The following is a 47,935-nucleotide window of genomic DNA, read 5'->3' on the forward strand; positions in this document are numbered from 1 at the left end:
CTACGGTTTGCAGCGTCATGAAGCACCGCAATTCCGGCATAGTGGTTTCCATTATGCGCTCTGGTGCCGATGGCCGGACTCGAACCGGCAAGGGCGTTTCCGCCCAGCGGATTTTAAGTCCGCTGTGTTTACCATTTCACCACATCGGCGTGGGAAAGCCTGCGCCGCGAGTGTAGCGGAACGGTGCCCGGCCTCAATAGCTGAAAATCTCGCCGTGATGGAAGAAGCGCTCGATCTCGATGGCGGCGGCTTCAGGCGAATCTGAGGCGTGGACGACGTTGGTCATCTTGTCAGTGCCGTAATCTCCACGGATCGTGCCTTTCGGAGCCGCCTTGGAATCGGTCGGGCCGAGGAGGTCGCGCACATGGGCGATGACATTGTCACCGCTGAGGACGATGGCGATCACCGGCTTGCTCTTCATGAACTCTGCCACGGTGGGGAAAAACGGACGGTCGGCGATGTGCGCGTAGTGCTCTTTGAGCAGCTCTTCGGTCAGGCGGATCATCTTGCAGCCGCGAATGCGGAAGCCTTCGTCTTCGAAGCGCTTGATGACTTCGCCGTTGATGCCGCGTTCGACGCAGTCGGGTTTGAGCAGGATGAGGGTGTTTTCTTGAGCCATGAGTCTTTGGGGGGAAAGGGCGCGCACAGTGCCGTCCGCCCCTGCATCCGTCAAGGCTGGGAATCTTTTGCCAGATGGAAACGCGGCGCTAGGCTCGGCGCTCGCATGTCCGCCCGTTCGTTTGCCTTTTTCGACCTCGACCACACGCTTCTGCCCTTCGACACGCAGGCGCTGTTCTGCAATTTCGTGCTCCGGCGCGAGCCATGGCGCGTCTTGCTGCATGCGCTGTTTGTGCCGGTGGCACTCGCACGCGCCTGCGGCCTGGCGAGCACCGCGACAGCGAAACGCGCCTTTTTGAGCTACCTGCGCGGCATGCCGCGGGAGCGGCTTGCCAAGTATGCGCACGAATTCGCCGAGGTCTGCGTGCCGAAGTGGGCCTATCCGGATTTGCGCGCCGAGGTTCTGCGCCACAAGCATCAAGGTCGTACGTTGGTGCTGAACACCGCCAGCCCTGATTTTTACGCCCACGAGATCGCCCGCACCCTCGGGTTCGACCATTGCATCGCCACGCGGTTTGAGATCGGCGATCCCTTTCCCGGCATGCCGAGACTCGTTACCGGCAATAACAAACACGAGGCCAAGATCGTCGCGATGGAGGCGGACGTGCCCGGTGTGGCCGATATGAATGAAAAGGAGCGCGCCAACTGCTGGAGTTACTCCGACAGCGCCGCCGACCTGCCTTTGCTCGAATACGCCGGGTTCGCCGTCCTCGTCCATCCTTCGAAGAGCCTCGCAGCCATCGGAAATCAGCGGGACTGGACCATTCTTCATCCGGCCCGTCCCTATCGTACCAAATTGGGCGACATGTTCAGGGTGGTGCTGCAGATGTTCGGATTGCATCCCGAGTGATGTGCGTGCTTGCTCATGCGACAGACGGATTTATGATCGCCGCCGCTTCGCGAGGCGCCCGTAGCTCAGTGGACTAGAGCAGCGGATTTCTAATCCGTAGGTCGCAGGTTCGATCCCTGCCGGGCGCGCCATGGCAGACATGCAGATCTAGATGAGCCAGTAAATGGACAGGGTTTCGGCATGGGCACGGGTCTAGGGATACCGAAATAAGGTCGTTCTGACGAGCTGATTGCGTGGCGCCAACCGCCACAATCATATCGCGCTTAATGTCTTGCCTTGGTGCCGGGCAGCTGACAGTCTCCACAAAATAAGTATAGCGACCTAGGGAGGCTAAAAAACAACCCTTGTGAAATTAAATTGAGCTGTGGGGTAAGAATTGAAATGACGATCTTCCGTAAACCAAACCTAATTTCCCCCGTGTCGCAGGATACATCTCCATGTTTGTGTTGGCGACTCAAGCGCGCCGCCGTCGCCCTGGTGCTTCCTTTCGTGTGCATGGGTGGTAGCGCCAGTGCGACAGAGGAACGCCTGACGCTGCGGGCGGTGATATTGAAAGCGCTGGAGAGCAACAATGACATCCAGATTGAGGAGCTGGGACGGCTCATTGAGGAGGAGAAGATCAAGGTGGCGAGCCAGCCGCTGGATCCGCGGTTTGAGGCCAGCTACAACTACGAGTCGATCCGCACGCCGCAGAATGCGCAGAACTTTGTTGCCACCGGTGGTGGAACGGGTGTTGGCGGCGCACCGTTGCTGACACAACCGAACGTGTTCATGCAGCGCAACCACATCGGCAAGATGACGTTGGTGGACAAGACGGCCTCGGGAACGACTTTTGAGCTGGGGACGACGATGCGGGTGCTCAGCAACAGCCTCAACCGCCGCCTTCCGCCCTCAATTTGGAGTCCGGAATACGAAACCTTCACGGGCCTGACGGTGACGCAGCCATTGATGCGGGGGTATGGCAAGGACGCCAACCTGGCGGAAATCCGCATCGCCAAGGCCAATGCGAAGATTGCAGATTATGAATGGCAGGCGCGGACGTCTGCGGTGGTCGCGGAGGTGATGAAGCGTTATTACGATGTGATTTTCACGCGGGAAAACATCTTGGTGCAGCGGGAGGGGATCGCGCTGGCGGAAAAGCTGCTGGAGGACACCCGGAAGCGCAGCAGGGAAGGTGTGGCCGCAAACAATGACGTGGTGGTGGCCGAGGCGGGGGTTTATCAGCGCAAGGAGGAGGTGCTGGCCGCGGAGATGCAGTACATCGAGAGGCAGAACGCGCTGCAACTGCTCTTCAAACGTTCGGATGATGTTTACATGCAGGGCACCCGGATCGTTCCGGTGGACAAACTCACTGAGACGATGCCTGCGGCCGACCGCAACGCACTGATGGGGGTGGCTCTGAGGAACCGGTATGAGGTCAAGCAGGCGGAACAGTTTATTAATGCGCGCGATGCGCAGAGCCAGCTGGCTCACAGTCAGTCCCGGCCGCGTCTGGATCTGGTGGCCAGCGGCGGACTGCATGGCCTGCAGGGCAACCTCGCAGAAAGTTATTCGCGCGCTTTTCAAGCCCAGGGGCCGGAGTGGACGGCGGGATTCCAATACTCTCTCCCTCTCAATCGCGATCACATGAAGGCGACCGAGCGCCTCGCAAATCATCAGCAGGAACAGGCCGTGGTGCAGGCGGAGAAGACACGGCTGCGCGTGCTGCTGGAGGTGGACACGGTGCTCAATCGTGTGCGCATCGATCAGCAGCGGCTGGCGGCCACCCGCAAGAGCCGTGAAGCGGCGAGACAATCCGCTGATGCGGAGTTGAAGCGGTTGCAACAGGGAGTGTCCACCAGCTTTCAGGTCCTGCAATTGCAGCGGGATTATTCTCAGGCGCGTAGCCGCGAACTGGCCACGTTGGCTGACTTTAACAAGAGTTTGGCGGATCTGGATCTCACAACGGCAACGGTGTTGGAAAAGCAGAAGATCAGTCTGATGTCGGCTCCACCGCGAGAGCCTGCGCCCGCGGTGATGGTGCGCGAAAAGCCTGCCGTGGCTGAGGTGGAATCTTCCAGAATGGTCACGCCCCCGGTGAAGCAAACGCTCGGCTCCCGGATCGGCAAATGGTTCCGCCGCAGTGACAAAGTCTCTCCCTGATCTATTGACCTTTCCGGTTGGGTTGTATTTGGAGCGGGTCGGACTTCTCAATTATTATGCGCTTTGTGCCCACCATTCTTCTGTTCGCTTTCGTTGCGGCTGCCCAAACGCAGGACGTGGCTCGCACGGAATGGCGTGACGGAGTGGCAAAGCCGTTTCGCACGGTAACTTTGAGCGCTTCATTGCGGGAGATGATCACGAAGATCGCCGTGGAGGAAGGTGATCGTGTGACCGAAGGTCAGGTGCTCGTCAGCCTCGAAGCCGAGAAGGAAAAGGTGGCCGTGGAGCGCCTGCAACTCATGCTCGACAAGGCGTTGTTCGATGCCAATGCGGCGAAGCGCCTTTTTGAGCAGAATGTCTCCAGCAAGGACGAGATGATGGTGAAAGAGGTGGAGATGAAGCGCATCAAAGCCGAACTGAAAATCGCCGAGGCTGAAGTCGCCGAGCGTGAAATACGCTCGCCGCTCACCGGGGTGGTGGTGCGCCGGTTTCATGAACCGGGCGAGGCGGTCAATGAAGCGGAGCCGATGCTGCAGGTGATGGATGCGGACCGCCTGCTGCTGCTGTTTCATCTGGAGGCCACCCAGCTTCCTTTGATTCATCTCGGTCAGGAACTGGCGGTGCGGTTTCCCGAAATGCCCGCGGTGAAAGCGGGCATGGCGAAGGTGAATTTCATCGACCCCGAAGTCGATTCACGCAGCGGATTGTTCCGTGTGCGGCTGCTTCTGGACAACAAAGACGGCGTGTTTCGTCCAGGTCTGCGCGCGCAGGCTGCGTTCCCGGCGGATGACTCCAAACCCAAGCCTTCAGGCAATTGATCGACACGAATCTTTTCTGCCTGCATGAATCCTGATCCCACGCCGCCCGGCTTTTTCTCCGACTATGAATTTCTCGCGGGATTCAATGGCGAGCCCGGCGTGTTTTGGAAACGGCTATGCGAATTCGCCCGTGCCCGTCTCGAAGCGGAGTCGGTCTGCCTCCTGCTCGGTGGATCGGCGCCGGGAATGGAAATTCGCGTGCTGGCCCAGGCTCCGCAGGGCGTGGCCAAAGGTCTGGCGAAGGCGGGAGTCAGCACGGAACTGCCGCAGGTCACATCTCCAAATTTCGAGCCGATGCCGGGTCCGCTGGGCAGGCGATTTCAAGCGCTGGTGCTGCCAGCACGCGAAGGTTTGCCGACGCTTTGGATGGTCGCGGAAGGCCTGACCGGTGGAGACTTGGACGATTTGACCGATTCGGTTTCGAAAGAGATTCGTGCGCTGACGGACATGTATCAGGCGCGGCGACATGCGCTGCGCAGCGAGGAAAAACTGCTGACGTTGACGGAAGTTCTCGGGCTCGGGCTCGTGCTGGGAGAGACGACGCATTTCAAGGAAGCAGCACTGCGGGTTTGCCACGAACTCGCGGCACCGATGCGCGCATCGCGCGTGTCGATCGCCTGGCTGGACGGGCAGGATCTCAAATTAAAAGCGACCAGCCATGGCGGGCGCATTTCATCCAACTCACAGGAGGCTCTGGCGCTGCAGCAGGTGATGGAGGAGGCGATGGATCAGGACAACGAGGTGTCGTATCCCGAGATTCGCGGTACATCGGTGATCAGCCGTGAGCATCGCCAGTTTTCCGTCGCGCGTGAAGGCGTTGCCGTGCTGTCCGTTCCGATGCGGCACCCGAAGGATGTCGTGGGGGTCGTTTGTCTTGAGCGTCCGGCGGAAGAAGGCGCGTGGGAGGCCGGCGAAGTCGAGCGCGTGCGATTGCTGGCGGATCTCGTGGCTCCGCGGCTGGAAGGACTGCATGAAAAGACCGGCTGGTTCGGACGCCGAATCTGGCGCTCGGTTCGACGTCGTGCGGCGGGCTTGCTTGGGCATGAGCACACCGGTTGGAAGCTCGCGGCGGTGGTGATCACGATCACTTTTATCGCACTGGCCCTGATCAAGGTTGAACACAAGGTCCGTGCGCCCTTCATTTTAAAGACCGATGCCGCCGCACTAGTCTCAGCACCGTTTCCCGGTTACATTCAGGAAGCGCATTATCATCTCGGCGATGTGGTGAAGAAGGGGCAGTTGCTGGTCGGATTGGATCGCCGGGAACTGCTGCTCGAGCAGGCGGACACCGAAGCGTTGCGCAACAAGGCCGAACGCGAAGCCCGAAGCAACGAAGCGGAGAGCAAGCTCGCCCAGATGCGTGTGGCCCAGGCTGAAGTGCAGCAGGCGGATGCAAAGCTGGCGGTCGTTCGTCACAGGCTGAATCTCACTCGAATAGTGGCGCCGTTCGACGGCGTTGTCGTCGAAGGCGATTTGCGTGAACGGCTTTCTTCTCCGGTGCAGAGCGGCGAACCGCTGCTGAAGATTGTGCAGATCAAAGACTTGTTCGGCCAGTTGCAGGTGGACGATCGTGACGTCTCCTATCTGGCCTCCAACATGACGGGTGAACTGGCCTTCACGAGCCGTCCCGCCGAACACTTTTCGGTTCAAATCGACCGCTTTGAACCCGTGGCCGAGATTCGGCAGGAGGGAACGGTGTTTCTGCTGAGGGCGCACGTGCTGGATGATCCGCAATCATGGTGGCGCCCTGGCATGAGCGGCGTGTGCAAGATCAATGCCGGCAGGCGCTCGTTGTTGTGGATCGGCGGTCATCGTCTTGTCGAAGCCCTGCGTCTGTGGTTCTGGATTTGAGGAGACGATTGTCATGAACCGCGCCCCTACCTTCGACGAATCGTGGCACCGGGTGGAGAATCGTCGTGTGCGTCTGCGGCCCGGCGTCGAAATCTTCCCACAGCGGTTTCGTGGTCAGCGCTGGTATGTGGTGCGTGATGCGCTGGGGAATCGATTCTTTCGCATTCGTCCACCGGCGTATCGGTTCATCTGCGAAATGGAACGCTCCGCCACGGTGGGCGAGGCATGGGACCGCACGCTGGACAACGCCGCCGAGGAAGCGCCGGGGCAGGGGGAGATCGTGCAGCTTTTGTCGCAGTTGCATCAGTCAGGCCTGCTGCGCAGTGACATCGAGGGCGATGTGGCGACGGTGTTTGCCGCGCAGCAAAAGGAACATCGTCGCCAGGTCACAGGCCAGTGGGCGAATCTCCTTTTCATTCGCATTCCACTCATCAATCCGGATCGCTTTTTGCAGCGCACGCTGCCGCTGGTGAGCTGGTTGATCTCGCGGGCGGGGTTCGTTATCTGGCTGGCGCTGCTGGCGTTTGGGGCGAAGGCGATCGTCGAAAACTGGGCGGAGTTTCGCGCTGAAACCGGCGGGCTGCTCGGAGCCGACAATCTGCCCTGGCTCTATGCGGCGATCATCGTGATCAAAGGACTGCATGAATTTGGTCACGGCTATTTTTGCCGCAAATACGGCGGGGAAGTGCCGCAGATGGGCATCATGCTGCTGCTGTTCAATCCGCTGCCGTTTGTGGATGCGTCATCGAGCTGGGCCTTCCGCGAGAAGGGCAAACGGGCGCTGGTGGCTGCAGCCGGGATGATCGTGGAGGTCTTTCTCGCCTCCGTGGCGGCGATCGTGTGGGCGAACAGTGGGGAAGGACTGGTGCATTCCGTCGCCTACAACGTTGTGATCACCGCCTCGGTCGGCACGCTGATTTTCAATCTGAACCCGCTGCTGCGTTTCGATGGTTATCACATCCTCTCGGATCTGCTGGAGGTGCCGAATCTGCAGGGCAGGGCGACGCGGACGGCACTCTACATGGTGGAGAAGTATTTCTTCCGGCTGCCCAACTCAACGAATCCGGCGGACACCAAGACGGAAACCTTCTGGCTGGTGTTTTACTTCGTCGCAGCCTTTATCTACCGCATTCTGCTGCTCGTCGGTATTCTGCTGCTTGTCTCGCACTGGTTCTTTGTCATCGGCATGCTGCTGGCGATCGGATTTGCGTTTATGTGGCTGGTGATGCCTGTGGTCAAAGCGGTGAAATACCTGTGGTCGAGTCCAAGGCTTGAAGCTCGACGTGGTCGTGCGGTGGGCCTCACGCTGGCACTTTTCATCACGATCTTCGGCGTAATCGCCTTCGTGCCGATGCCAAATCACTTCCGCGCGGCAGGCGTGGTTCGTGCGGATCCTTTTGCACACGTTTTTGCCGGAACGGCGGGCAAGGTAAGCGAGATCATCGTGGCTTCCGGAACGATGGTCGAGGCGGGCCAGCCGTTGTTGCGATTGACGAATTTCGAATTGGATCGTGAGATCGAACTGGCAAGCCTGAGCCTTCAAGTGGCGCAGATGCAGCAGCGCGAGGCCTTGGAATTTGATCCTGTGCGCCACCTCAGCCTCGAGGGTTACCTGACCGCGACTCGTGCCCGGCTTGCAAAGTTCACGGCGGAAAAAGAGGCGCTGGTGGTGGTGGCACCGGCCGCGGGCCGTTGGATCGCGCCGGAGATGATCTCGGTGGTCGGCGCGACCTTGCAACGCGGCACCGAACTGGGCGTGGTGCAGGGCGAGGGCAGCCACTATCTGGCCGCCGAGGTGCGTCAGGCCGATGTGGCGCGGTTGTTTGGTGGCAATGTGAAGGGCACCGGCGTCAAGATCCGGGGGCAGGAACAGCACACTCTGGCGGTGTCCGATTTGCAGGCGATTCCGGCTGATCGCGATCCCGCTTCGCAGGATCCGAGAAAACGGGGACGTGGTGGGATTCAGGGAATGGATCCGAGACGCGGCTCGCCGAGTTCTGAACCGTTTTTCGAGGTGCGTGCCTTTCTCGTGCCGCAGTCTGAGTGCTATCTCGTGCATGGGCAGCAGGCCGTTGCCCGGCTCGATCTGCCCTGGGAGCCGCTCCTCACCCAGTGGGTCCGCAGCCTGCGCCAGCTCTTCCAGCGCAACTACCGCGTGTGATTTTCCGCCATGGCCACTCCCACTGATCTCCAGCGAACCGTGCATGTGCGCCGGCACCCGCCGGAACTGCAGGGGCTGGATGCATTCAGTTATCGCTGCGCCGGCTGGTGGCGGCGTGCCGGGTGGCGACGTCGGGACCTGGCGGCCAGCGCGGCGCGAATCGATCAGGCGCGGATCAAATTCGCCACGCTCGACGACAGCGGACTGAACGAGCGACTGCAAAGCCTGCGCAGACAACGGCGTGCTCAACCGAATGCGATGGAAGAGGTGCTCGAAGAGGGTCTCGCCCTTCTCGCGGTCGCCGCTCAGCGAGAACTGGGGCTGTCCGCCTATATAGTACAGCTCATGGCTTCGGCGGCATTGGCGCGTGGATTTCTTGTCGAAGTGGATACGGGCGAAGGCAAGACTCTGGCTCTGGCGCTGACCGCCGCGTTCCAAGCATGGACGGGCCGTCCCTGCCATGTGATCACCGCGAACGACTATCTCGCCGGACGCGATGCCGAGCAGCTCGAATCATTTTATCAGCGTGCCGGTTTGAGCGTCGGCCGGGTATTGGGCGACACTCCGGAGGACGACCGACGTCGCGCCTACAGCCAGAGCGTCACTTACACGACCGCCAAAGAGGTGGCGGCCGATTACCTGCGCGATCGTCTTCGGCTGCAGGGCTTGGAGGAATCCGGAGCGCGGCTGGCCCTCACGCGCATGGTCGGCGGAGGTCGAGCTTCGGCTGCGGAACCGGTGCAGCGCGGGCTGTTTTTCGGGCTGCTCGACGAGGCGGACAACGCCCTCATTGATGAAGCGGTCACCCCCCTGATCATCAGCCGGACAATGGAGCCCGGGGAACTCGAAACCGCCTGTGCGGCGGCCTGGCAGGCGGCGTCAGCCTTGAAAAACGGAGTCGATTATCAGGTCAATCCGGCTCGCCGGTCCATCGATTTTGCCCCGGGGCGGCTCGAGGAACTCGCAGCCGGATATGAGGTGCCGGATGCCCGCCTTTGGTCCAGTCTCGGTCGAAGAGCGGAGCTGCTTCGACTGGCCCTCGAAGCGCGTGAATTCTTCCGACGGGATGAGCAGTATGTGCTCGACGAAGGCAAGGTGGTCATCGTCGATGAATCCACCGGCCGCCCGATGCCCATGCGCACCTGGCGGCAGGGCCTGCACCAGATGATCGAAGTGAAGGAGGGCGTTTCCATGTCCGGAGCCTCAGAGACGTTGGCCCGCATCTCCTTTCAGAGCTACTTCCGCCACTATCAGAACCTGGCAGGAGCCTCAGGCACGGTGCAGGAAGTCGCTTCCGAAATCTGGCGCACCTATGGGCTCCCGACCCTGCGCGTCCCCCGCCATTTACCCAGCCAGCGGCAGTTTCTCGGCTGGCGGTTCTATCCCGACATGGCCTCAAAAACAGCCGCCATCAGCGCTGAAATCAGGGTCCGACATGCGCGCGGCCAGCCGGTGCTGGTGGGGATGCGCAGCGTTGAGGCGAGTGAGACCTTGGCCGAACCGTTGGTGAACGAGGGGATGATCCTCTATGTGCTCAATGCCAAACGGCATCGCGAAGAGGCGCTCATGGTGATGCAGGCCGGTCATCGCTCCCGTGTCACCATAGCCACCAACATGGCAGGACGCGGCACAGACATCCGTCTCGAACCGACGGTCCACGTCCTCGGAGGGCTGCATGTGATCGCCTCGGAACCTCACGAAAGTGCCCGTGTGGATCGCCAGTTGTTCGGACGTGCCGCCCGCCATGGGGACCCCGGTTCGGTGCTTGCGATGTACAGTGCCGAAGATCCGCTGTTTGTCAGATTTGTGCCTCTAAGGGTGCGTCAGATATGGATCCGAATGCTGAGAAGTAACGCCAGGCCTGTTGCCTGGTTGGGGCGAAGATTAGGGTGTGTCCTGTTGTGGTGGAGCCAGTTTCGAGCCCAGTCTCAGGCCGTGCGCCGCCGCCGTCAGGTGATGCAAACCGAGACCGAGATCACCGGCGGCCTAGGATTCACCCAAGGTTTTGCCCGGCCCTTGAGGAGGCCTAATGCAGTTTGCGGCAGCTGATATAAGGGCATGTTTTGGATTAAATCTTGCTTTGTTCACCCAAAGAGAAGTAACGTTTTAAAATGCGGTTAATCGTTTGATTGGCCCTCTTTGTTTTGATGAATTCCTCCCAGAATCGGCATATGCCGATGCATGGAGCACGGCGAGAGCGCCTTGGTGGAATTGCTGTAGGCGCGTATCTTTTGGAGGCTTTGGAACCGCGAATTCTGCTCTCAGCGGCACCTGTGGATGTTCCGCTTCCGGAGCCCCAGACACCGGATCCTGGCATCAATGAGAGTCCTCTGGACTCCCAAATTCAGACCGAACATGTGCTCTGGGAGACCCCTGAAACGGACGCAGATGAGGTGAAGAGTGCGGCTGATTCTGATTACATTTTCGGTGAGACGGAACCGTTTGATCCGGGATCAGACACGATCGCGGACCCTGCAGAAGCGGGTGCTTTGACGGAGGAAGATCCCGTTCAGCAGCCCCCGTCAGGCCTGAGTTTTGAGAGTGAGGGGCTGCAAATTCCTTCTGATGCAGAGTCCGTTGTTGAAGAAACAACGGGTGAAAACTCAGCCGTTTTGACACAAGAACAGGGCGGTCCTCTGAGTGCAGGCGGGACTGAATCCGGTGCGATTCCCACTTCGGAAACCACCTTTGGGAATGGGACTTCGGCGGAAATCGCCAACCCAATCCCACAGCAGTTGATCGAAACAAACACTGCTGCGAACGGACCGCCAGCACAGTTCCAATCCAATGTTCTTTCTGATTCACTCTCTACGTACCTCGGCTATGCAGCGCAAAAAACCGCTGACGATGAGCTGAGTGTTTTCATTTCTGGGGGCATCGATCTCTGGAATTTGCGCCCCGATTTCCTCCACGAGCAGGGGATTCGCCGCCTGATAATCCAAGGTGGCGATGAAAGCGACGACACGCTGCACGTGGACCTGTCGAGAGGGGATGTCCCTCTGGATGTGATCTTCCACGGCGGTGTTGGCGGCTATGACACATTGACACTCGCAGGCGCGACCAATGGAAGCTACACGCCGGGTGTTGTTTTTGGGGACGGGGTGGTCACGTCCGGTTCCAGCCGGATCACTTTCACGGGACTCGAGCCGGTCATCGTTGACGGCACGGGTGACGGAGATGGAACCTTTACCTTTACGACTTCCTCCACCGGCGCCGGGAATGATGTTATCACCATTGACAGTCCCGCGGCTGGTCAGAATCGAATCTCGGGAACAAGTGGTGGAGTGGCCTTCGAGTCGGTCACCTTTAACAACTTCCTTCACTTCGTCATCGACACGGGCAGCAATGACCAGGTTGCCGCCAATGAGGATCAAATTCACCTGACCTCGGCCTTGGTCGCCTCGGGACTTCTGGACCTCACGATTCAGACGGGCAATGGGAATGACACGGTCGATCTGGATGGACTGGGACTCACGAATTCGGTCAGCGTCACGCTGAATTTGGGGGCGGGTTCGAACACCCTGACAGGACCTGCGGCGGGCGGGGCCTGGAGTTTCACATCCGCTGACACCGGCACCCTTCGGGTGGGGACCGGTACCGGCCTCGTCCAATTCAGCGGAGCCACCACCATCACGCCGCGCGGCGAGGCTGGGTTTCAATTGGGGTCCATCAATGGGGACACCCTGACCAGCGCCAGTTCGGACGCGGTCGCCGGGAAAACGGGAAATGAGTCTCTGACAGGCCTGACCGGGGACGACATCTATGTTTTCGTGAACAATTTTGGCAACGACACAGTCGTCGAGGCTTCAGGCGCCGGGACTGACACACTCGACTTCTCGGCGGTCACAGCCGACCTGACCTTTACGATCAACGCGGACGGCAGCATCGTCGTCACCGACGACTCAAATCCTCTCAATGTGGTTCATGCCAGCAACGTTGAGAAACTCATCGGTGGCCAAGGGATCAACCGCTATGTGTTCCAAGACGGCGCCACACTGGCGGGGACGATCACGGGACGGGGAGACTTTGGGGATATTCTCGACTACAGCCTTTATAGCACGCCGGTCAGTTTTGACGTCGGGGCTCAGACGGCCACCGGCACAGCGGGGGCAACTGGCATTTCAAACGTCATTGGTGGTTCCAGCGTGCTCGGCGACACGATTGTTGGAGCGACTGATGCTGGCACCTGGACCATTTCGGCAGCCGGCGCGGGCAGGACCAAGGGAGTCACCTTCGAGGGGTTCGAGAAACTCGTGTCGTCCAGTATCGATGACATTCTCGATTACTCCAAATACGCGTTAGCCATCTCGGTCGACCTCTCGACAGAAGCTGCGACCGGATTCTCGACGATCACTGGTTTCAGAAACATCGTCGGGTCAGATTTCGACGATTCCATCACCGGCGACGCCAATGACAATCGACTGACCGGTGGTGCAGGGACGAACACCTTGATTGGTGGAGGCGGGATCGACACCGTGGTGGAGTCGGCGGATGCGGACTTCCTGCTGACCGACTCGATCCTGACATTTGGAGGTGCTGTCGATCATCTCTCTGGAGTGGTAAAGGCGGAACTGACCGGTGGGGACAGCGGCAACATTCTTGATGCGAGCGCATTCACACTGGGGAGCGTGAGACTCGATGGAGCCGGTGGGGACGACACGTTGAGAGGCGGGTCCCAAGACGACGTTCTGACCGGAGGCGACGGGATCGATTCTCTGGACGGGGGCGGCGGTGTGAACACGGTGGTCGAGGTGGGAAATGCGCGGTTCATTCTCACTGACTCCACTTTGGACATGGGGGAAGGGGGCAACGCCGTTCAGACAGTCACCGTGGCCGGCGGTGTGACCGGGGGAACTTTCAAAATCTCGTTCGAAGGTGAGACCACGACGGCGATTGCTTTCGATGCCACTCTGGATGCATTCAAAGCGGCGCTCACGGGGTTGGATGCGTTCGGACCTGAGGATGTCATCATCGGCGGGGTCGTTGGGGCTTGGACGATCGAGTTTGTGGGCAATCAGGCCGGGAAATCGGTGACGCAGCTGGCGACAGTCAGCAATCTGGTTGGAGGCGGGGTCACAGCCGGAACGACCACCGCCGGTGTGCAGCAGGTGAATACCCTCGCGAACATCCAGGTGGCCCTCCTGCTTGGCGGCGCAAGTGACAATCTGATGGACGCAGGTGGATTCTCCGGGGCTTCGTATATCTATGGTGACGACGGTGATGACGTTCTGATTGGCGGTCTGGGCAACGATTCGTTGTTTGGAGGCGACGGGAATGACCGCATGACCGGCGGTGCAGGCGTGGACACTCTGATCGGCGGTGGCGGCATCGACGTGGTGGTGGAGACCCGGGATGCGAACTTCACGCTTACGAACTCGTCGCTCACAATCGGTTCGGAAGGCATCGACAGTCTTTATAGTATCGAGCTGGCCGAACTCACTGGCGGAGCGTCAGGCAACGTCATCGATGCCGGCGGCTTCTCAGGAATCAGTGCACTGACGGAGCTCTCATTCCTCAATCGTGGTGCGGGAGTGGCGACGTTCGACAACAAAGCGGACTTCACGGTCACCCTTTCCGACGGTACGACAACAGACGTTTATCTCAGCACGGTGGTGACACTGCAGGATGTGTTTGATGCGATCCATGATGCGAACAGCAAACTGGCCGCCGCTCTGAACGCCGCAGGATCTGCCATCGTCATTACCGACAGTTCGGGTGGTGGTGGTTCCATGAGCATCACTGCGGCGACCGGTTCCACCGCCGCGGCCGATCTCGGCATTTTGGGGACGGGTACTTCCACCGGATTGGAAGGAACGGCATTCATCGGTGGCGGGGTTGTTTTGGATGGAGCAGGCGGTGAAGACGTGCTGACCGGGACGACGGGGGACGATGTCTTCACAGGCGGTGCTGGAGCGGACCAGATCATCGGCGGCGGCGGCGTAGACACACTGGTCGAGTCACGGAGCGCTGAATTGGTCGCGGCGAACTTTACGCTTACCAACATCAGTCTGGTGATAGGCAGTGAAGGAACGGACACCTTGTCAGGCATCACGCACGCGATCCTTACCGGCACACAGGCGGTGGACATCATCGATGCATCGGCTTTCACGGTGGGCTCGGTGATTCTGGCAAACGGTGGCGGCGCCGATACGGTTCGCGGCACAACCTTTGATGACCGATTCCTGGTGGATGTGTCCGGCCTCACTGCCGGAGTGGATCATGTGACAGTCAGTGCCGGCGGCGGGGCGGGTGATCGGGTGGTGATTCTTGGGACGAACGGAGTTGCCCAGACTGACCTTGGATGGATCACTTGGGTCGGGCTTGCCGCGACCCAGGAGCTGACCAACGGAAATATCACCGAAGACCTCTACACCGCGGGCGGGAGCATCGAGATCGTCGCCAGCAGCATCAATTTGAACGGGCACACCATTGATTCAGCGCTCGGGTCTGCAGGGTCGGCGGCAGCGGCCGTGGCCGGAAACATCACTTTGAAGGGCCGATACATCACTATCGACGGCGGAGCCAAGATTCTGGCAAAAGCAGCGACCGGGGGAACTGACGGCACGATCTCCATCATCGGGGTGGACCAGACCAAGCTCACTTTTGGAGTCGGTTTCTACAATGGCAACTTCAGCGAGACCACGATCAAGATCGACAACGCTGAGATCAAGGGAGGCGATGTCACCATCGGGGCCACCGCGATCACCCAGCGTTCATCCGCGGCGCTTACGGAACGTGATTCCGCCCTGTCGGGGATCGATTTCGGGTCCAGCGTCGATTCTATTACGCAGCAGATCATTGATGTGATCAGAGGGCTGTCCGCGATTGTTGCGGTCTCCGAGTCTACGTCCATTGCCACCATTGACATCGGTGCAGGGGCCACGATCGAAGCGGCCAACTTCGTCGCAACGTCCAATGCCGACGCCCGTGTCAAACCCAAGCCGATCACTTATATGCTGGGAGTGTCCGTGGGCCTGGTGGACACCACGTCGCGAGTCAAAGTGGACGGTTCGATTACCACCGCGGGCAATCTGACCATCAGCGCAAACTCATTCAACACGTCAGACACAGTGGCGGTGGTGATCAAGGAAGACGGCTCCGGCCTTACAGTGGCTGTTTCGATCATCAACTCTCATACGGATGCCTTGGTGACCGATAAGGCGCATTTGACCGTCGGTGGGAACCTGAGGATAGCGGCCGCAACGGTGGACCGAGTTCGTGTTCTCTCACAGGCGGTCTTGGGATTGGATGGCGACAAGGCCGTGGCGTTTGCGCTGAGCCTCGAGCACAGTTACACCAACGCTTATCTGGACGGCACGGCAACGGTGACGGGAGCAATCACCGTCGAGTCGCACGAGTCGGAAGAGTCCATCACGAACTATGTGGGACTGCTCGGCTACGTTCCCGGTCTCAACGCGCCCCAGGTGGTCAAAGGTGTCAAGGCCTACGCTGCCGTTGGCCAGTCTTCCACTGGCAACTTCCTTTCAGACTGGCAGCTTCTCAGCAAGGACATGCAAAAGAACGCCGCTCTGGCCGGAGGATCGGCGGCGGCGAGCAAATTCCCAAAGGTGACGGCCAAGCTCGACCAGCTCAAAGCATGGGGTGCAAAAATGGCCGAGAAGATTAAATCCAAGATGCCGAATATCCTCACTGCTCCCGGCAAGAATCGCGACATTACCATTGGAGTCGCGCTGGAGATCTACACCAAGACTGTCGAGGCGCGCATCGGTGACGGAGTGACGACGGACGGCTCTGCAAAAGCAGACGTGCAGGCAAATGGCGATATCACCGTGAAAGGCAGGCTGGAAAGCCGTCCGGATATTTCCGCAGTGGGAAAATCAAACAACACCTACCTGGACCCGGACAAGGAGGTCGCAGACGGTTCCAGTGCTACTGTCGCGGATGATGGTGTCGGTGGCGGCATCGCAGTCGTCGTCTTCAACAACACGACGAACGCCTACATTTCGGGTGATGCGGAGGTGGATGCCGGAGGAACGCTGACGGTCGAAGCCAAAACATTGAATCAAATCGATCCCACCACCCTTTGGGGTGTCAATCTGATCACTCCGTTCACTCAGGACGTCAGTGCCACGTATGACAACTCCATGACCGGCCTGACGCTGGTCTCGAAAGATGAGACGGTGGATCTCAAAAACAGCCCCGGTTCCGGCAAGGGCGAGCTCGGCGGTCGCTACCGGTTCAAGGGGGTCATCCCAACTTCGATTGATCTGACAAAGGAGAACTATGCTGACACTGCCCGATGGGAGTCGGTGGACAGCAAAGGCAAACAGCAGGCAAACGCCTTCCTCGCCAACTTTACGAGCTACCTGAATGAGAACCTGGGTCTGGATGACAATCTTGTTGATTCTTGGGTCCAGTCCTCTGCCACCGGACAGAAAGCCACCAAAGTCCTTTCGGCTGCAGTCCTGGTGCTGAGGCAGACGGCGAGTGCGAAGGTCAAAACCGGCGCAAAAATCAACCAGGACTTGGCACTGCGCACCACGAACCAAAGTGTTGTCGTGCAGGCCAACAGTGTTAATCAAGCGATCAATCTGGTCGGCAACTTCAAGACTCCGGTCGCAGGAGGCACCACCTTTGAGGCGCTTTTTGGCAAGGATGCGAGCATCACGGACAAAGCCACCTGGAACATGAATGGTCCGCTAACGAAGCAGAACCGCCAAGGGCCCGGACTGGGCGTGTCGGCTGCGGAGGATGGCAGCGCGGCAGGCGCCAGCCTCGGTGTTTACTACTACCAAAACATCGTCACAGCTTTGATCGAGGACGGTGTCACCGCTTATGCCGACAGTCTCAAGGTGGTCGCAGATACTCTCGATCTGTCGGTCGTTCTTGGTGGTTCGGGCAGCAAAGGCGACACCAGTTCAGGGATCGGTGTTGGCGTTTCGAACGTGCTCGACAACACGACGCTCGCCCAGATTGCCAACGGAGCAAGTGTGACGGTGGGCAGCAAGGTGCTGGCCGACACGGAGGCCGACGGCGGTTCGGTGCTCGTCAGCGCGAAGGACACGGCGTACGTGATCACCGTTGCCGGAAGCGTTGCGACTTCCGATCAGACCGGTGTCGGCATTTCGGTCGCGGTAAACACCGTGCTGCGCAACACGGAGGCGTTTGTCGGAAATCGTCTGGGTGACGACACCATCGATGCCACCGGCTTCTTCACTTCAAGTGGAGGCGTCACGTTGAATGCCTCCAATCATGGATACGTCGGCGGTTTTGCCATCGCGGGAGCGAAGGCCACCAACAATCCAGCCGATCCGCCAGCCACCACTTCCAAACAGCCGGCCGGCTCCGGCGGCACCTCCGGATCCAACGGCACCACTGAGGCAGACACCGCTTTGAGCGAGTGGCAGGGCAAGATGGCCGCCGTGCTCAAGGAGTTGAAGAGCACCAAGAATCCAGGCGGAGGCGATGACGCGGCAGCCCCGGCTCCGGTTGCGGACGCTGCCGAGGATCCTGCGAACCAGTCCAAGAATGCACTCGCGATATCCGGCTCCATTGTCGTCAATGTCGAGATCGACAATGCACGTGCTTATTTCCGCAACGTGGGTGCCGTCCAGTCCGGCAAGCTCTCGATCGCTGCGACCAATGACTCGACCGCCAATTCGCTGGCCGGCGCAGTCTCCTATGCCAGTGCCGGTGATCCGACCAAGTCCTCGAGCGCCATCGGTGGTGCGATCGGTGTCAATTACATCGCCGGGGTGACCGAGGCCTTCATTGACGGAGCTGCCTCGTTGACAGCGGGCGGTCTGGTCATGACGGCCATTCGCGGTGGATGGATCGTTTCGATGGGGGCTGCGGTGGGCGGGGCCACGGGCAAGAATGGCAGGGCCGGCACGGGATCCGTCGGGGTGACGCTCACGAACTACACCACGCGCACCAAACTCGCGAACATCCCTGGTGCGGTCATCATCAACGGGACCATGCTTCTCGATGCCTATGACGACACCAATCTGATTCAGCTTGGTGGTTCGGGAGCCTTTGGAGGCAAGGGCGGCTATGGAGTCGGAGTGGGCTTTGCCAAGATCACCAACACCACGACTTCCACCATCGACACGCTGAGCAATTTCAAGCATGTCGGAACGGTTGATGTGAAGGCCAGAACGGACGCCGACATTGTCAGTGTCACAGGTTCTCTGGGAGTCGCCACAGGTGGCGGAAGCGTGGATGGGACTGGCATTGGCGGCACGCTCTCGATCAGCCTGCTTTATAATATCGTCACCGCGGAAGTGCTGAACACGACCATCACCTCCGACTCTTCGGGAGACTTCAAGGTGCTCGCCGACGACAATGCGGCCATTTACAGCTTCTCCGGTGGATTTGCGATCGGCAAAAGCTCAGCCTATGGCATCGCGGTCGCGGTAAATGTCCTGAAGGACACTGTGACGGCGCGCGTCGAGAACTCCACCGTGCGTTCCTCCAGCGGCGGGTTGACCGTGGATGCTGAAGAACGCGGTGTCATTGTTTCTGTCGCCCTGGGTGGTGCTGGTTCCCGCAAGTCTTCGATTGCCGGTTCGGGCGCCATCAATGTTCTCACGAATGTCGTCGACGCGCATGTCAGTGTGAACTCAACCGTCTCGGTCGGCTCGTTCGTGACCGTTCAGGCGGTGGACAAACCCACGCTGGTCGCTGTCACAGGGGCGCTGGCTGTTGGTGGCACGGAAAAAGGCGTTGGAGTTTCGATCAGTTGGAACCGGATTAGCAACGACGTCTCGGCAGTCATCTCCGGCTCCACGGTGACGGCGGCGACGGGCGCGGTCAGTCTGCTGGCAAGATCCACGCCGCTGCTGGTTGGAATTGGCGCGGCTGGAGCTGGCAGCACCACCAGTGCCGGTGGAACCGGCGGCCTGATGATCAATTCGATCGCCAACAGTGTGGACGCCCACATCATCAGTTCGACCGTTGAAGCCACGCTCGGTGATGTGAGTGTGAGGGGAAGTGAATCCGCGACGCTGGTGGCTGTCGCGCTGGCGATCGCCGGTAGCGCCGAAGGCAACGCGATCGGTGCGTTGTTCGCCTACAATTACATTGGTTCCTCCACCGACGATGCCGATCCGAATGTCATCACGATTGCTGATGGTGCCGCGCTGGCAGACGACAATCCTTCAGGCATCAAGACTGTGACTGTCACCGGTTCTGACACGGCCACCGCCAGCAACGTCAAAGCTTACATCGACAGTTCGAAAGTCATCGCCGGAGGCCAGGTGTCTGTTCTGGCCGGATTCGATGATCCGACGCAGCCCACCAGCGGCAGCCCGGCGCTGGGTGACACCAAACCTGTCGTCACCTCCAATGTGGTCACGACCAGCGATGCGATCACGCTCGCCAGCCACGGTCTCAAGACGGGTGACACAATCACCTATCGCAATGGCGGGGGCGCCAGCATCACCGGACTCACCGACGGAGTTGAATACTACGTCATCAAGGTGGATGCGAACACGATCAAACTGGCGGCAACACAGGACGACGCACTGGTCGGAACAGCGAAGAGCCTGACATCAACCGGCAACAGCAGCCAGACACTGCAAGTTTCCTCCACCAGTCCCCTGCTGGTCGTCGGCACGTCGGCTGTCACCGTTCACAATGCCTCCAGCGACACAATTATATTCGTCGATGATCACAACCTTCAGGACGGTGCTCCGGTGGTGTATCGCAATGGCGGTGGAACGAGCATCGGCGGTCTGACCGACGGAGAAACGTATTACGTCATCCGGGTGAGCGCGAAAACCATCATGCTTGCTGCAACGGTGAGTGATGCGACTTCGACCACCAAGCGTCCGATCTTCCTGACCTCCTCGGGGAGCGGTGCTTCGCAGGGATTGCAGGTGCGTGCCAGCAGCTTTGACCTCGCCGGCCTTTCCTTTCAGCTGCCTGCGATGTCGAGCGGCCAGATCGTGAGCGTCACCGCGGCTGGAGCCGGTGGCACGAGCGCGTCGGGTGCCGGGGCCATTTCGCTCAACTTTGTGCGCATGAACGTGGATGCGCACATCTCCAACACCAGCGTTTCACAATCAGTGACCGCGGTCGGGAATGTCAGCGTTCTCGCCAGCGATGCCTCGCGTGTTTATTCGGGGACGGGTTCGTTGGGACTGTCGCTTGGCAAGTCGTTTGCGGCCAATGCATCCATCGGCGTCAATGACATCCGTAATTCTGTCGCGGCGAAAATCGAGACGGCAAAAGTCAGCTCGACCGCAGGCAATGTGACAGTCGGTGCGACGGAAGATGCCCGGAATATCAATGTGGTCGTCGGTGGAGCAGTCGCGGCCGGTGGAGGCAGCGCCATCGGGGGCTCGTTTGCCGTCAATACCATCAAGAACACGGTTGATGCACGCATCACGACCGCTTCCGACGTCGGTGCCGCCGGTTCGGTTTCAGTTCTGGCGCGTGACACGGCTTCCATCGCCACACTGGCTGGTAACATCGGTGCTTCCTGGAGCGGCACGGCGGGAATCGGGTTCGCCTTTGCTTTCAACAATGTTCACGACACGGTTACTGCGCTGATCGACGGATCGATCGTGACCGCGGGTTCGGGCGACATCGTTGTTGATGCAACTTTTGCCAAGCCGACCGCGCTTCCTTCGGGGTTGAATTCGCAGATCGCCGCGCTGGCTGTGAGCGGTGGCGGGGCCAATGACATTGCCGGTGCGGGTTCGGTCTCGCTGAACTGGATTCACAACGATGTGGAGTCCCGGATCAAGAACATCACCGACCAGAACACCGACGTTCTCCGCTACAATGGCGACGACATCCATGCCGGTGGCAAGCTGAGCGTCACCGCGAGTGACTCCTCCACCAGCAATTCCATCACCGGTGCGATCAGCATTGCCGGCCTCAGGGCAAAGGGTGCCTCCGGAGCAGTCGGGGCTTCGGTCGCCTACACCTACCTTGGCGGTGATCCGAATGATCCGGGTTCGACGACCAACAATGTCGTTCTCGCATCCATCGAAAACATTACCGGATCGGTTCGGGCGGGATCGATCGATGTCCTCGCGACCTATCAGGGCCAGATCTTCAGTCTCACGGTCGCCGGTGCCGCCGCAGGATCGTTCGCGCTTGGTGGCTCGGTTTCGATCAACCGGATCCGCAACCGCACCAGCGCTTACATCAAGGATGTCGCCAGCATTACGAGCACCGGCAGCACACCTCCAAGCATCCGCATCAAGGCGACTGACACCTCGACGATCGAAGCTTACGGCGGCGGGGCGGGGCTCTCGATTCCCAAGTCTGGCGCCACGGGCATTGCAGCAGGAGTTTCTGCTGCGTCGAATGATACGAACAGCGAGACGAAGGCCTACATCGTCAATTCGAAGGTCACCAGCACAGGAAACGTGGAGGTCACCGCGCATTCGGATCCTTCCATCACCGCATGGACGATCGGTGTGGCCATTGCCGATGGCAAAGGTGGCAGCGGATTCAAGGGAAGCGGCGCGGGCTCCGGCTCCGGCAACACGATCAACAGCACCACCGAGGCCTATATTCTGGACAGCAATGCGTCACGCGGCGTGTTCGCCAACGGTGGCGCAGTCAATTTGTCGGCCACGGACGATTCCGACATCATGGCCGTGGCCGGTGCGCTGGCGACGGCGGGGCTGTTCGGCGGATCTGACAATGCCGTTTCTGTAGGCATCTCTGTCACGGACAACGACATCACCACCCACGTCCATTCGTTTGTCACCAACTCCATCGTTCATTCCAGCGGAGATATCTCCCTCTACGCATCGCAAGACAATGCCAAGATTACGGCCTATACCGTCGGAGGTTCCATCGCCCGGGGCAGGAACGTCACGCTGACGGTCGGTGTGACCATCGCCAACAACACCATCAACTCTGACGTCAAAGCTTACATCAGCGCTTCGACTGATGTGGTCACAACTGCGCCGGGCAGCATCAGGCTGGAGGCAAAACAGCTGAGTTCGATCATCGCGTACTGCGTTGCGGCGTCGATTGCTGTTTCCACGGGTGACGATGGCTTCGCGCTGAGCGGCGGCGGGGCCAGTGCAACCAATGAGATCCACGGCAATGCCAACGCCTATCTGCTGGACAGCGCTGTCGTCAGCGGCAAGGACGTGTCCTTCACCGCCACCAACACTTCGACAGTCAAGGCGGTGGTGGTCGGACTGGCGGTGTCCGGAAGCGGCGGGCCTGCTGCCTTGGGGATCGGCGTGGCGATCGCCAGCAACAACATCGGAACCATCAATGACGACGGCACGACGGCACCGTTTGAGGTTCGCGCCTACGTGCAGAATTCCAGCATCAGCGCCACGTCAGGCAACCTGACCCAGACAGCGACGTCCAATTCGACGATTACCGCGACCGTCGTGGCGGGTTCTGTGGCAGTCACAGCCAAGAGCGAACTGGGAGTCTCTCTGGGTGGTGCCGGCGCACGGTCCACCAACGAGGTGGCCACCTGGGTGCAGGCTGCCATCGACGGCGACAGCGCGGCGGGAATCCATGTGGGAGACGTTTCGCTGGCGGCGAGTGACACCTCCACCATCACGGCGGTCACCGTCGGAGCCTCCCTGGCTGCGTCAGTGGCGGGTGAAACGGGAGTTGCCATCGCTGTCGGAGTGTCCCTGTCCAGAAGCGTGATCAGCAACAGGATCGAAGCTTCGATCAAAAACGCGGATGGCTTTGTCAGCACGGGTGCCGTCACGCTGGCGGCCTCGGATCATTCTTCCATTCACACAGTCTCGGTCGCGGCTGCGGTGGCGGTGGCTCTCTCCAAGGAAGTCGGCTTTTCAGTCAGCGGTGCAGGTGCCGAGTCCACCAATGTGATCAACACCAAGACGAACGCCTGGGTGGATAACAGTGTGGTGTCTGCCGTTGGAAACGTGTCGATCACCGCTGATTCGAGTTCATCGGCCGGTTCGAATGCGTTGACACCCGTCGGGTCATTCACCGCCGGTTTGGATGACGCGGCCACCACGGACATGCTTGAATCGGACACGACGATCGGCGGCAAGCTCTACAAGGAGGGCACGCCCGATCCGAATGACGTCAATGCGGACAACACGTTCAAGACCACGCTTCGGAACCAGCTGCTGGCAGCCGGTGTGGATTTGTCCACGGATCCAGATGACCTGGCGGTGACGATTCGCAAGGTGGACACGGGTGCGAACCCGACCGACCCGGATGATGACACGGGCGTGGAGTGGTCGGTGACCGACCGCAAGTCAGGAGTTTCCGTGATCATCATCAAGGATGCTCTCGGCAATTTCTCCGTGTATGAACCCCAGATCTCGGCCGTGGTCATTGGTGTTTCCGTCGCGGTCGGGGTTGGCAAAGACGCAGGTGTTGGGATTGCGATTGGTGCCTCCGTGGCCAGAAACCTCATTGGCTCCAACCAGGATGAAACGGCTGGAATCAAGAATGCCGCCGTCATCACCAAGAACAATCCCGCCGAAGTGCGTGCGAGGATTTTGAACTCAAGTGTCAGCACGACCGGAGGAAGTTTGACCCTCGCAGCGACGGCGAGCCAGTCGATTGACGCGTTCGTTGGCGCATTTGCTGTTGCCGTTGGTGGCTCCAGCGGTGTCGGATTTGCAGCCAGTGGGGCGGGGGCGAGGGCGACGAATGGAATCGCCGTTGTCGTTTCGGCCGAGATCGATGGAGACGGCCCGTCCGGCATTCACGCACGTGGCATCACGCTTCAAGCCACCGACTCTTCTTCCATCAAGGCGGTGACGGGTGCGGTTGCGGTGGCCATTTCCTGGGGTGGCGAAGCTGCTGTCTCCATTGCCGTCGGTGTTGCGCTGGCAGAGAACGTGATTCAGAACGATGTTGAGGCATTCATTGCCCGCGCTCACAACGTGACCACCACCGCTTCGGGGTCTGTAAGCGTGGTTGCTTCTGAAACGGCCTCGATCGATTCCACCACTTTTGCTGCGGCAGTCGCGGTCGCGGTTTCTGAAGTCAGCTTCTCCGCGGCAGTGGGAGTTCTCGAGGCGGTGAATAAGCTGAAGAACACCGTGACCGCTTACATCTCCAGCAGTGTGGTTGGCTCAGCCGGAGGAGTGACTATCTCTGCATTGGATATAGGGGTGATTTCTGCCGACGGCTTTTCCCTCGCGGTGGCTGTTGGCGTTGTGGGTATCGGTGTTTCCGCAGGCACTGGAGAAAACACGTTTGATGATGAAGTTTCCGCCTATGTGACCGGTTCGACGATCACGGCCTCATCCGGAGACATCTCCGTCACGGCCTCTTCGAATCCGACCATCAACACCTCATCCACCGCGGTGGCTGTTGCTGCGGCCATCGGGGCTGGTGTTGCTGTCTTCGACGCAAGGGCGACGGTTTCCGGCACGACCAATGCGTACCTTCAGAATGCCGTTCTTACAGCGACCGGACATGCGGTGGCAGTGACTTCCACATCGTCGGAGGAGCTGAGTCCGCTTGTCCGTGGCGGCGCGGGTGGCGCTATCGCGGTGGGCGTCATGCTTTCAGAAGCCACAGTGAAAGGCTCGACTCTGGCGCAAATGATCGGCCGAACGACGGTTTCGGCGGCGAGTCTTACCGTCACCGCCAGTGACACCAGCAAGGCCACACCGGTCACGAATGTGGGCAGCGTCGGCGCTGTGGCAGTGTCGCACGCGAAGACAGACGCCAAGCTGGAACGGGTCACGGAGGTTTCCATTCCGGCCGGTGCTGAGATCACGTTGTCCATGGGATCGCTTACCATTCAGGCCCAGTCCGCGGCAACCGCCTATACCACCAGCCGCTCCGATGGCGGCGGTGCCATCGCCGTCAGCAATCTCGACATCAATTCGATCGTGAACACGATCACCCGTGCCAGGGTGGACGCAGGCGCTTCGATTTTCGTTCCGTCATCGAATGCATCCGGCAACGTCACCGTCTCGGCAGAATCTCATAATCTGGCGGTCGCCAACACGGTGAATTACGGCGGTGGTGGAGTTAATGTGCAGAACAGCACGCCCACCGCCAAGGATACGAGCACGACGGAAGCCCTCATGTCCGGCAATGTGACGGGAACGAATGGTGGAAGCTCTGGCGCGCAGAATCTCGTCGTCCGCGCGACGGCCAACGACCGGACCTTGGCAGGATCTGACACGGCGGGCGGGGGGCTTGTCCAGGTAGGCATTGCCAATGTGGTGGCGAACACGACTCCGACCGTGAATGTGAAGATCGGAGGCATCGTCGAGGTTACGAACGACATCACGGTGATCGCAGATTCAAGAACGGACGCTGACACGACCAACGAGAGTGCCGGCGGTGGCGCTGTCGCGGTCACGGACCTGCACGCCACGGTTACCCTTGTTCCGACGGTGTCGGTCATGGCGCTCGCCGAGGCCCAGCTCACAGCCGGCAGGGACATTACAATCAGTGCGGTTCATGGTGTGACGCCGCCCGTCTTCACTACGGTCCTCGGTGCGGATCAGCCGGGCGTTGCGGACGGGAAGGCAGAGTCCACAGCCAGCAGCGCCGGCGGCGGCCTGGTGGAGGTTTCCTCGGTTACGACCACAGTCACTGCGACCCCCAATGTTTCGACCACGATCGGTTCGAGAGTGAAGCTTACGGCGGTCAGAGACCTCGATGTTGAGTCGAAGTCGATTGGGAAAGCCCGGGCCGTTGCCGAAGGCGATGGCGGCGGCGTAGTTTCCGTCGGCGTGTCGAATTCGACCGTCACGCTCACGCCTTCCAGCGCTCTTGTCATCGGTTCAAGCGCCGTTCTCAAGGCGACGGGCAATGATTCCGGGATAACCGGAAGCATCACCATCCTGTCGACCACGTCCTCCGACGCTTATGCAAAGGGCAGGGGAGTGAGCGGTGGCCTCGTGGCGGTGGCGGATGCCACAGTGACCACCACGGTGTCCCATTCCTCCACGGTGGACATCGGAAGTTCCGCATCGCTGACGACCAAGGGAGCCCTTCGCGTTGAGTCGCTCAGCGACGTCACGGCCACCGCAGACTCATCAGTCACGGCCGGCGGTGGTGTGGCGGTGTCAACCAACACGACAACACTCAACCTGGGTTCGGCGACGACGCCCGCCGCCACCACCACGAACATTGGAAGCAGCGCCCTTCTCAAAGGTGGAGCGGTCACCGTCGGTGCCAGAGTGACGGGGCTTAACCTGGTCGACAGCGCTGACGAGGAGGCCGACGGTGCGGGTTCGGGGGCGACGGCGAATGCGCTGATGACGATTCATGACAAGACTTTGGTCAGCCTTTCCTCCAATTCTGTCGTCACCGGGGACACGGTGACGATCAATTCCAACCACGAAAATATCAATCTCACTTCTACGGCCGAAGCCACCGCCTATGCGGTGATCGGCATTCCGAATGCCGAGGCCAAGATCAATTATCAAAGCACCGCGGATGTTGTCGCCGCGGCTGGGGCCCAGGTTTCCGGTGGCGTGGTGAGTGTCAACGCGCTCCAAAACATCGTGACCTACTCGCGGACGTCCAGGGAGTATGCCTGGCAGAACGGCAGCGGCTCAGACGGTGACAAGACGGGAGCTTTGAACGCTCAGAGAAAGATCGAATGGAATGGCAATGTCGCCGTGCTCTCAGCGCCGAATCCGAAGATCGTTGTCGAGACCAATGGACTGATCAGCACGGCGATCGGAGCCACTGTTGGAGGCAAGGGACAGGGGCAGACGGTCACCGATCCAACCGTGTCGGTGGATCCAATCGTCAACAACACGAACCCTGCAAACGCCATCACGTTTACGACAAGCGCCTCGCAGACTTTTGACGGAGAGACTTCCCCTCAGGGCGTCATCACGGGAACCGGGGGCACGGTCAGCGCTGCGACAGCATTCACCACCGTCGACATCACGAATCTCTCAGGCAAGGATCTCGTCATCAATGGCATTCAGGTGGTGAATCCGAACACGCATCCGACGATCAACCTCAACACGGAGTCCGCCTCAGGATTTACATTTGCCGTGGGCGGTTCGGTGCCTCCCACTGACATCACGATCATCAACAATGGCGCGAACTCGAACACTTATCTGAACGCGCCGGCTGGCAGCGTGGTGCCTGGAGGCACGCAGGGCTACTCGATCTACAATCCGGTCGGGACCACGAAGATCGTCACCGTCAACGGCTTCATCAACAACGCCGCCGGCACGGTGGAGGTCCCCACGATCTGGACCCGGACGCTCGATGTTCAGGTCGCAGGTGTTGTTGGCACGAGTTCCAGCCGCTTGAATGTGAATCTCGTGCTGCCGTTCGGTCAGACGGATCTGAATATCACGGCAGGCGGCGATGTGTTCCTCAACCTGGGCGGCAGTCTGCGTCAGACCGGAATCACGAATCCTGTCTTCCTCGGTGGCATCGTCAGAACTCCGGGCCAGATCGACCTGCTGCTGCAGCCGGTGGTCCGGGAGGTGGATCCTGCCAGCGATGCCTCCTCGGCCTATGTCAATCGGGTCGTGAATGGCGGTGCCGCGGTTCAGGTGACCAGCAGCGCGCTCGCAAAGGATCCGCGGTTCTTCCCTGACTACACGAAGTCCACGCTGGTTGCGGGAACCTATCAGTTCGACCAGCTCATCGCCGGTTCTGTCAGTGGAAACATCACCATCAACGCCGCTCATCCGCTGCCTTCGGATTCACGGGTCGGTTTCGCATCCAGAACGGACATGGGATCGAGCGGGAAACTTTGGGCAGTGACCAACGGAGACATCACGTTGACTGAACTGAGCGGGGATTTCCGAATCGACAAAGTGTGGTCTGAGGCCGGAAACGTTTCTCTCGCCGCCACGGGAACTGGCGGGTCAATCATTGATATCGCAAACGAAGTGCCGGCGACCGATGTCTATGGAACGACTCCGTGGGTCATCGGCAACAGCGTGGCCCTGCGCTCTCGCGACGGTGGCATCGGCTCGGCCACCGATTTCTTGGAAATCAATTCTTCGAGTCAGGCGACGGGCGCAGTGGTCGCTCTCGCCATGAACGGTGTCTATCTGACTGAGACGACCGGCGACATGAACATCGACCAGGTGCTCTCGCGCGTTTCGGACGTCGTCTTGATCGCACAGCAGGGATCGATTCTGGAAGCGGGAAGCGATTCTGCGGCGGACATTCAGGGGCAGAACATCGACCTGCTCGCCACGTTTGCCGGAAGCCGGATCGGGGATGCATCGAATCCGATCGAATTCCTCGGTGCCGGGACCGGTCAGCGCCCGAATGACGGTTTCCAGATCGAACAGTATGCGCCAGGAGTCGGGCGTCTGGTGGCCGAGGCCAATGCGGGTGTCCATCTCACGGAGATGAGTGGCGCAGTGAATGTCCTCAAAATCCAGACTCCGACGGGAGATGTGACGCTTGCGGTGCATGATTCGGTGCTTGGGAACGAAGATTTGAATGTGCTCGCGTCTGGCGGTCAGACATTTATGGGAGCCGTGCTTGGAACTCCCGCTCTCGCCCATGGCCAGATTACTGCCACTGCCGGCAGTGTGTCGGCCTCCGCTGGTGACAATTTCAATCTGCCGGCGGGCACATCGATCACGGGTGGCGGCACAGTCATCATCCGCGGTGGTCAGCTGAGTGGTGATCCGAAGGATCCGGATCCGCTGGGATCCATTTTGACCCTCATTGGTGATGTCGCCGCGACTGCCGTTGAGATCCATGGCGGCAGCAACCTGGATTACTTCGATCTCCTCAATCCTGCGGGAATCAATGCGCCAACCACCGTGAATGGATATGCCGGGGATGACCGGTTCTTCATCTCGGTGGTCCCTGCCTCGATGACCGTCAACGGCGGAGCGGGAGCCAACCGTTACTATGTCTCCAGCAATGCGGCGCGTTCGCTGTTTGTTGCCAACGGTGTGTATGACGACAGTGGCGATGACCTGGCCTTTCCGTTTTCCGACGGCCGCTTGTCTTCGGGTGATCTGACGAAGATCACGGCATCGCTCACGATCAACACGGGTGATGGCGGTAACGGTGGAACCCGGGACGCAATCTACCTCAGCGCCGCCGGCAGCACGACGGCTCTGACGGGCGGCTTGGTGACGGCGGCCCAGGTGACCGGAATCGGCAACGCCGGCGCCATCAATTACACCACAACCCCCAACGGCGGAACGAGCCTGCTGCTGAAACTGAGCGCGCTGGATGATGACCTTCGGATCACCGGGGCGGGGGCCACGACTCAGATCTATGTCTTCGGTGGCGACGGTGATGACACGATCAACGTGGGTGCCGATGGTTCTGATCTGAGTGCTGTCAGCGGCATCATTGCATTCTTTGGCGAAGACGGCACCAACGACATCCTCAACGTTTACGGAATTGCCGCCGCTCCTGCCCCCGGTGATCTCAACCGAAATCAACTGTCCGCGATCGCGATGACCGGCCTGGGTTCGGGAACCAACCAGATGATCTCAACACACAACGGTGTGTTTGGTGCTGGCTACACCATCAAAAACATCACGACGACATCGGCTTCGTTGGATGATGTCCAACGCTTGTTGATCGACTTCCGGTCGTTCGCCAGCCAGTTGCAGAATCCGACGCGCAACATCGACAACTATCTGGTGAGCAGTCTCTCCTCGGTGACCAAGAATGCTCTCTTCGATTATCAAACGGGCGCAGAGATCGTTTACAGGGTCAACACTCCCGGCAGCACACCGGTGGCAGGCCTGACGGACGACACGGTCTACTACGTGAGCGGAACCGATTCGACGTCCGTGTTCCTCGTGGCCAGCCTGAACGATCTCAGCAGTCCGGTGGCTGTCTCCCGCTCCTTGATTGGCGAGACGGCGCAGGTGACCCTCGCGCATCTCGACACTGACAACCGCGTGATCATCAACGTGTCGCCCACGATCACTGACAACAAGATCGTCTTCAGTGGTCCGCACAACCTGACGACCGGCCAGGCGGTGGTTTACCACATCGGCATCGGAAACGCGCCCATCGGCGGCCTGGTGGACGGTCAGGTTTATTATGTCATCGCAGTTGATGGCACGAGCATTCAACTGGCGGCCTCGCTTGCGGATGCACAGAACGTCATTCCTGTGCCGGTGACGCTGACGTCGCCGAGCGAAGGAACACCCGATTCGCTGGTTTCGCAGAGCACGGTGTTGTTCAACGCTCAGGACAACGTGCTCAACGATCAGATCACCTTCGGCACGAATCATGGCCTGATCACCGGCCAGGCCGTGGTTTACCACGCCGGAAACGTCGTCAACAGCGGTGGCACGGCGGTTGTCACGAATGTCGGCGGTCTGACGGACGGTCAGGTCTATTACGTCATCAAGATCAATGACACGACGATCAAGCTGGCCGCATCTCTGGCGGATGCCAGCGGCGCCATCTTCATCCCGCTTTCGTCCATCGGATTCGCGACCACGAAGATAGACACGCTGACGACCGCCCGCTCGTTTGCCCAGTCCACGCTCGACATTGGGAACAAGAACATCGTCTTCACAGCCGATCCTGGCCTGGTTGAAGGACAGGCGGTGGTCTATCGCCAGGGCGCTGGAAATGCCTCGGTGGGGCTGACCGACGGCCAGATCTACTACGTCAAACTGGTCTCCGGCAATGTGAACGCCATCCAGCTCGCCTCGACCATCGGTGGAACCGCCGTCACGCTGGTTTCCTCCGGCGGCGGAACCGGGGTGGATACGCTGACACCTGCCGCATTGTTCGATCCGTCAGCCCTGCACGTGCAAAACGACCAGATCACCTTCACCGGCAACCACAACTTCATCGATGGACAGAAGATCGTGTACCGCGCCGGTGCCGGCAACGCGCCAGTGACCCACCTGACGGACGGCCAGTCGTACTACGTCGTGTCTGTCAACGCGACGACGATCAAGCTGTCCGCAACTCCAGGAGGTTCGGTGATCGACCTCGACAGTCAGACGACGGCCCATTTGTTCTCGCTGGTGACGACACCGCTGTCGGATCTTCTGGCTCAGGATCTCAACAACCTGATCGCCGGGGCATTGATCTATGATTCCCAGCGTTTCGACGGAGTCGCTCTGCGTCCTGAAACGAGCCAGCTCATTTCCCAGTATCCGGAGGGCAATCCTGTCCTGAACCGTCTGCTGCTGGAAGACGCCTACCCAGGCATCCTGCCGAGAATTCCCGGTGTGACGCCTGATCTGCCCGCCGCCATCTACTATGCCCAGCGGTTCATCACCCTTTCCGGCGAAACGACGATCAGCTCCGTGGAAACGGTGAACGTTCATCTCTCCGGCGCTGACAACGTGTTGCAGGTGGACAGCACCTTTGGTGGAGCGACGACGGTGGATGGCGGCACCAATACGACGGTCACGCTGGGCAGCACGGGAAGCGGATTGCATCCGGCGACGCCGCAGCGTGTTGGTTATATCTCCGGCACGGTCACAGTGAGCGCCGCTAACATCGTCCTGGACGATTCCGGCAATGATGAGATGACAACCGGAGTGTTGGAAAGCGACCATGTGACAGGCCTGATGCCGGGCACGGTCACGTTCCTCGGAACTCCTTCCGTCACGATCAAGCTCGGTGCCAATGACGACACATTCTACGTTCCCGCCACCGCTGCCGGCCAGACGGTCCGGGTCGAGACCGGACGTGGATACGATACGGTTTATGTCGGCACCACTTTGGGCGCTGAGAACACAGGAACGTTGGATGCGCTCGCGGGCAGCCTGTTCATCGACGGCGGACCGCTTCTGACCGGGGTCAACCGGTTGTTCTTGAACGATCAGGCCACAACGGGCGCTCAGGTTTATACGGTGACCAATGACTATGATTGGAATCTGACGACGAACAAATCCGCCCGGACCGTCAACGGCGTGACTGACAATGGAGACGGGCTGATTCGGGTCGCAGTCGATTCAACTGCAGGCCTTCTCAGCGGCGATCAGGCGGTGATTGCAGGTGTGAGCGGCACGACCGAGGCCAATGGAACCTGGACGATCACGGTGGTCGATTCGACGCACATGGATCTGCTGGGATCCGTGTTCGAGCATGCCTATGTGTCCGGTGGCACGGTTTACACCAACAAGATCGACACGACGACGATCACGCGCGCCGGCAATGTGATCGTTCAGTATTCCCGTGAGGAAACGGTGGCGCTCAGCGGAGGCCAGGGTGGCAACGTGTTCACCATTCAGGGCACGCATCGTGAGCAGAGCACGGACGGAAGCACGAGTTCGACCTTCACGGTCAATAGTGGTTCCGGTGACGACACCATCACCCTGGGAGCGCTGCTTGGTGGCGGATTGTTCTCGATGGACGGCTTCCAGCAGGATGTCGTAGCGCCAACTTTCGCTGAAACGTATGGCCTGACTTCCGATGGTCTCGCTCCCAGCCGCAGAGGCATTCCGGTTCTGATCAACAGCCAGGGAGGCAACGACAAGGTCTCAATTCTCGACACCGCCAGCACGACTCCCACCAGTCTGGCGCTCACCCAGACACGTTTCCGGGATCTGTTCCCGGTGGACCTGGATGCGATCGTGGATTCGGCAGACATCTTCACCGAGGTGTTTGGTGAAAATGCGCTTGGCAGGCCCTTCACGACAGTGGTGCTGGCTCAGGATTCGAAGCGTCCCGTCAACATCAGCATTCGTGAATCGTCGGATCAGTCGTTGCGTCTCCCCGGTCAGAATCTCGAACTCACAGTTTCGTTGGGGAACGTTGCAAGCAACGCCGCCTCGTTCACCCCCTCGGCATCCACGGTGAGCTATTTGAACGACCGGATCATTTTCTTGGCAAACCCCGGTCTGACCGAAGATCAGGCGGTGACCTACCACAAGGGCGCTGGCAACGATTCGTTCGGATTGGAAGACGGGCAGATCTACTATGTGAAGCTGGTGGGTGGAAATCCCAATGCGATCCAGCTTTCTCTGACTGTCGGCGGCGATGCGGTGAGCCTCAACGCGGCGACCACGGGCGTGGCGCCGGATCTGCTTTCCCCGGTAGGCAATGTGATCCAACTGACCAGCGCCGCGTTCGAAAGTGATATCGTGATCAATGCCGGAGACGGCAATGACACGTTCAACGTCGAGAACGGCGTGCGCACGACGAACGGTCACACGCTGGTGCTCAACGGCGGCGGCGGCGACGACAGCACGTATGTGGATTTCAACGGTGTCTCGATCGTCGATCGCGGCAATCTGGGGCAGACTGTCACGCAGGTGACTTTCGACCGGAACGGTGCGGACTCCGGCCTCCTTGGACATAATCCCCTGCAGCCGGGAACCTACTTCGTGCAAACCCAGTGGAGCGGTTCGCAATGGCAGTTCCGTATCGTTGACAGCACCGGAGCGCCGATTGCAGTTGCAGACTTGAGCGATCTCACCGGAGTCGGGTTGCTGGCCAACTGGCAAAACATCAGTAACCTGCCGGTCGTCGGCACTGCCGATGCGAAGAATCCTCTGGTCTCCCGTTTCGATTCGCATCGCGGACTGGTGATCGACTTCAGCGGCCAGTATCTGGCCTCAGGAGACACGATTGTCGGTGCGGTCCGTCTCGAGCTGTCGGCTGATTCGATCGGGCAGGTGAACGGAGTTTCGGTCGCCAAGCACGGCGTTCTGGGACAGACCGTCACCGGTGTCACCTTTGCGCCGGACGAGGTGGATTCTGCGCATGAGCTGACAGCAGGCACCTACTATGTCGAAACGCAGTGGAACGGCACTGACTGGCAGTTCCGCGTCTGGAACAACACTGCAATCACGGCGGTCGAACTTGCGAACGTGGGCGGTTCCGGATTCACCGATGGCTGGCAGAACATCCGCAGCATCAGCGCCCAGTCCGATGGCAGCCGCGTGTTCCACTCCGGCACCGGACTGGTGATCACATTCGGCGCCGAGTATCAGGCAGGCACTGGCACCACGGGCGGTGCCACGCAGCTTCTGCTTGGTGTGCCTGCGGCAAAGATTTCGCTGCTCTTCAATGGTCAGACGCAAACGGCCGATGGTGTGGGTGACAGCCTGCGGATTGCCGGTGACGGCTATGCGACAGGTGCGGTTTATCAGCCCAGCAGCAGCCTGCCAGGCGGTGGAACGGTGCTGGTCTCGGGCAATCTGCTTTCCTTCAGCGGCGTCGAGCCGTTGATCGTGCACGGCTTCCCTGACTTCAGGATGCTCACCCCGGACCTGGCCGCCAATCTGATCATCGACAGCGCCCAGCTGGCCAATGTCACCCGGCAGCAGTTGCAACTGCACACGCTGACCGTGGAAGGTGTCGTGACCTGGACGCAGAAAGAACAGTTCGTGCTCGACAATCCGGCACTCGACCCGCGCCTGACCGGCAGGTCAATTGCAGTGAGTGACGACGGTTCGACCATGGTCGTAGGTGCGAAAGCCACCGTGGGTGGAGCGGTCATTGGAGATCTGCCCGACGGCATGGTGCTGGTCTATCAGTGGAATGGCAGCGCTTGGATCGAGAAGGCACGGTTGCAGCCGAACGATCTGGGTCTGGGACCGAATTACGGCGGCGACTTCGGAGCCTCTGTTGCCATCGATGGCAATCGCCTGGTCGTTGGAGCGCCCGGAGACACGCCGATCAATGCTCCCACGTCGACCTTCAATCCTTCGACGAAGGTCAATGTTTCGGCAGCCAACTCCATCACCTATTCGGGATCTGCTCTCGCCGAAGGACAGGCGGTTCTCTATCAGAAGGGTGAAGGCAATGACTCGATGGGCCTGATCGACGGTTTCATCTACTTTGTCAAAGTTGTGTCGGGCAACGTCATCCAGCTGTCGCTGACCCGCGGCGGTCAGGCTGTGATCCTCAATGTGCCGGCCACGGTCAAGGCGGAGGACGAACTGAAGCGAACGAACTACGGCGCCGCTTACGTCTTTGAGCGCAGCGGGTCCGATGGAGCATGGATTCAGACGCAGAAACTGCTGGCCGCCTCCCCTGGTGCAGATCGTTACTTCGGTACGTCAGTGGCGGTTCGTGGCAACCAGATCCTGGTAGGATCCCCCGGCGTGTCCGGAACGACGACGACGACAGGGGTCGTGTATTTCTACGGCTTGACCAGCGGGAACTGGTGGCAGAACGGCCTTCTCTCGGTGAACAGCAGTGATTTCGGCAGTTCCGTGGCTCTAGCCGGGAACTTCGGAGTCAGCCACTTTGGCCTGACCTCCGCTGCCAATGACATCGCCGTCATAGGCGCGCCTTCGAAGGACCGTGTTTATGTGTATTCCTTCTGGACCCGGCAATCGACCATCCTGACAGCCACGGCTGCACAGGCCGGCGAGCGTTTCGGCGCAGCGGTGGCGGCGACTTCCCAGCCGGAATACCAGAATGGAACTCCCACGGCGGCTTTAATCAACCGCATCGTGGTGGGCGCACCGCTATGGAACGGTCCTGCTGCTTACGCTGGTGATACGACGCACGCCCAGCAGGGACGCGCGTTCGTCTTTGACTACGTCAGCAGCAGATGGGTGGTGGTGGCGCGGCTGACAGCCGAAGGCGGACTGCCGGACGCCGAAGCCGCCACCGAAGCGAGGACGGGCGACCATTTTGGTGCGTCCGTTGCGTTGGACAGCCAGTATGTGGTCGTCGGAGCGCCGAATCACACCAACGGTTCCAGCCTGAACACCGGCTCCGCCTATGTCTTCTACGAACTGCACAACTGGACGGCCGGCGACAACGGCTCAAGCTGGACACGGGCTTCGGGATCGTCCGGTTCGGGCCGTCTTCAGGCTGACGTTCAGACGGCGAATGACTATTTCGGAACGGCGGTGGCCATCTGGCACGATACGGTCACCGGTGCCGGTCGTACGATGAGCGGTATCCCGGGTTACAATGACAGCTCCCGGAGCGACGTCGGGGCCGTGCGCACCTTTACCACAACGGGAGCTGTCCCTGATCCCACGACGTATCCTCTCTGGGCCGAAACCCTGCCGGTGGTGGATCCCACCTCGATGATGTTGTATGACGCCAAGTCACGCACGTTGTTGGTCGCGGACGCTGCGGCGTCAACCATCCGCACTTTCGTCAATGAAGGCCTCTACTGGCGGCCCTCGGCCAATCTCAATGGCTGGGTGTCCGGAAGGACTGCAAGCTTCGGCATCGACATGGATCTGGATGCCATCAGTGGCAGGCTCGTTGTCGGGACGCTGGCGGACTACGTCTATGTCTTCCAGCGTCAGTCGGATGGCACCTGGGCTCAAGCCGCTTCCATCAACGGGACTTCGTTGGGGGGCTCATTCGGCAGCGCGGTGGCCATTGATGGAGGCAGGCTGGTCGTTGGCGCCCCCACCGCGAAGGTGAAGTACTACTCCACGTCGCAAGGCAAGTACGGCTACGCACTGGATCTGGGCTTGGGCCCGGCAACAACGACCTCGTCAACGTCGAGCACCGATCCCTCGTCCACCACCAGTTCTTCCGTCGGCGCAGCCCATCTCTACTACCTCAGCTACGGCAGCTGGTACTACGACCGGCTCTTGATGCCCGATGATCCCCTTCTTCCGACGACAACCTCCACTTACGTTGCCCAAGTCGGACCTTCATCGAGTGTCGGCAAGGTGGCCTTCAAACGATACGACAGTGGTGGCTGGGATTCCGGTTACTTTACTGCGGGCTCTTATGATCTGAGCGATTATGTCTGGTTGGGGACAAAAAACAAAATTGACGAAGACGCGGTGGCGGTGCGGGTTGCGCCGCGGACCACGGTGACCCTGACGTCGGACGACTACGCGCCAGATCTGCATGTGACGCTCACCAACTACTCCTACACGCAGTACGCGTCGATTAACTTTGTCAACGGAGCGTATCTGACGCTCGATGACGGAACGATCGTTTCAGGCGCCTACACCGGCATGGGCGATCACCGAAACGAAGTGGACAAGTTCACTTCCGCGGTCATTTCCGGGCTTACGTATACGCCTGCTGTCTCAACCTACTACAAGTTCTCCATGGCCGGCGCGCAGTGGGGATCGAGCGTGGACATCGTCGGCAACTCAGTGACCGTCGGTGCCGCCGGCAGGTCACGGACGGCGGTGTATGATCTCAATCAACCCGATTACAGCGCATGGAACGTGAAGGTCACGGGTCTGTCTGAATCTGTTCGGATCGCCCGTGCGAATCCGGCGGTCTTTGCTTCCACCGGGACCAGTTTTGGCTCGGATGTGACGGCAATCGCCGGGCGCATCTATTCCGGAGCGCCGGGGCAGAGTTCGGGCGCGGGGGTTGTGTATACTTACTCGGGTTCGGGGACGAGTTGGAATTACAACACGTTCTTCAGCGTCCCTTCGGGTCAGCCATCAGGAGGCCTGGGCAGTGCTCATACGATCGGCCAGACCGGTGGCCTGATGCTGATTGGTGCACCGGGTGCGTCGTCGGGTGCCGGTGTCGCCTATCTCTACAATTCGACGGGAACTTATCAGGGCGTCATGTTTCAGCCTTATAGATTCAACTCCGGCACCAATCAGACGGTGGTTGATTCTTCGGCCGTGCACTTCGGCACGGCGCCTGCCATCGTCAGTGACGGGCTCTATGTTGTGGGGAACAATTCGAACGTCGCGAACAATCACTTCGTTTATAACTTCAGGCAGCGCGGGCCAGCCTGGAACACAACACCGAACCCGGTTCTTCTCTCGGTGCCCGCTCCTGTCCAGCTCGCGGAAATGGGAAGCGCCGTCGCGATTTCCGGCACGACCGCCGTCCTCGGGGCTCCAAGCTACGGCAATCATGGCGCTGTCTTCGTCTACAAGCAGATTCCGAACGACATTCCGGGCCTCGATCCAATATGGGTGCTGGAAGCACAGATTGATGCTCCGGGGTTCCAGACAGGTGAGGAGTTTGGCGCGAGCATCGCTCTCAGCGGAGACTTCTTGATCGTGGGCGCGCCCGGTCGGGATACCAACTCAGGTGCCGATGCCGGTGCCGCTTACATCTACCACCGGCTCAATGGTCAGTGGACCTTGAAGAATGAACTGAACGGCGCGGTGCCCGGAGAACGCATGGGCACCTCCGTCGATATTGGCGACGAATATGCGGCGGTGGGGGCACCGGGCGGATCGAACGCTTCCGTCTACCTCTATCGGAAGCTCGGAGGCGTCTGGTCTTTGGACACCAAACTGGCCACGCCTCAGTCCGGCAACGGCTTTGGCATCGCGGTGCATCTGGACCCGAGCACGCTGTTCGTCGGGGCGCCCGGAGACAGCGGATTCGTGATCAATTCTCAAGGCAGGTATCTTCACAGCTCCAGCAGCAGCCCCGGGCTGGTCTATATCTTTGGGCTGGCTCCTCATCCGCAGAATGTCGGAACAAACGTGACGTCAGGTGTGGCGACGCGGACGACTCTGTCGGCCACCGGAGGTGTGGCAGGAGACCGGTTCGGAGCGTCCATTGACGGCAGCGGAAACTATCTGGTGATCGGTGCTCCCGGTGTGGCGTCCAACACGGGTGCCGCCTATGTGTTCGAGCGGCCCACGGCCACCACCGGATGGGTGGAGACGCGTTTGAATTATTCCGCGGGAGCGGTGGTGGGAGATCGGTTCGGTTCTTCTGTGGCGATCGACGGTGTGCAGATCATCGTGGGTGCGCCCGGACGTGCTCAGTCGACCGGAAGCGACGGCAAGACTTACACGCGTGGTGAGGCCTTCAGCTACGGATTGAAAAACAGCGGCTTCTGGACCTTGGAAACGCCGGCGAACGATCCTGACCCCGTGCTGACCGGCGGCACGACGCTCGAACACCGAGGGGACAATGTCGGCTATGCGGTCGCCATCAGCGGAGACATGGCCCTGGTCGGTGCGCCTGAACTCGCAGGACGGCCACCGGGCATCGGAGTGATCGACACGGACGGAGGTGGCTATGCCTTCATCCGCAACATCAACCCGCCGGGCAACAAGGTCCTGCCTGAAACGCAGACAGAACTGGTCGCTGGCGCGAAGACCAACACCATCGCCGGAACGCTGGCCGGCAACCTGAATGCAACGCTGCAGTTCTTCGACATCCCTGTGTTCGTTCTGCAGATGAGCTATGCCACAGACGGCGGAGGCCTGCCGATCAACACGCTCGAGATCATGGAAGCCGGATTCACCGCCTATGGTTTGGAAAGTTTCAATGCGTCAGGAAACGTGACATTCATCAATCATGCGCCGGGTCTCAAGATGCCGACCGATGGTCTCTTCGAGTACACGGCCAGCGTGGAAGGAGCCGGTACGGCGCCGATCGCCCTGGATCTGAATGGAAACGGTCTGGAGTTTGTCGCCAGATCAGCAGGAATCACCTACGACCTGAGCGGCACGGGTACACCGAAACCGACCGCGTGGCTGGCGCCCGGCGATGGCTGGTTGTTTATCGATTTGGGATTTGCCGGGGATCAGGTCGATCGTCGTGAGATGAGCTTCGTGGCCTTGGTGCCGACGGCCGACTCGGATCTGCAAGCCCTCCGCATCGGCTTTGACACCAATGGCAACAACATTCTCGATTCGGGAGATGCGCAGTGGAGCAACTTCAAGGTCTGGCAGGATTTGAATCAGGACGGCATCACCGATCCGGGTGAAGTCCAGACCTTGGCCGCTGCTGGAATCGTTTCGATCGGTCTCGTGAGTGACAGCGTTCAATACACCGCGTTGTCAGGAGCTGTGACTGTTCTTGGCCAGTCCACCTTCGTGCGCGGTGACGGCAGCACCGGAACTGTCGGTGATGCCGTGCTCAACACTGACGTGCAGACGATCCAGTCTGGAACGAATTCACAGCCGATCGAAGGGGTGTATGACTTCAAGGGTGGCCCGGAATCAACCTATGTGGCCGATGCCGATACTGACTGGACGCTTTACAGCGGCTTCCTGACGGCAAGCGACGGGCGTCAGGCGGTGGATCTTGCCGGATTTACCAACGTCGAATTGCGAGGTGGCAATGGTAACAACCGGATTGAGGTGGTGTCCTGGAACGGTCATGTGACCATCGATGGCGGCGGCGGCAGTGACACGATCATTCTGCATGCCGGCTCCGGTGCCAGCATCACAGTTCTGGATACTGGCGACGGCGATGAGCTGAACATTTCAGGCACAGAGGAGCGGGATCAGATCCAGATCACACCAGATACGATTGATGTGTTCCCTGACGCCTCATCGGTGTCGCTGCTGCATGTGCTCTACCATCAGGGCCTGCCCGCTTCCACGCCAAGGGGCCTGCTGCGCATCTCGGGAGGAGCCGGCAATGATGACATCACCGTGGCGGGCACCAGCTCCAGCAGACTGGAACTCGATGGCGGATCCGGGGCGGACCTCTACAAGATGTTCACCTGCAATCTCCTGACCAAAACGTTCATTTCCGACTCGGGGGCCAACGACGGTACCATCGACACCATCAAGGTGTACGTCGGGGCCAGCGGTTACGCAGGTCTGAGCGCCACTCAGGCCATTCTCAGGTTCACCAACCCGCTCTACTATGACAACACCATCGAGACCGTCACGGCGGTGCCGGTTGATCCGAAATTGAACATCGTCGGCAATGGTGTGTTCGTTGTGCACAGCGATTCGGTGGTGTTCAATGGCACCCTTTACTCCCTGCAGGGCGTTACCGACCTGACGCTCACGACAACAGGCGGTGGAAGCACGATCCAAGTGGATGAATTCCCGATTCTGCTGCCGGATCCGATCTCTGGATTCTCCACGTTCACGGTCAAAGCCACTGCTGGCACGGGTGATACTCTGATTGGGCTGGATCAGGACAACAACTGGTCTGTCACGGGTCCGAACAGCGGCACTCTTGCAGGTGCTCCGACCCTGAACTTCTCTGGCATCGAGAATCTCACCGGCCGGACTGGTGTGGACACCTTTACCTTTAGCAGCGCGGGCTCGATCAGTGGCGTGATGGATGGGGGAGAAGGAACGGACGTCATCGACTACTCGGCCCGAACATCGGCTGTGACGATCGATCTGGGCCTGGGCAACTACTTGAACATCGAGACGCTGAAAGGTGGTCAGGGACAGGACACGCTGATCGGCATGGACACAGCCAACATCTGGCATATCACCGGCATCAACAGCGGCGACGTGGGTGTGTTCACGTTCTCCAGCTTTGAGAACCTCACCGGCGGATCTGACACCGACGACCTCCTGATGAACACATCCTCACAGATCGTTGGTCTGATCGACGGGGGAGCTGGTGAAAACAGGATCGAATTCACCGGCACAGGTGTGGATGACACGGTGGTCGTTGGCGCTCCGATTGTGACGCTCAACGGAGTGGACACCACTTACGCAAACATCGGCCGGATCGATGTCATCACGCTTGCAGGTTTCGATCAGATCACCGTGAACCCCGTTGCCGCAGGATTCCCAGGGCGGATCCTCGTCCAGAGCGGTGACGACGATGATGTGATCTTCGTCAACCTCGCTGACGGTGCCACCACCGCCATTGAGATCAACGGCGGTGCGCCATCGGCCAGTGACAGCGTCGCGATCAACGGAACAACGGCCGCTGACATCATCGGGGTGGACGGCTCGGTCGTGACATTCGGCGCCACAACGGTGACAATGGAAGATGTTGAAAACCTGACCGTCGCCGGTGGACTTGGGAACGACCAGTTGAGCCTGACCGGGACGATGGTCACCGGCATTGTTACCCTGCTGGGCGAGGGTGACGAAGATACGATTACTCTCAACGATCCGGTGAGCGCCGGGAACATTGTTGCCGACGGAGGAGCGGGATCCGCCAATGCATTGTGGGTGAACCTCGGTGACGACGCTGATGTGGTCAGCCTTGCCGCTGCCGAGATGCAGGTCACAGGGAAGTTCCATCTGGACTACACCAACTTTGCCTCACTGGAGCTCGACACGCTGGGAGGCGCAGACGAGGTCACTATCACGCAGACTCATGCGGGCACGACCTTGATCGAAACCGGTGACGACGGAGACACCGTCAACCTGCTGGCAAACTCCGGTGAGACCACAATCAGCACTGGCGGTGGCGAGGATACGGTGAACATCCGGTCCATCGGAGCGCCGACCACGGTCAACGGTGGCGATGACGGAGACACGGTGAATGTCGGCAGCCTGGCTCCGGACATCAACGGAGTGCTCACAGGCATCGGTGCGCTGCTGACGGTCAATGGTGATGGTGGCAGTGATGCGCTGAATGTGGATGCCACGGGCGATACGGCTTCCAACAGTGGAAACCTGACCAGCACGCTTCTGAGCGGTCTGGGAATGACCTCCGGGATTGCCTACGCCACCATCGAGGATCTGAGCATCTCACTCGGCGAATTCGGCAACATGTTTACGATTGAAAGCACCGCGGACGAAACGACCACGGTTCTGAACACCGGCGGCGGAACGGATCATGTCCTCGTTGAGGCGATCAACGGACCGACCACGATCAACACCGGGGACGGCTCCGACACGATCAATGTGACTCCGTCATCGAACGGTCCGGTGGACTACACGTCCGCGCCGAGCAATTCAGGATCTGCCATCAATGGTCTGCTGACCGTGAACGGCGGCGGAGCAGTCGGCGACCACGATGAACTGAACTTTACCCTGGTCTTCCCATCGAATGAAGCCGGCCGCCTCACCGACACGCAGATTACCGGCCTTCAAATGCCGGAAGGAATTGTCTACTCCGGTTTAGAGGCCGTGAACATCTCGCTGGGCGACGGACACGACGACTCGCGTGATTTGAACAATCTCCAGGTCGAGGTCTCGTTCACATTGGTCTACGACGGCGCGGACATCTCCGTGACGGTGCCGTCGGGCAGCTTTGCAACGCCTGAACTGCTGCTCGCGCATGTGCGGGCTGCGGTGGATCAGGCGATGGTGCTTGCTGGTCATCGTGCAGGAGACGTTTTGGTCAGCCTCGGAGCGGACAACGCAATTGAGTTCAGCCTTGGACATGTGCTCGGGGACAGCTCGGCCGCCACTGCTGCCCTGACCGGTGCACGGACTGGCAATGATATCGTCGAGGTTTCGTTCACGTTGCCCTACGACGGTGCAGACATTTCGGTGACCGTGCCGTCAGGCAGCTTCGCCACACTGGAACTGCTGCTCGCGCATGTGCAGGCTGCGGTGGATCAGGCGATGGGGCTTGCGGGTCACCATGTGGGAGATATCCGGGTGAATCTGGGCTTGGATGACGCGCTCGGATTCAGCCTCGGGCACAATCTTGGCAACGGTTTGGCCGCCACTGATGCCCTGGCGGACCGCGACGCATACATTTTCACCATCGAGAGCACCCACCTGGGGTCGACCAGTCTTACTACCGGAGTCGGCAACGACATCATCAACGTGCAGACCATCTCCGGCGAGACCGTCGTGAATGCCGGTGCCGGCAACGACACGGTGAACGTCGGCACGCTCGCACCAGCCACGGGTGGCAACGTGAATTCCATCGCCGCACTGCTCACGATTTCCGGCGGTGACGACAGCGACACGCTCAATGTGGATGACCGCTCCGACACGGACGGGAACACCGGCTTCCTTACCGGCACGCAGCTCACAGGCCTTGGCCTGGGCGTCGGCATCACCTATGACACGCTCGAGTTCCTCAACATTGACACCGGTTCCGGAAACGACGTCTTCAACGTGCGCGGCACGAGCGCCGCAACCCGCATCTCTCTGAACGATGGTGACGAACAGGTCTATGTCTCTTCTACGGCCAATGTGTCTGTGGGAGACACCCGGCCGGACTACCTCTCTGGAAATCTTGACGCCATCCTCGGCGCCCTGACCATTGATGGCGGCCAGGGACGCCACATGCTGATGGTCAGCGATGCCTCTGCGAGTGTTGGAGACGGTGCGGTCACTGTCACCAGTTCGCTCATCAGCGGACTCGCGCCCGCAAACATCACCTATCAGGCGGATGCCGCTGCTGGCAACTTTGCCGATGGCATCACCATCTGGACGGGATCCGGCGACGACACCATCAGTGTCACCAGCACGCTTCATACAGCCGGCGTCAATGAAATCACCACGCTGAACACAGGCGACGGTGTGGACAACGTCACCGTCAGCCTCGATGCAACTACCGACGGCCCGTTTGTGCTTAACACCGAAGCAGGCAACGACATCATCGATGCCACCGCCTCGTCACTGGGGCTCTCTGTGTTTGGCGGTTCCGGCGATGACGACATCCGGCTGGGATCAGGTGATGATGTGGTCTTCGGAGATCGTGGCCGCATTGAATACATCATCGGCGGCGTTGCCGTGACCGTCCTGGGTGGCGCGGGACCTGGTGACAAGACGGATGGCATTTTGCATCCGATCAGCAAAGCCTACACCGTTGACGAAACAGTCGGTGGCAATGACACCATCGACGCCGGGTCTGGGAACAACATGATCTTCGGCGGCAACGGCAACGATGGCATCGTCAGCCTCGGAGGTGATGATGCCGCCGCAGGTGACAACGCGCAGGCCGTCTTCGATGCGGTCGGCGTCTTGGTCTTCTTTGCCACAACGAGCCCGGGCATCGGTGGTGATGACGCCATCGATGTGGGTGGCGGTATTAACATCGTCCTTGGAGGGTTCGGAGCGGATCAAATCACCGGTGGTGATGGCATGGACTATATTCTTGGAGACAACGGCAGCGCCAGCTTTGACGCCGCCGGCACCCTCACAAATCTTGCCACAAGCGATCCTGCGCTGGGAGGAGATGACACCATCTTTGGCGGAGCGGGTGACGACATGATCTTTGGTGGCACAGGTGGAGATTCCATCGACGGTGGATCCGGCGACGACACCATTCTGGGTGACCAAGGTCTCTACAATTATCTGAGCACAAGTCCCCGCGGTATCACCTTGGTCGATGAGGACACTGGGGGGGATGATACCATTCTGGGAGGTGCCGGTGCCGATTTCATTTACGGCGAAGGCGGCGATGACAACATCGATGGCGGATCCGGTGCCGACACGATCTTTGGCGGATGGGGGGACGACATACTCCGAGGCGGTCCCGACGGCGACCTTTTGGTGGGCGGTCCTGGCTTTGACTTCTTGGATGGCGGCATCGGCTCCGATGTGCTCTACGTGGATGAAATTGACGGCTGGGCGGGCGGCCTGCCGGACGACACCATCATCGGAGGGCAGTTCTTCAGCACCAATTCGCAGCTGGCGTTTGGGTTGCCCGCCCTCGGATTCTCCAGCAGCCAGACAACGGGCAGCGCTGTGCTGGGCGGACTGACGATTGTGTTTTTGCCGCTGCCTCCTGGAACAGACCTCTCGGTGATTGCGGCATCGCTCATTGGATCCGGTGACGATTCAACGGGCGTCGAACTGATCGAGATCTTTGTTTTCGGTTCGGATCATGCGGTGATCCTGATCAGGGGCAGTGGCTTGCGCTGGAGTGACACCGGACCGACGGTCATGTTCTTCGCTCTTCAGTTGGTGAGTGCACCGCAGCTCATCGGCATTGGGGAATTCCTCGAAATGCTTTGGAATGACATCGTGGTCCTGTTGAATCAGTGATACTGCGATCTGCCAGGATGTGAGGGAGGCCCCTCCTTTTGCTGTTCCTCCTTTTTACGGCTCGCCCTGATGACCTTCCATGGAGGTTAAAAAGTGCTCCCGACCGGACTCGAACCGATAACCAAGGAATTATGAGTTCCCTGCTCTAACCATTGAGCTACAGGAGCGTGCGCACGGAGGAGGGCGATTATGCATCGCACCGGAGACGCGGCAACCAATGATCTTGCCGCTTCTAGACGCTCCGCTCCGCCTCGATGTCGAAGAGGAAGTCGAAATCCTCCTTTTGCAGCAGGTTGGTGAAGCCGCCTTCACCGAGGACGTTGCTGACCATGAGGTTCTTCTTGTGCTGAAGAGTCATGATTTTTTCCTCGATCGTGCTCTTCGTGAGCATGCGGTAGGCCATGACGGGTTGTGTCTGGCCGATGCGGTGCGCGCGGTCGATGGCTTGGTTTTCCACGGCGGGATTCCACCACGGATCATACAGGATGACATACGATGCGGCGGTGAGGTTGAGACCGCTGCCGCCTGCCTTGAGCGAGAGCAGGAACACGCTGGCGTTTTCGTCCTCCTGGAAGGCTTTGACGATGCCCGCGCGGTCGGTGCTGGCGCCGGTGAGCCAGTGGTAGGGAAGCTTCAGTTCCTCGAGCTTCGTGCGGATGATCTTCAGCATTGAGACGAACTGGCTGAAGAGCAGAACCTTGTGGCCTTCGTCATGCAGTTCCTGGATGAGTTCGAGCGTCGAGGTGAGCTTGGCGCTCTCTTCATCCTCGGCGGACTTGTCGATGAGGCCGGGATGGCAGCAAATCTGGCGCAGGCGCGTCAAAGCCTGCAGGATGGCAAAGCGGCGGCGGTTCACCATTTCGAAGCCGGAGCTGTTCAGCACCATGTGCTGCGCACGGGCCAGTTCTTCCTTGTACAGCTCGGCCTGACGGCCGCTCATTTCGCTGAGCATGTTTTCCTCGCTGCGTGAGGGGAGATCGCGTGCCACCTGGGCTTTCGTGCGGCGTAGAAGGAAGGGGCGCAGGCGCGCCGCGAGCCGCTCGGAGGCGCGTGGGTCTTTGCGCCGGTCGAAGTGCCGGTGGAAGTAGGCGCGTTCACCGAGAGCGCCGGGAGTGGCGAACGTCATCAGACTCCACAGGTCCAGCAGACGGTTTTCCAGCGGCGTGCCGGTCAACACCAAGCGGTTGTCGGCACGGATCTGGCGCGCAGCCTTGGCGGCCTTGGAGTCGGGGTTTTTGATCTGCTGGCCTTCATCCAGAATCGCTGCGAGCCAGCGAACAGAGGTGAGTTCGCCGTCGAATCCGCGCATCTGCGCGTAGTTCATCACCACCACGTCGATCTGCGTCATGACGAGATTGATATCAAACAGGTCGCGGTCATGCAGCACGAGCACGCGCAGATCGGGCGATCCCTTTTTGAATTCGAGCGCCCAGACGTCGAGCACGGATTTTGGACAGACGACCAGCACGGGCAGGTGCGGGCCGTCGGCTTTTTTCCGCGAGCGCAGCCACAGCACCCAGGTGATGGCCTGCAATGTTTTGCCGAGACCCATGTCGTCCGCCAGGATGCCGCCAAAGCGGTTCGACGTGAGGTAGGTCAGGAAGTGGAAACCATCGACCTGATAAGGCCGCAATGTGACCTGCAAAGCTTCAGGCACCGGCGGGCGTGCATCGAGCTTCGCTTCCTCCATGCGTTCGACGATCTTGCCCCAGGCCTTCGGATTGACGATCTCCGCCGCGTTCTCCTGCGCGAGCTGCCGCCAGTGCAGGCGGTGGGCCTCGTCACTGTGTTCATTGAGATCAATCCCGAGGCGGTCGAGGATTTCCTGCTGCTCTTCGCTGAGCTCGAGCTTCACGCGACGCCAGGAACCGTCCGCCAGTCGCACGAAATCGCCTTTGGCAGCGATGAGGCGGCGGATGTCGGCGGGCTTCAATTCCATGCCTTCGATGTCAAACACGAGGCGCAGGTCCAGCCAGTCAATGCTGCCTCCTTGGGTGGCTTCCAGCCTCACACGTGCGATCAGCGGATCAGCGAGGATGCTCTGCAGGCTCTCGTCCGTCTTCAGGCTGACATTATTGGGCATTTGCGATGCCCAGTGATGGAACGTGTCGGGGAAGTCCTTCGCCATTCGCACGCGCCAGCCGTCGTTTTCCATGTCCCA

Annotated in this window: 9 protein-coding genes and 3 tRNA genes; 8 read left to right on the forward strand and 4 right to left on the reverse strand. The window is 59.9% G+C overall.

The window, feature by feature from the left end; all coding sequences use genetic code 11:
* Positions 1–61: 61 nt before the first annotated feature.
* Both KDL09_RS21470 and ndk read right to left on the reverse strand, forming a co-directional pair.
* Positions 62–149 (reverse strand) — tRNA-Leu (locus KDL09_RS21470).
* A 44-nt stretch (positions 150–193) separates the two neighbouring features.
* Positions 194–619 carry a nucleoside-diphosphate kinase gene (gene ndk, locus KDL09_RS21475; RefSeq protein ID WP_294389678.1) on the reverse strand — a complete coding sequence of 142 codons (426 nt, stop codon included), beginning with the start codon at positions 617–619 and terminating at the stop codon, positions 194–196.
* A 105-nt stretch (positions 620–724) separates the two neighbouring features.
* Between ndk and KDL09_RS21480 the strand changes: the two genes are divergently transcribed.
* The 8 genes from KDL09_RS21480 (at position 725) to KDL09_RS21515 (ending at position 45,774) form a co-directional block, all read left to right on the forward strand.
* Positions 725–1,468 (forward strand): HAD-IB family hydrolase, encoded by a 744-nt coding sequence (locus KDL09_RS21480; RefSeq protein WP_294389680.1) that lies wholly within the window; start codon positions 725–727, stop codon positions 1,466–1,468.
* Positions 1,469–1,522: 54 nt separating this feature from the next.
* A tRNA-Arg gene (locus KDL09_RS21485) sits at positions 1,523–1,599 on the forward strand.
* Between the two features lie 310 nt (positions 1,600–1,909).
* Positions 1,910–3,610, forward strand: a complete 1,701-nt coding sequence (locus tag KDL09_RS21490) for a TolC family protein (protein WP_294389682.1) — start codon at positions 1,910–1,912, stop codon at positions 3,608–3,610.
* Positions 3,611–3,675: 65 nt separating this feature from the next.
* Positions 3,676–4,428 carry an efflux RND transporter periplasmic adaptor subunit gene (locus tag KDL09_RS21495; RefSeq protein WP_294389684.1) on the forward strand — a complete coding sequence of 251 codons (753 nt, stop codon included), beginning with the start codon at positions 3,676–3,678 and terminating at the stop codon, positions 4,426–4,428.
* Positions 4,429–4,452: 24 nt separating this feature from the next.
* Complete coding sequence (locus tag KDL09_RS21500; RefSeq protein ID WP_294389686.1) at positions 4,453–6,279, forward strand: efflux RND transporter periplasmic adaptor subunit; 1,827 nt, start codon at positions 4,453–4,455, stop codon at positions 6,277–6,279.
* Positions 6,280–6,292: 13 nt separating this feature from the next.
* Entirely contained in the window at positions 6,293–8,440 is a 2,148-nt protein-coding gene (locus tag KDL09_RS21505; protein ID WP_294389687.1) for a hypothetical protein, read from the forward strand.
* Between the two features lie 9 nt (positions 8,441–8,449).
* Positions 8,450–10,489 (forward strand): hypothetical protein, encoded by a 2,040-nt coding sequence (locus tag KDL09_RS21510; RefSeq protein WP_294389690.1) that lies wholly within the window; start codon positions 8,450–8,452, stop codon positions 10,487–10,489.
* An 842-nt stretch (positions 10,490–11,331) separates the two neighbouring features.
* A complete protein-coding gene (locus KDL09_RS21515) occupies positions 11,332–45,774 on the forward strand; it encodes a hypothetical protein (protein ID WP_294389691.1) in 34,443 nt (11,480 codons plus the stop codon).
* A gap of 94 nt (positions 45,775–45,868) precedes the next feature.
* Here the strand turns inward: KDL09_RS21515 and KDL09_RS21520 are convergent.
* Positions 45,869–45,941: transfer RNA gene (locus KDL09_RS21520), tRNA-Ile, on the reverse strand.
* Between the two features lie 65 nt (positions 45,942–46,006).
* On the reverse strand, positions 46,007–47,935 hold a 1,929-nt coding region (locus KDL09_RS21525), incomplete at its 5' end, for a DEAD/DEAH box helicase (RefSeq protein ID WP_294389693.1).

Source organism: Prosthecobacter sp. (assembly GCF_020439865.1).
Classification (GTDB): Bacteria; Verrucomicrobiota; Verrucomicrobiia; order Verrucomicrobiales; family Verrucomicrobiaceae; genus Prosthecobacter.

Excerpts from the sequence above, each read along its gene's own strand:
- ndk (WP_294389678.1), bottom strand. The coding sequence starts at position 619 with ATGGCTCAAGAAAACACCCTCATCCTGCTCAAACCCGACTGCGTCGAA.
- KDL09_RS21480 (WP_294389680.1), top strand. The coding sequence starts at position 725 with ATGTCCGCCCGTTCGTTTGCCTTTTTCGACCTCGACCACACGCTTCTG.
- KDL09_RS21500 (WP_294389686.1), top strand. The coding sequence starts at position 4,453 with ATGAATCCTGATCCCACGCCGCCCGGCTTTTTCTCCGACTATGAATTT.
- KDL09_RS21505 (WP_294389687.1), top strand. The coding sequence starts at position 6,293 with ATGAACCGCGCCCCTACCTTCGACGAATCGTGGCACCGGGTGGAGAAT.
- KDL09_RS21510 (WP_294389690.1), top strand. The coding sequence starts at position 8,450 with ATGGCCACTCCCACTGATCTCCAGCGAACCGTGCATGTGCGCCGGCAC.